This is a genomic window from Streptococcus pseudopneumoniae (assembly GCF_001074975.1).
Classification (GTDB): Bacteria; Bacillota; Bacilli; order Lactobacillales; family Streptococcaceae; genus Streptococcus; species Streptococcus pseudopneumoniae_D.
On the sequence record NZ_JUUO01000088.1, the window covers coordinates 53875 to 95490 of the forward strand.

At 40.6% G+C, this 41616-nt stretch carries 45 protein-coding genes and 1 pseudogene (1 of these 46 only partly in view); 9 read left to right on the plus strand and 37 right to left on the minus strand.

What is annotated here, in order from left to right:
• On the plus strand, positions 1–1260 hold the 3' portion of the coding sequence (locus ADI86_RS04575; RefSeq protein WP_049531956.1) for an NRAMP family divalent metal transporter. Its footprint begins 3 nt before the window's first position; the window shows 1260 of its 1263 coding nt (coding positions 4–1263); its start codon lies off the left edge, out of view; the stop codon is at positions 1258–1260.
• 321 nt (positions 1261–1581) lie between these two features.
• Here ADI86_RS04575 and nrdI read toward each other — a convergent pair whose 3' ends face one another.
• From nrdI to ADI86_RS11065, 3 genes are all read right to left on the minus strand, one after another.
• Positions 1582–2052, minus strand: coding sequence for a class Ib ribonucleoside-diphosphate reductase assembly flavoprotein NrdI (gene nrdI, locus ADI86_RS04580; protein ID WP_049531957.1), 471 nt, complete (start codon positions 2050–2052; stop codon positions 1582–1584).
• Positions 2053–2129: 77 nt separating this feature from the next.
• On the minus strand, positions 2130–2663 hold the full coding sequence (locus tag ADI86_RS04585; protein ID WP_049531958.1) for an ABC transporter permease: 534 nt from the start codon (positions 2661–2663) through the stop codon (positions 2130–2132).
• Positions 2664–2723: 60 nt separating this feature from the next.
• Positions 2724–2867, minus strand: coding sequence for a helix-turn-helix domain-containing protein (locus ADI86_RS11065; RefSeq protein WP_414717522.1), 144 nt, complete (start codon positions 2865–2867; stop codon positions 2724–2726).
• A gap of 105 nt (positions 2868–2972) precedes the next feature.
• Between ADI86_RS11065 and ADI86_RS04590 the strand changes: the two genes are divergently transcribed.
• Positions 2973–3542 carry an MptD family putative ECF transporter S component gene (locus ADI86_RS04590; RefSeq protein WP_049531959.1) on the plus strand — a complete coding sequence of 190 codons (570 nt, stop codon included), beginning with the start codon at positions 2973–2975 and terminating at the stop codon, positions 3540–3542.
• A gap of 29 nt (positions 3543–3571) precedes the next feature.
• Here ADI86_RS04590 and ADI86_RS04595 read toward each other — a convergent pair whose 3' ends face one another.
• The 15 genes from ADI86_RS04595 to ADI86_RS04665 form a co-directional block, all read right to left on the minus strand.
• On the minus strand, positions 3572–4264 hold the full coding sequence (locus ADI86_RS04595) for a methionine ABC transporter permease (protein ID WP_000444647.1): 693 nt from the start codon (positions 4262–4264) through the stop codon (positions 3572–3574).
• A 1-nt stretch (position 4265) separates the two neighbouring features.
• Complete coding sequence (locus ADI86_RS04600) at positions 4266–5327, minus strand: methionine ABC transporter ATP-binding protein (RefSeq protein ID WP_049531960.1); 1062 nt, start codon at positions 5325–5327, stop codon at positions 4266–4268.
• Positions 5320–6693 carry a M20 family metallopeptidase gene (locus ADI86_RS04605; protein WP_049531961.1) on the minus strand — a complete coding sequence of 458 codons (1374 nt, stop codon included), beginning with the start codon at positions 6691–6693 and terminating at the stop codon, positions 5320–5322. The genes ADI86_RS04600 and ADI86_RS04605 overlap by 8 nt, the downstream gene beginning before the upstream one ends.
• 96 nt (positions 6694–6789) lie before the next feature.
• Positions 6790–7644, minus strand: coding sequence for a MetQ/NlpA family ABC transporter substrate-binding protein (locus ADI86_RS04610; protein ID WP_049531962.1), 855 nt, complete (start codon positions 7642–7644; stop codon positions 6790–6792).
• Positions 7645–7797: 153 nt separating this feature from the next.
• Positions 7798–8628, minus strand: a complete 831-nt coding sequence (locus ADI86_RS04615; RefSeq protein ID WP_049531963.1) for an amino acid ABC transporter substrate-binding protein — start codon at positions 8626–8628, stop codon at positions 7798–7800.
• 103 nt (positions 8629–8731) lie between these two features.
• Positions 8732–9055, minus strand: a complete 324-nt coding sequence (locus ADI86_RS04620; RefSeq protein WP_000253936.1) for an AzlD domain-containing protein — start codon at positions 9053–9055, stop codon at positions 8732–8734.
• A complete protein-coding gene (locus ADI86_RS04625) occupies positions 9045–9740 on the minus strand; it encodes an AzlC family ABC transporter permease (protein WP_080983172.1) in 696 nt (231 codons plus the stop codon). Before ADI86_RS04625 ends, ADI86_RS04620 begins: the two co-directional genes overlap by 11 nt.
• A 205-nt stretch (positions 9741–9945) precedes the next feature.
• Positions 9946–10614 carry a CPBP family intramembrane glutamic endopeptidase gene (locus ADI86_RS04630; RefSeq protein WP_049531964.1) on the minus strand — a complete coding sequence of 223 codons (669 nt, stop codon included), beginning with the start codon at positions 10612–10614 and terminating at the stop codon, positions 9946–9948.
• A gap of 19 nt (positions 10615–10633) precedes the next feature.
• Positions 10634–11308 (minus strand): CPBP family intramembrane glutamic endopeptidase, encoded by a 675-nt coding sequence (locus tag ADI86_RS04635; RefSeq protein WP_049531965.1) that lies wholly within the window; start codon positions 11306–11308, stop codon positions 10634–10636.
• Positions 11309–11326: 18 nt separating this feature from the next.
• The gene (locus ADI86_RS04640) at positions 11327–11536 is read right to left on the minus strand and encodes a hypothetical protein (protein ID WP_049531966.1); all 210 of its coding nucleotides are present in this window, start codon (positions 11534–11536) and stop codon (positions 11327–11329) included.
• Between the two features lie 289 nt (positions 11537–11825).
• Positions 11826–12689, minus strand: a complete 864-nt coding sequence (locus ADI86_RS04645; protein WP_049531967.1) for an XRE/MutR family transcriptional regulator — start codon at positions 12687–12689, stop codon at positions 11826–11828.
• A gap of 103 nt (positions 12690–12792) precedes the next feature.
• Entirely contained in the window at positions 12793–13803 is a 1011-nt protein-coding gene (tsaD, locus tag ADI86_RS04650) for a tRNA (adenosine(37)-N6)-threonylcarbamoyltransferase complex transferase subunit TsaD (RefSeq protein ID WP_049531968.1), read from the minus strand.
• Entirely contained in the window at positions 13793–14230 is a 438-nt protein-coding gene (rimI, locus tag ADI86_RS04655) for a ribosomal protein S18-alanine N-acetyltransferase (RefSeq protein WP_049531969.1), read from the minus strand. Before rimI ends, tsaD begins: the two co-directional genes overlap by 11 nt.
• Entirely contained in the window at positions 14227–14910 is a 684-nt protein-coding gene (tsaB, locus tag ADI86_RS04660; RefSeq protein WP_049531970.1) for a tRNA (adenosine(37)-N6)-threonylcarbamoyltransferase complex dimerization subunit type 1 TsaB, read from the minus strand. Before tsaB ends, rimI begins: the two co-directional genes overlap by 4 nt.
• A 104-nt stretch (positions 14911–15014) precedes the next feature.
• The gene (locus ADI86_RS04665) at positions 15015–15230 is read right to left on the minus strand and encodes a hypothetical protein (RefSeq protein ID WP_000282501.1); all 216 of its coding nucleotides are present in this window, start codon (positions 15228–15230) and stop codon (positions 15015–15017) included.
• Positions 15231–15508: 278 nt separating this feature from the next.
• Here ADI86_RS04665 and ADI86_RS04670 point away from each other — a divergent pair, with 278 nt between their 5' ends.
• Both ADI86_RS04670 and rnjA read left to right on the plus strand, forming a co-directional pair.
• Positions 15509–15742, plus strand: coding sequence for a DNA-dependent RNA polymerase subunit epsilon (locus ADI86_RS04670; protein WP_000639572.1), 234 nt, complete (start codon positions 15509–15511; stop codon positions 15740–15742).
• Position 15743: 1 nt separating this feature from the next.
• Positions 15744–17423 carry a ribonuclease J1 gene (rnjA, locus tag ADI86_RS04675; protein WP_000331983.1) on the plus strand — a complete coding sequence of 560 codons (1680 nt, stop codon included), beginning with the start codon at positions 15744–15746 and terminating at the stop codon, positions 17421–17423.
• A 201-nt stretch (positions 17424–17624) separates the two neighbouring features.
• Here rnjA and mnmG read toward each other — a convergent pair whose 3' ends face one another.
• From mnmG to ADI86_RS04745, 14 genes are all read right to left on the minus strand, one after another.
• Positions 17625–19538 carry a tRNA uridine-5-carboxymethylaminomethyl(34) synthesis enzyme MnmG gene (gene mnmG / locus ADI86_RS04680; protein WP_049531971.1) on the minus strand — a complete coding sequence of 638 codons (1914 nt, stop codon included), beginning with the start codon at positions 19536–19538 and terminating at the stop codon, positions 17625–17627.
• Positions 19539–19547: 9 nt separating this feature from the next.
• Complete coding sequence (locus tag ADI86_RS04685) at positions 19548–20003, minus strand: NUDIX hydrolase (protein ID WP_049531972.1); 456 nt, start codon at positions 20001–20003, stop codon at positions 19548–19550.
• 140 nt (positions 20004–20143) lie between these two features.
• Complete coding sequence (gene mnmA, locus ADI86_RS04690; RefSeq protein WP_049531973.1) at positions 20144–21265, minus strand: tRNA 2-thiouridine(34) synthase MnmA; 1122 nt, start codon at positions 21263–21265, stop codon at positions 20144–20146.
• 148 nt (positions 21266–21413) lie between these two features.
• On the minus strand, positions 21414–22805 hold the full coding sequence (gene argH / locus ADI86_RS04695) for an argininosuccinate lyase (RefSeq protein ID WP_049531974.1): 1392 nt from the start codon (positions 22803–22805) through the stop codon (positions 21414–21416).
• 28 nt (positions 22806–22833) lie between these two features.
• Positions 22834–24030 (minus strand): argininosuccinate synthase, encoded by a 1197-nt coding sequence (locus ADI86_RS04700; RefSeq protein ID WP_049531993.1) that lies wholly within the window; start codon positions 24028–24030, stop codon positions 22834–22836.
• Positions 24031–24046: 16 nt separating this feature from the next.
• A complete protein-coding gene (locus tag ADI86_RS04705) occupies positions 24047–24853 on the minus strand; it encodes an ABC transporter substrate-binding protein (protein ID WP_049531975.1) in 807 nt (268 codons plus the stop codon).
• 209 nt (positions 24854–25062) lie between these two features.
• On the minus strand, positions 25063–25704 hold the full coding sequence (locus ADI86_RS04710; protein ID WP_049531976.1) for an ABC transporter ATP-binding protein: 642 nt from the start codon (positions 25702–25704) through the stop codon (positions 25063–25065).
• On the minus strand, positions 25701–27809 hold the full coding sequence (locus ADI86_RS04715) for an amino acid ABC transporter permease (protein ID WP_049531977.1): 2109 nt from the start codon (positions 27807–27809) through the stop codon (positions 25701–25703). Before ADI86_RS04715 ends, ADI86_RS04710 begins: the two co-directional genes overlap by 4 nt.
• Positions 27810–27858: 49 nt before the next feature.
• Positions 27859–28014: a hypothetical protein gene (locus ADI86_RS12005; RefSeq protein WP_162838030.1), complete on the minus strand. Its 156-nt coding sequence runs from the start codon at positions 28012–28014 to the stop codon at positions 27859–27861.
• 80 nt (positions 28015–28094) lie between these two features.
• Positions 28095–28682, minus strand: coding sequence for a hypothetical protein (locus tag ADI86_RS04720; protein ID WP_049531978.1), 588 nt, complete (start codon positions 28680–28682; stop codon positions 28095–28097).
• A 396-nt stretch (positions 28683–29078) separates the two neighbouring features.
• On the minus strand, positions 29079–29726 hold the full coding sequence (locus ADI86_RS04730) for an ATP-binding cassette domain-containing protein (protein ID WP_049531994.1): 648 nt from the start codon (positions 29724–29726) through the stop codon (positions 29079–29081).
• A gap of 13 nt (positions 29727–29739) precedes the next feature.
• Positions 29740–30546: a hypothetical protein gene (locus tag ADI86_RS04735; protein ID WP_049531980.1), complete on the minus strand. Its 807-nt coding sequence runs from the start codon at positions 30544–30546 to the stop codon at positions 29740–29742.
• Positions 30533–31324 carry a hypothetical protein gene (locus tag ADI86_RS04740; RefSeq protein ID WP_049531981.1) on the minus strand — a complete coding sequence of 264 codons (792 nt, stop codon included), beginning with the start codon at positions 31322–31324 and terminating at the stop codon, positions 30533–30535. The genes ADI86_RS04735 and ADI86_RS04740 overlap by 14 nt, the downstream gene beginning before the upstream one ends.
• A 73-nt stretch (positions 31325–31397) precedes the next feature.
• A complete protein-coding gene (locus tag ADI86_RS04745) occupies positions 31398–31799 on the minus strand; it encodes a hypothetical protein (protein WP_049531982.1) in 402 nt (133 codons plus the stop codon).
• Between the two features lie 527 nt (positions 31800–32326).
• Here ADI86_RS04745 and ADI86_RS04750 point away from each other — a divergent pair.
• Positions 32327–33190: a helix-turn-helix domain-containing protein gene (locus ADI86_RS04750; protein ID WP_049531983.1), complete on the plus strand. Its 864-nt coding sequence runs from the start codon at positions 32327–32329 to the stop codon at positions 33188–33190.
• Between the two features lie 49 nt (positions 33191–33239).
• Here the strand turns inward: ADI86_RS04750 and ADI86_RS04755 are convergent, their stop codons facing one another.
• On the minus strand, positions 33240–33860 hold the full coding sequence (locus ADI86_RS04755) for a LysM peptidoglycan-binding domain-containing protein (RefSeq protein WP_049531984.1): 621 nt from the start codon (positions 33858–33860) through the stop codon (positions 33240–33242).
• 239 nt (positions 33861–34099) lie between these two features.
• Between ADI86_RS04755 and sdaAB the strand changes: the two genes are divergently transcribed.
• Genes sdaAB through ADI86_RS04770 form a run of 3 tightly spaced genes read left to right on the plus strand, consistent with a single transcriptional unit; the run spans position 34100 to position 36306 of the window.
• Positions 34100–34771, plus strand: a complete 672-nt coding sequence (sdaAB, locus tag ADI86_RS04760; RefSeq protein WP_000838909.1) for an L-serine ammonia-lyase, iron-sulfur-dependent subunit beta — start codon at positions 34100–34102, stop codon at positions 34769–34771.
• Between the two features lie 8 nt (positions 34772–34779).
• On the plus strand, positions 34780–35652 hold the full coding sequence (sdaAA, locus tag ADI86_RS04765; protein WP_000500043.1) for an L-serine ammonia-lyase, iron-sulfur-dependent, subunit alpha: 873 nt from the start codon (positions 34780–34782) through the stop codon (positions 35650–35652).
• 21 nt (positions 35653–35673) lie between these two features.
• A complete protein-coding gene (locus ADI86_RS04770; RefSeq protein ID WP_049531985.1) occupies positions 35674–36306 on the plus strand; it encodes an HAD family hydrolase in 633 nt (210 codons plus the stop codon).
• Between the two features lie 266 nt (positions 36307–36572).
• Here ADI86_RS04770 and ADI86_RS12100 read toward each other — a convergent pair.
• From ADI86_RS12100 to ADI86_RS04790, 3 genes and pseudogenes are all read right to left on the minus strand, one after another.
• Positions 36573–36695, minus strand: a pseudogene (locus tag ADI86_RS12100) (IS3 family transposase); the annotation flags it as partial.
• Between the two features lie 152 nt (positions 36696–36847).
• The gene (locus tag ADI86_RS04785; RefSeq protein ID WP_049531988.1) at positions 36848–38698 is read right to left on the minus strand and encodes a polysaccharide biosynthesis protein; all 1851 of its coding nucleotides are present in this window, start codon (positions 38696–38698) and stop codon (positions 36848–36850) included.
• 85 nt (positions 38699–38783) lie between these two features.
• Positions 38784–39614: a glycosyltransferase gene (locus ADI86_RS04790; protein ID WP_049531989.1), complete on the minus strand. Its 831-nt coding sequence runs from the start codon at positions 39612–39614 to the stop codon at positions 38784–38786.
• Between the two features lie 154 nt (positions 39615–39768).
• Here ADI86_RS04790 and ADI86_RS04795 point away from each other — a divergent pair, with 154 nt between their 5' ends.
• Entirely contained in the window at positions 39769–40935 is a 1167-nt protein-coding gene (locus ADI86_RS04795) for a CynX/NimT family MFS transporter (RefSeq protein ID WP_049531990.1), read from the plus strand.
• Between the two features lie 111 nt (positions 40936–41046).
• On the opposite strand, the gene ADI86_RS04800 is transcribed toward ADI86_RS04795, so the two are convergent.
• Positions 41047–41388, minus strand: a complete 342-nt coding sequence (locus ADI86_RS04800) for a helix-turn-helix domain-containing protein (RefSeq protein ID WP_049531991.1) — start codon at positions 41386–41388, stop codon at positions 41047–41049.
• Between the last annotated feature and the right edge of the window lie 228 nt (positions 41389–41616).

The window sequence follows — 41616 nt, forward strand, 5'->3', positions numbered from 1 at the left end:
TCACAAGCTATTTCGTTAAATCAATCCACCTGGGCAAGTAAACTAAGAGCAATGGGGCCAGGAATCCTAATGGCTTCTGCCGCTGTTGGAGGTTCCCACATTGTATCCTCAACTCAAGCTGGCGGTTCTTACGGTTGGTCTCTGCTTCTCTTGGTCATCTTAGCCAATGTCTTTAAATATCCATTTTTCCGTTTTGGTGCTGAATACACAGCTGATACTGGAAAGACTTTGGTTGAAGGTTATGCCGAAAAAGGAAAACTCTATCTCTGGATTTTCTTTATCCTCAATGTCTTTTCGGCTATGGTCAACACAGCTGGTGTTGCCATTCTGTGCTCAGCTATCATCGCCAGTGCCTTCCCAATGATTGGACTTAGCATCACTCAGTGGTCCCTCATTCTCGTTGCCATCATTTGGGCTATGTTACTCTTTGGTGGCTACAAACTCTTAGACGGTATGGCAAAATGGATCATGTCCGCTTTGACCATTGCAACTGTTCTTGCAGTTATCATCGCGGCGGTCAAGCATCCCGAATACAGCTCTGATTTTGTCGAGAAAACTCCTTGGCAAATGGCAGCTCTACCCTTCATCGTTTCCCTCTTAGGATGGATGCCAGCTCCTATTGAAATTTCAGCTATCAATTCACTTTGGTCTGCTGAAAAGAAAAAGACCGTCAACTTTAACACAGAGGACGCTCTATTTGACTTTAACGTTGGTTACATTGGAACAGCTATCCTAGCTGTGTTCTTTGTAGCACTGGGAGCATTGATTCAATATCCTACAGGGCAAGCAGTTGAAGCCGCTTCAGCCAAATACATCTCTCAATTCGTGGGCATGTATGCCTCTGTTCTTGGCGAATGGTCCCGTTACTTGATTACCTTTATTGCCTTCCTGTGTATCTTTGGAACAGTTATCACTGTTATCGATGGCTATTCTCGCGTCAATCAGGAATCTCTCCGACTGCTAATCAGTCAAAAAGAAGACAGTAGTAAATCTTTGAACATCTGGATGACCATCACTGCTATCATCGGTATCGTCATTATCAAGTTCTTCGCTGGTCAGGTTTCAACCATGCTCCGCTTTGCTATGATTGGTTCTTTCCTGACAACACCATTCTTCGCTCTTTTGAACTACGCCTTAGTAACGCGTGAAAACAAAAATCTTCCTTCTTGGCTCAAACACCTTGCCATTGCAGGATTAATTTTCCTCTTTGGTTTCGCCATCTTCTTTATTTACGCACTCGCTATCGGAAAAGCAGGATAACTGACAAGCGCGAGGTGAAGATAAGCTTTCATTTCAATAGAAAATTCAACAAATATTTCTATAATAAAAAGCATAAGAACAAGGTTTTGAAGACTTGAACTTATGCTTTTTTATGTTCTTAAAGACTGTTTATACTCACAAAGCAGTTGATACTCAATGAAAATCAAAGAGGAAACTAGTCGCAGGCTACTCAAAACACTGTTTTGAGGCTGCAGATAGAACTGACGAAGTCAGCAACCATATATACAGCAAGGCGACATTGACGTGGTTTGAAGAGATTTTCGAAGAGTATGAAAACTCCAACCACCTCTTATATCAACTTTAATTCTCCTTTCCCAACTCATACAAATCAGCGATAATAGCTGCGACACGTTTGATATCTCCCAGCATGCCTCGCATTTCAAAGTCAGCCAATACAGGGAAACCAAAACGTTGACTGTATTGCTTGGCTGTCAGGCAGTATTGGTTATTAAAGTTACGATTTCCTGAACCAACCACACCAAAACACTTACTAGCATTATCACCATAAGCGATAAAATCCCCCACTGGTGTTGTCAAAATCTCAACATCTCCGTTATCCACGCCATTCCCGCCTTCGAGATAGGTCGGCAAAAAAGCGACATAAGGATGGTCCATTTCATAGAAATCGTGACCTTCCTTAACCAGATCCTTGATATGAATCTTTTGGACCTCAATCCCCTCGTACTGGGACAAGAGATAATCTTTCAGACGCGTCACAAAACTCTCAGTATTCCCACTCAGACTAATATAAACTAAAGAAATTGTCTTCATATTTACCTCCATGATTTTATCTATAATCGAAAAATAACTACCAAGATTGTATCTTGATAGTTATTTTTTGTCAATACTTAGACAAGATCTTCTGTTTCCTCTTCTTCTGCCAAAGCTTTTTGTTGACGCCACATCTTATAGAAGACAAGGGCTAGGAAAAGAACATTGATGACGATATAGAAAATGCTAACAGCTTTTGAACCAATACTCATCCCTAAACGCATAGTCTCATCTTGAACCAATTGCACAGCGTCTTGCAAAGTCACATAGCTATAAATTGAACCAATAATAGCTAACAAAACATAGCCAACATAAGTATAATTTGCATATTGCAAATTCTTACGAACAAGGAAGACAATTGCTACTACCACTAAAATAGCAGATAGCACAATCAAGGCACTGTTAAAAATAGAATGAGATGCTTCTGCTACTCTATAGGTGTAATTAAGCTGGTCTTCTAATTGCTGAGCACTAATCCCTTCAATAGTTTTTTGAGCAGCACGAAGGGCTTCTTTGCTAGGTAAGGGGCTCAACATTCCAAACAGAGACGTAGCTGAAATAAGAGCAGACAAGATTAGCAAGACCCATAGATAAATTGGTTTCTTTTTCATGATAGAACCTCCTGATATTATTATTTATATTATAGCACCTTTTGTAAAGGAATACAAATTTTATAGTGTGGTTTCCACCTGTTTTCGATAGGCTTTTGGCGATTTTCCACACAATTTTCGGAACACTTTATAGAAATATCCAACGTTACTGTAACCAACAGCATAACAAATATCTTCGATACTGTCACTGGAACACCTGACTATTAACATCTTATCAACTACTGATTAACTTCGGTGCCGTATTCCATTTACAATCCCATCAAACCGTGGTACAATGAGAATTGTGAGAAAATTATCAGGAGACAATTCATGAAAAAATCGATCTTAACCACACTGCTTTTTGCGGTTCTTTACTTCCTCTGCATGGGGATTGGTGTCCTTTTGGGCAATCTCTTTGACCAAACTGGAAACATGTTTTATGCGCCTGCCTTTACTGGCCTTGTAGGCGGCAGCGTCTATATGATCCTAGTCGCAAAAGTTCCGCGATTTGGAGCCATTACCACTATCGGCCTTGTCATGGCCCTCTTTTTCTTGGGAACTAAACACGGTGCTGGTACCTTCCTTCCTGGAATTATCTGTGGCCTCCTAGCAGATGGAGTAGCTAACCTCGGAAAATACAAGGACCAAACAAAGAACCTCCTTTCTTTCCTTATTTTTGCCTTTAGCACATCAGGACCGATCTTGCTTATGTGGATTACTCCCAAAGCCTATATGGCTACCCTTCTGGCAAGAGGAAAATCGCAAGAATATATCGACCGTATCATGGTCGCACCAAATCCTGGAACCGTCCTTCTATTTATCGCAAGTATTGTCATCGGAGCCCTAGTGGGTGCTTTGATTGGACAAGCCTTGAGTAAAAAATTGGCACAAAAAATCTGATTACTAAAAAAGAGCCACACGGCTCTTTTTTATTTATGACTCAATTTCTTGGTCAGGAAATCTCCCAAGAATTGGATTGCAAAGATAATCAAAATGATAATGATAGTTGCCAAGATGGTCACATCGTGATTGTAACGGTTAAATCCATAGGCGATAGCTACGTTACCAATACCACCTGCTCCGACCGCTCCCGCCATGGCTGTTTCACCGACTAGTGAAATCAAGGTTACAGTCGTCACACGGATCAAATCTGGAAGGCCTTCTGATAGGTAAACACCTACGATATCCCAGAATGTCGCTCCGCTAGCTTGAGCCGCCTCAATGACACCACCATCTAGCTCAGCCAATACCACCTGTACTTGACGGGCAAAGAAGGCAAAGACTGCAAAAGATAACGGTACGATAGCCGCATTTGGACCAATGCTTGTTCCTACGATTAGATGAGAGAAGGGTGACAAGACTGCCAAGAGAATGATAAATGGTACCGCACGGAAAATAGAGGTGATTTTATCCAAAATCCAAAAAACAACTTTATTTTCCAAAACACCACCCGGCGCTGTCAAGACAAGGAAAAGACCTGCCACCAGCCCCAAGAAACCTCCAATAATAAAGGAAAGAACTGTCATATAAAGGGTTAGGTAGATGGCTGTTCCCCAGCCTGCTTGACCAGCCCAGCCCATTTTATAGACATTTGGTAAATAGGTTTGAATCAATGATTCCATCTTACTGTCCTCCCTTCAATACTTTTAGCTGCACACCTGCTTGACGAATGGCTTCTTGGGCACCTGCCAACGCTGCTTTTTCACCTGACAAGACCACAACCAATTCTCCAACAGGAGTACCATCCAAAATTTCGATATTTCCATAGAGGATATTAGCTGTTACTTGGTAATGCTTGTACAATTCATTCAAAAGTGGCTCGTCTGTTGAAGCACCCGCATACTTGAGTTGTACCAAAAGGCTGTTTTCAGACAAGTGTTCTACGATTTCTTGCTTCTCGATTTTGACCATAGCTTCGTCAATACCTGTGGCTGTTGAGATAAAGTCTTGAGTCAAAGGCTGTTTAGGGTCTGAGAAGATTTCAAGGACACTACCCTCTTCAATCAAATGCCCATCCTGCATAACTGCCACACGATTGGCAATGTCTTTGACAATCTGCATTTCATGCGTAATCAAGACAACAGTCAAGCCTAATTTTTGGTTCAAATCTTGCAACAAGGCCAAAATCTGCTTGGTTGTCTTAGGGTCAAGGGCAGAAGTTGACTCGTCTGAAATCAAGATTTTTGGATCATTTGCTAAGGCACGCGCAATGGCTACACGCTGCTTTTGCCCTCCAGATAATTGTGAAGGGTAGTTTTCAGCACGGTCTGCCAAGCCAACCAAGTCCAACAACTTGGCTACTTTAGCCTTCTTTTCTTCCCTGCTGAGTCCCGAGTGTTTAAGAGCAAAGGCTACATTCTCCTCTGCTGTCTTTTGACTCATCAGGTTAAAATGCTGGAAAATCATTCCAATATCTTGACGTTTACGACGCAACTGCTCGGCCGTCAAGGTCACCTTACCATCAAAAATCACATCGTCGTCAATGGTAATTTTCCCTGCAGATGGTTTTTGCAAGAGGTTAATCACCCGTACAAGGGTTGATTTCCCTGCTCCAGAATATCCAACGATTCCGTAGATATCCCCTTCTTGGATATGAATGGTCACATCCTTGACCGCTGTGATGGTTCTCTTCTTTTGGTGAAAAGTCACATCGATCTGATCTAACTTGATAATATCTCTACTCATAGCTTCTAATCAGCTCCTCTACTAATTCAATATGGGTATAGTAATCGGCGATTCGCACGTTTTCATCTCCACCGTGGTCTCGACTATTGGCATTTCCTAGACCGAAGGCCACCATTGGCACCTCTAGGGCATCAAAGACCGTATGCATAGGCCCTGTCCCAGCTGTAGTCGGCAAGACTGAAACGCCCTGTGAATAGAATTTCTTGGCCAACTCGATTACATTGAGAATGGCTGGCGCGCTCATATCGCTGCGATAACTCATCTCTCCCAAGGTATAGTATAATTCTACCTTATCAAAGCCATTTTTGTCTAGCTGTTTCCGAATTTTTTCCAGAACATCATGCGGTTCTAGGCCAGGAACCAAACGAACTTCTAACTTAGCACTGGCTTCTGCTGGCAAAATCGTTTTAACTCCCTGACCTTGATAACCAGACTGAATCCCTTCGATATTAAGAGCTGGCTCGAAAAAGAAACGTTTTAGAAAGGCTGCGCGGTCCTCTTGTAAGAGAGGCAATTCCAAACCATAAATCTGGCTGATTTCCTCTGGATTTCGTTGGGCGTAAGTGTCCACCAAGGCCAATTCTCGTTCATTTGGCTCCTGCACTTCTTCGTACAAGCCTTCAACCAAGATACGGCCATCTGCAGCGCGAAGAGACTGTAAGGCTTGGAGAAGATACCAAGGAGCTGATTCCACAACCCCACCATAACTAGAGTGGATATCGACATCAGCGCTTTTTACCTTGGCATCAAAGGTCACAATCCCCTTATTTCCACCAGAAATTTCCAGCTGTTCCAAGGCATTTTTGGTTCCTTGTTCCCAGACCAACAAATCTGCACCACGGAGTTTATCCGCATGTTTTTCCAGATACTTATCTAGGTCTGTCGAGGCCGATTCCTCCGCTCCCTCCATGATAAAACTGATATTGACAGGCAGGTCATCATGGTGCTGCATGTATTTTCTCAAAGCACTCAAACGAGCTGTGATATGACCCTTGTCATCGTCAACTCCACGCCCATACATGAAGCCATTGCGCACCGAAAGCGTAAAGGGATCCTCTGTCCAGACCTGATCCCCGTCCGCTGGCACAGTGTCATAGTGGTTATAGAAAATCAAGGTTTTGGCATCTGGACGCGAACTCTTGAAATGCGCCATGACAAAAGGCGCCGTATAAGTCTCATCAATCTCCACTTCAGCCCCAACACGCTTGAAAATCTCACCCAGATAGTTGGCAACTTCTTTGAGCCCCACCTGTTGGGCAAAGACCGACTTCTTAGAAATCAAGGTACGCAAAACCTCAAAATAATGCTGGGCTACATGATCCTTTTCAAATTTTTCAATCTGTTCTTGTTCACTAGGAAAAACCATATTCTCTCTACCTTTCTATGAACTACTCTTCCTGACAATCCATGCTCTATACAAAAGCAAGAGGTGGAATTTTCTCTCCCACCTCCCTGTTTCTTATTACCAAACTGGTTGATCCAAACCGTCTGATGTTTCTTCGATAACTTTTTTCACGTCATCTGTGTGGTAAGCTGCGATCACTTTCTTGATAGCATCAGCCTTAGGTGATGTTTCCCAATCTTTTTTCGCAACGATGATGTTGTACCATTGTTTTGAGTTTTCATCAGCTTGTTCTTTGAAAAGTGCTTTCTTGTAGTCCAATTTTGCTTCTGTAACGAAGGTATTGTTTACAACGGCAGCGTCAACTGATGACAATGAACGAGCTGTTTGGCTAGCGTCCAATTCAGTGATTTTCAAGTTCTTTGGATTTTCTTTGATGTTAGCAACTGTTGCAAGAGCAGTTCCTGAAACGTCCAATTTAATCAAGCCAGCTGATTGAAGCAAGTAAAGTGCACGGCTTTCGTTTGTAGCGTCGTTCGGTACAGCGATTTCTCCGTTTGCTGGGATGTCTTCTACTTTAGTGTACTTGTTGTCGCTTCCATTCAAACCTGAGTAAAGACGGATTGGAGAGATGTAAGTATCTGCAATCGCTACAAGGTCTTTTCCGTTTTCTTTATTCCAGTTGTTCAAGAAGTTGTAGTGTTGGAAAGCGTTCAAGTCTACTTCGCCATCAGCAGTTGCCTTGTTTGGTTGTGAGTAGTCTGTGAACTCTGTAAATTCCAAAGTGATTCCGTCTTTTTTAACCAATTCTTGGATTTTGTCCCAACGTTTTTCTTCAGAACCGCTACGGTTAACCGTTGCGATTTTGATAGTTGTTGCATTGTCTGCTTTCTTTTCTGAGTTCCCGCAAGCAACAAGAGCCAAACCTGCGACTGTAGCAAGGGCTGCTACACCAAGCCATTTTTTGATTTTCATGATTCTTTCTCCTTAAAAATAATACCGTACTAGTATCTCACAATTTGTTTGATTTCACAAATTGTTATTAGATAGGCAGATATATAGTTTAAAACTATATGCTTAAAAACTGAGAAATCATCCACCTTATTCAGAATGGATGATTTCAAGAAATTATTTAATATCAGCTTCTGCTGGTAGATAAGTGTCTCCGAAGAATTGTTTAGACAATTTTTCAAGCGTTCCATCTTTGTAGAGTTCTTGGATACGTTTGTCTACAAATGATTTCAACTCATCTTGACCTTTAGCAAGAAGTGGGTAAACGTAAGGTTGTTGGTCGCTTGGAAGTTCAATCACTTTCAAGTTGTCCAAACCTTGGTCCTTGATAACTGTTTCAACACCGATTTTATCAAAAATCTTGTAGTCAAACTGGCTATCGCTCAAGCGTCCCATGATTTGTTGGAAGTCCGCTTTAGTATACTTTAGGACAGTTGGATTATCTGAATGTTGTTTGTTGTAGTCTTCTAGCTGTTTAGCAGAAGTTGTCCCTTGAACAACTTCTGTTGATTTTCCACCGATATCATCAAGAGATTTGATGCTAGGGTCATCTTTTTTCACTACAAGAACGTTAGGGTTTTTAGCAGTTGGAGCTGCATAAAGGTATTTTTCAGCACGTTCTTTAGTGTAGCTGATGTTGCTAACAGCCATTTGGTAACGATCAGCATCAAGTCCTGCAAAAACACCTGACCACTCTGTCTTCTCAAACTTGACAGTATACTTGTCAGAATCTTTAAAGATAGCGCGAACCACTTCAATCTCGTAACCAGTCAATTCGCCATTTTCTTCATAGTTGAATGGTTTTGGTGTAGCATTAGTTGCAACGATAATTTCTTTCTTGCTAGCTGCTTCTCCTTCTTTCTTAGCACCGCCTGAGCAAGCTGCTAACACACCTGCAGCAACAAGAGCAAGGGCAGCAAGAGATGAGTATTTAACGATTTTTTTCATGTCATTTCCTCCAAAATAGAATACCTTATAATCTTAACAGAAAAAGAGCATTTACGCCATTATATGATATCTATCTCTGTGATAAATTTTTTTTATGGCTAATTTAAAAGACCAAGCGCAAGACGGCAATCAAGACTACTCCGAAGAGAACCGTTCCGACTAGATTACGATAGCGAAAGGCTACCCAAGCTGTTGGAAAGACGGCTAAGAAGTCCAGCCATTTGATTTGAGGAAGGCTGCCAACCTTGCCTGTCACTACGCTTGAAAGAATCAAGGCAAAGATAATAGAAACGGGCAGAAACTTCAAAAAACGCTCAACGATTGCAGGCAATCCCTTATACTTGACCAGGATGAAGGGAATCATACGGGGAATCCAAGTCACCAAGCCAGAGAAAATAACTGCTAATAAAAGATACTTACTGACCATCTAAAACTACCCCCATTGTACAACCAAGTAGCGTTGCAAAAAGAACAGCGAGCGACTGAGACACCACTGTCAAGAGCAAAAAGAAGGACAGCGCAACAACTGCTAGGATAATGAGCAGATTGCGGACAGGAATCCGTCTTTGCATAATCTGGAATTGCGAAGCAAAAATTCCGATAAACATCCCAACCAAAGCAAAGTCCAGCCCAAAGATTTCTGGATTTGGTAGCAAGCCACCTAGAGCCGTTCCGACTACCGTCCCCACAAACCAAGCCACATAGCTGTTGAGATTGTTTCCGTGCATCCACATAGGATTGACCTTATCCGTATGAGCCAATTCACCCATCAAAACGCCATAGGTCTCGTCAGTCAAAAGGCTAGACATACCGATATTTTGCCAGAGACTGGTATGACGGAAATAGGTTGACGCATGCAAACTCAACAAAAAGAGACGCAAATTGATTAGAAAAACCGTCATAGCAATAGCCGCTACAGGGGCTTGAACCGCAATCAGTGCCAGCATGGCAAACTGGGCGCTCCCAGCATAAACAAAGAGGCTCATCAAGCCCATCTCAACAGGTGTCACATAGGGCGCACCGATAATCCCACAGGCAAGGCCAATACTGACATAGCCAAGGGCAGTTGGCATGGCCGCCTGCACCCCTTCCCAAAATCCTTTTTCTTTCATCTTTCTCCTCATATTGTCTTAATAAATAGGCTGAATTAGTTCCAGCCACAGCATGGACTATTATAACACATTCAGGAAAGAGAAAAAAGTCTGCTGATTGTAGCCATCATAAAAAGACTGGAACCCAGCCTTATCTATGTAATGTAAAAATTCTAATAAGCAGAATACTCAAATACCAGTAAGCTGACGATGATATTAAAATCATCTAAAACAACAAGGGCAGAATTTGAGGAATGGCATTATTGACTATATGCAGTCCAATAGGCCAATAAATAGACTTTGTTGCTCTAAACAAGACTGCAAATATGAGACCGCCCCCCATATAGAAGACAAAGTCTGTCAAAACCCAACCGTGATTACTAATGTGCAAGATTCCAAACAAAGTTGCCGAAGCAAGCACATCCAGTCCCCATTTCTTTCCTTTTTCCAGAGCAGTCATCACCAATCCACGATAAATCATGTCTTCAAAAATGGGACCTGCAATCACAGGATAGAAAAAATACATCAAAAATGCCGTTGCTCCTGTAAAAGTAGGAACATCCAGTTGATAAGCAATTTCATTTTTGGTAGGTGGGAAAATAAAAAATGTTACGAAATTCCAAATAACAAAAGCAAGAAGAGCTAGAAAAGAATAGAAAAGATAGGATCTTTTAAACTTTCTACTGTTGATTTTCTGCCATTTTCCTGACTGATTCATGACAATGAACGCAAGCAAAACTACAAGAAAACTCAACATCATATCCGACAGATAAAACGCAAAGTCAGATAGACCAGCTACCAAGTCACTGTGCAAAACCAGACGAATGAAGAACTGGTCAGCAATGACAAGTAGAATAGCTATAAACAAGTAGTAGCGTGAGATTATCTTTTTCATATATTTCCTTTTAACCTTTCTAGTACCCAAACACCAGTAGGCTAACAATAATTAAGAAGCTATTCCACAAGATGTGAAGGGCCATTGACCAATAAACTGAACGAGTATAACGAAATAGCATACCGAATAGCATCCCTGCTCCTGCATAAATGATGAAGTCTGTTAACACCCATCCATACTGTAAAACATGAATGAGACTAAAAAGAGTAGAGGAAACGATGACATCAACATAGTATGTTTTAAATTTAGCTAGAGCTGTCATCAGAAGATCACGAAAGACCAATTCTTCAACTATAGGAGCAATGAGACTGCCATAGAGAATACGCGTTATAAAGTAACTAATTCCTGTCAAATTAGCTGCTTCTTTCACAATTGCACTCCCATTTTGCGTACTAGGAAAGATTCGAGTCGTTATATTTACCCACAAAAACATCAATATAAAGGAAAGAAAAAAGATACCTAGATACGACCAACGGAACTGGAATCGACCGTACTCTTTCCAACGTTGACTCTTTACAAGAACCACAGTAGCAACAATTCCCACAATTACTATCAATAAAATTTGAATCCCATAAAATCCAAAATCTGATAATTGATCCATGAACTCTAATCTCATCACTAAATTAAAAATCAAGTAATAGGACATAAGTACCAAAATGGTTCCTAGGTAAAATTTCGTTTCTTCCCTTTTCATAGTTGATCCTTTTACGTTTTATTTACGTCGTCTTTCAGCCAAACCTTCCCAGAGACCTTTCATCCAATCAAAAGCTCCGTAAGGGCTTGGTCCAATACCTCCACCTCCCCAAATCGGTAAAGCAATTCCACCACCATTGCCTGGGTTAACCACAATGTTGCCTCCGTAAACTGTCTCCAACTCAGCTTCTGTCAATTCCATTGTTTCTGCAAATTGTAAATTTAACATCTTTTACACTCCTTTAATTATCTTCATTTATAAACTACTTCTGCGACCTAGGATTTGCTTCAAGTACTTTACAAGAACACTATAACACGAAAATTGGCGTATTTTAGAAAATCGCATATTTGATATTTTTTCTTATAGAAATTTCACATTTGCGATTTTAGTAGATTTGATTATTTCACTGATATAATAAAGTTATTACTAACAAGGAGGAATATAATGATGAAAAAAAGAAAAATCCAACTGATACTCCTGCTTATTTCGGAGTGGGTTATCGTCTTCCCGTTTCTAATTAATCGATAAGTTCTTTGTATTGCTGCAAACGCAATTCGAAGAGGGCTATCAATTGTGGATTTTCTAATACTTGCAGAGATTGGATAAAGTGTTCAATCTCTTTTTGATTGCTTCCTTTGGTTTGAAGAAAAATACTCATTTTCTTTAAAAATTGCCACGATACTTTCTCAAAAACATCATACGGTCGTAACATGCTCTCCAGCTCAGCTTCAAAGATTGGGATGTAGGAGAAAAGTTTTCGCTCCATGAGCTCTGATAAGATATTTAAGAGTCCTTGCTTCATATACAATCGATTATGTACTAACTCTTTAAATTCTTTGGATTTTTCAATTAAAGCAGTTGATAAAAATATCAAATCTTGATTACTCAAGAAAGGCATTGTATTGCAAAAAAGATAGAGTTCAAACCAGGTCCAAGACTCAATAGCATAGAGATAGATAGTCAAAAACTCGCTATCTTCTTTTACCAATGGATAGTTCTTATTTAAGGAATGGAGTGCATTTTTAATTACAATAGCATTCAAACGACGATAGGTCTGCGCCATCTGTTCTTGCTCGACTTCCTCCAACAGTTGCTCTAAGCCAGCGATATCTTGATGGGCAAAACGCTCCACAACTTTTCGACCAATTCGCATATGTGGGGATTCTTGATAGTTGTTGAGCTTGTGCCCAAACTCATCAAAATTCATATTGATTCCTTGGATGGCTAAGATCAGCTTGTCCGCAGATAGCATAGACTGCCCTAGTTCAAACTTGGACAACTGAGAAGCTGTTAGTCCAGCACAAGCCACATCTGACTGCTTGAGCTTTCTAGCCAAGCGCAATTCCTTGTAAAATTCTCCTAATTCCATTCTCTCAATCATCTGACCACCTCCTAGCTTTTGCATATTATATCATTGTTTTTATAGTTTTGTCAAAATATTCTGACATTTTATTGAGCAAAAAAGCCAGCATCAAGCTGACTCTTTATTCTATAGTATCAAAAGCGAGACTTGGCTTTGCATTGAGGTCCAAGCTTGCAAAGTTTTCTTTGTTCCACTCGCTGACGCTGGCATAGGCAATCATACCTGCATTGTCTCCGCAGAGACGCAGAGGTGGAATGATGACCTTGACATCTGTGATTTCGGCTGCCAGGCGTTCTCTGAGACCTTTGTTAGCTGCTACGCCACCTGCGACAACTAGGGTTTTAACAGGATATTTCTCCAAAGCCTTCTTGGTTTTTGCCATGAGAATATCCATGACTGCTGCTTGGAAGGAAGCACACAAGTCCTCTGTAGATAGGCTTTCTCCCTTTTGCTCGGCATTGTGGTGAAGATTGATAAAGGCAGACTTCAAACCTGAGAATGAAAACTCCAGATTATCTTCCTTAATCATAGCACGAGGGAAATCATAAATATCCTGCCCCTGATGAGCTAGCTCATCAATCTCACGACCGGCTGGATAGGTCAAGCCCATGACACGGCCGACCTTATCATAAGCCTCACCAACCGCATCATCACGCGTTTCCCCAACAATCTTGTAATCACCAGCCTCAGAAACATAAACCAACTCTGTGTGTCCACCACTGACCAAGAGGGCTAGCAAAGGAAACTCCAAAGGTTCCACACTCTGAGCGGCCATGAGGTGACCAGCCATGTGGTTAACAGGAATCAGCGGAAGTCCGTGAGCCCAAGCAAAGGCCTTGGCAGCTGACAGACCAACTAGCAAGGCTCCGACTAAGCCAGGCCCATAGGTAACCGCAACTGCTGTCACGTCCTCTTCGGTAATTCCTGCTTCTGCTAGCGCCTCCTCGATACAGGCTGTAATGACCTCGACATGGTGACGACTGGCTACTTCTGGCACTACGCCTCCAAAACGTTTGTGACTTTCAATTTGACTCGCAATAACATTGGACAAGAGCTCATCGTTATTTTTCAAGACGGCAACACTGGTCTCATCGCAGGATGTCTCAAATGCTAAAATATATCTATCCTTCATCTATTTCTCTCTTCATGATAATGGCGTCCTCGACTGGGTCATGATAGTAAGCCTTTCGCTCAGCGATGACTGCCATCTTTTCTTTCTTGTAAAATGCTTGCGCTCGTTGATTTGACTTTCTGACTTCGAGGAAAATCTCCTTGTCTGTCGGCAGTGTCGCAAACAAGGCGGATGCAATTCCCTGACCCTGATAGGTTTGTTTTACAGCGATTTGCAGGACTTCTGCTTCAAAAAGATTCTCCTGCACAGCTAGAAATCCAATCACTTCTGCCCCATCATAAGCCAGAGCATACCAAGTCTGGTCTTGAGCCAGGTCTGCTTGGATTTGCTCCAGTGTCCAAGGACTGACTGAGTAAACAGCCACCATGACAGCGTAGATGGCTTGAGCCAGTTCAGGCTGTTGTTGGATTCGTTTGATTTCTATCATAGACGTTTAATATAAGACTCACCAGACTCGGTGTGGTTCTTGAGCCAGTTTTCCTCAGCCTCAACTCGTTTGAGGTAGTTGGGTACAAAATCATGCAAGGAGTCTGCTTCCTTGTCCCAGGCCAAAAGAGCTAGATTGGCTGCATTAGGCAATGTTTCTTTATAATTAGTCCTTGGCAAGTGTTCTTGAATCTGCTCAACAAAAGGGCCAACTTCTCCGACAAAGGTAACCTGACTAGCACCCTTGATTAGCTCGATGACTCGCTCAAAGGGCAGGTGGGCTTCTGGCATGACAGGTTTGGCATTTTCATAAAATCCTGCGTAAACATTGTTGCGACGCGCATCCATCAAAGGGACGAACAAGCCTTCTTGTTGGTATGGCACCAGAGCCAAGAGGCTAGACATACCAACCAACTCGATGTTCAGAGTGTGAGCTAAGGTTTTGGCAGTTGCTACCGCAATTCGCAAACCTGTGTAGCTACCTGGTCCTTCCGCCACCACGATTCGGTCCAAATCCTTGGGCGTCCAGTCCACACTCGCCATCAAAAAATCGATGGCAGGCATGAGGGTAATACTGTGATTTTTCTTGATATTAATCGTCGTCTCGGCAAGAACCTGCTTGTCCTCTAAAATAGCGAGAGAAAGAGCCTTGCTGGACGTATCAAAAGCTAATACTTTCATAACACATTCCTATCTTTTTGTCTGCTTACTATTATACTACAAAAGCTGGCACATGGGAATTTTCTTTATCCCAAAACAAAAATGCCCTAGCATGAGCAGGGCATCTAAGCATTTAATCCAAAGTAAAATACAAACCAAACGACATAGGTCACGAGGAGGAGAAAAAGCGAGTAGAGAGTCACAAAGATAATTTTCCACAAGAACTTGGTTTGTCGTCGTTCCAGTTTGGCAAATAGAAGATTCCCAGCATAAACGCAAGCAACAAAAACGATAAAAGCCACCAAGCGAACTCCAATAGCAAAAGAAAATAAGTTATACATAAGGCAACCTCCTTGACTTAAAAACTATAGGGAATTATGACAAACGATAAATTCCACTTCCATTATCAAGATAACATATTTTCTTTATTTTTGCAAACGCTTCCCAACGAGTAACTCTATGACTTTCTCGTTCCCGTCTTTTACTAATTTTTCATTTTGTGGTATAATTGAAATAATTGTAACGAATCAAGGTCAATCTAGACAAAAAATGGAATGAAATCAAGCAAATATCTGCTAAAAGTTTGGAATAAGCTGACCTGTAAATAGAAAGGAACTATATGATTTACAAAGTTTTTTATCAAGAAACAAAAGAACGTAGCCCACGTCGCGAAACAACACGCGCACTTTACCTAGACATCGATGCCAGCTCAGAACTTGAGGGTCGCATCGCTGCTCGTCAACTTGTCGAAGAAAATCGCCCAGAGTACAATATCGAGTATATCGAACTCTTGTCTGACAAATTGCTAGATTACGAAAAAGAAACTGGCGCCTTCGAAATCACGGAGTTCTAATATGGCCTATACTCTTAAACCTGAAGAAGTCGGCGTTTTTGCCATCGGTGGTCTGGGAGAAATCGGGAAAAATACATACGGGATTGAATACCAAGATGAGATTATCATCGTCGATGCTGGGATTAAATTCCCAGAAGATGACTTGCTGGGTATCGACTATGTCATTCCTGACTACTCTTACATCGTGGACAATATCGACCGCGTCAAGGCTGTCTTAATCACACACGGACACGAGGATCACATCGGTGGGATTCCATTCCTTCTCAAGCAAGCAAATGTCCCTATCTACGCTGGACCGCTTGCCTTGGCTTTGATCCGTGGGAAACTCGAAGAACACGGCCTCTTGCGCAACGCCAAACTTTACGAAATCAACCATAACACTGAGTTGACCTTTAAAAATCTCAAGGCAACTTTCTTTAGAACGACTCACTCGATTCCAGAGCCTTTGGGGATTGTCATTCATACTCCTCAAGGGAAAATCGTTTGTACGGGTGACTTCAAGTTCGACTTCACTCCAGTTGGAGAGCCTGCAGACTTGCACCGTATGGCTGCTCTTGGTGAAGAAGGCGTGCTTTGTCTCCTCTCTGACTCAACAAATGCAGAAGTGCCAACCTTTACCAACTCTGAAAAAGTCGTTGGCCAGTCCATCATGAAGATTATCCAAGGCATTGAGGGACGTATCATCTTTGCATCCTTTGCCTCAAATATCTTCCGTCTCCAACAAGCAACAGAAGCTGCTGTTAAGACTGGACGTAAGATTGCGGTCTTTGGTCGTTCGATGGAAAAGGCCATTGTCAACGGAATCGATCTTGGCTACATAAAAGCTCCTAAGGGAACCTTTATCGAGCCAAATGAAATCAAAGACTACCCTGCAGGCGAAGTTCTGATTCTCTGTACAGGTAGTCAGGGTGAGCCTATGGCTGCCCTCTCTCGTATCGCCAACGGAACCCACCGTCAGGTACAACTCCAACCAGGCGATACGGTTATCTTCTCCTCAAGTCCAATCCCTGGAAACACTACTAGCGTCAACAAGCTGATTAACATCATTTCTGAAGCTGGTGTCGAAGTTATCCACGGTAAAGTGAACAATATCCATACATCTGGACACGGTGGTCAGCAAGAGCAAAAACTCATGCTCCGCTTGATTAAGCCAAAATACTTCATGCCTGTCCACGGTGAATACCGCATGCAAAAAGTCCATGCTGGACTTGCGGTGGATACTGGTGTTGAGAAGGACAATATCTTTATCATGAGCAATGGTGATGTGCTTGCCCTTACTGCTGACTCTGCTCGTATCGCAGGTCATTTCAACGCCCAAGATATCTATGTCGATGGAAATCGTATCGGTGAAATCGGTGCTGCTGTCCTCAAAGATCGTCGTGATTTATCTGAAGACGGTGTCGTTCTGGCAGTCGCAACTGTTGACTTCAAATCGCAGATGATTCTGTCTGGTCCAGACATCCTCAGCCGAGGCTTTGTCTACATGAGAGAGTCTGGAGACTTGATTCGCCAAAGCCAGCGCATCCTCTTCAATGCTATTCGTATCGCACTGAAAAACAAGGACGCTAGCGTACAGTCTGTCAATGGTGCCATTGTCAACGCTATTCGCCCCTTCCTTTATGAAAATACCGAACGTGAACCGATCATCATTCCGATGATCCTCACACCAGACGAAGAATAAAGCAACAAAACAGCCCCGTCTTCGGAGCTGTTTTTCTCTATGCTTTCTTTTGAGATTGAAACTCAATAAAAATCAAAATCAGACTAGAAGGCTAGGCGAAAGCATAACTCTAGTTAGCTCCCATAGTTCGGGGAACTATGGGAGGCTGTAGATGAATTCAAAGCCAAGCTTTGAACTCATTCGTAAGACGCCGACGAAGTATTATTTTGATTTTTGAAGAGTTTTAGAAATACTACGATTTTTACCTTCAAGATACACCATCAAAATCGAAATATCTGCTGGGTTTACTCCCGAAATACGGCTGGCTTGGCCGATGGTTTCTGGATTGATCAGTTTGAACTTCTGACGGGCTTCGGTTGCGATAGAATCAATGTCATCCCAGTCGATATTGGCTGGAATGCGTTTTTCTTCCATACGCTTCATCTTGGCAACCTGATCCATGGCTTTTGAAATATAGCCTTCGTACTTGATTTCTGTTTCAATCAATTCGATAATCTTGTCATCTAACTCTTCAGCAGCAGGTCCGATAAAGGCCACCACATCTTGATAAGAGACTTCTGGGCGACGGAGAAATTCCTTGGCTGATACTGCATCGGTCAATGGTTTGAATCCCATCGCTTCAACCTTAGCGTTGGTTTCCTTGACTGGCTTGAGTTTGATACTATCTAGGCGCTTCATCTCATTATCAAATTGATTTTTCTTAATTTCAAATCGAGCCCAGCGTTCATCGTCAACAAGGCCAATCTCACGTCCCATCTCGGTCAAACGCATATCAGCATTATCATGGCGGAGGATGAGACGGTATTCAGCACGACTGGTCAAGAGACGGTAGGGTTCAATGGTTCCCTTAGTCACCAAGTCGTCAATCATGACCCCGATATAACCGTCACTGCGCTTCAAAATCAACTCAGGCTTGCCTTGGATTTTCAAAGCGGCGTTGATACCAGCGATAATCCCTTGGCCTGCCGCTTCTTCGTAACCAGATGTACCATTTGTCTGACCAGCAGTGAAAAGTCCTGAAATCTTCTTGGTCTCCAGAGTCGCACGTAACTGATGAGGCAAGACCATGTCGTACTCAATGGCATAACCAGTTCGCATCATCTCAGCATTTTCCAACCCTTTGATAGAATGAACCAGCTCACGCTGGACATCCTCAGGAAGACTGGTTGAAAGTCCTTGAACATAGACTTCTTCTGTATTGCGACCTTCTGGCTCAAGGAAAAGTTGGTGACGTTCCTTGTCCGCAAAGCGCACAATCTTATCCTCAATAGACGGACAGTAACGAGGCCCCACCCCCTTGACCACACCTGTAAACATAGGCGCACGGTGGAGGTTGTTTTGGATAATCTCATGACTGGTACCATTGGTGTAGGTCAACCAGCATGGCACCTGATCCTTGACATAATCCTCATCACGTGAGGTGTATGAGAAGTGGTTTGGTGCTTCATCTCCTGGCTGAATCTCGGTCACATCGTAGTTGATTGAAGAAGCCTTGACACGTGGAGGCGTTCCTGTCTTGAAACGACCAATTTCGAGGCCCAGTTCCTTGAGATTGTCAGCAAGGTTAATAGAAGCTAGGCTGTGGTTAGGACCTGATGAGTACTTGAGGTCTCCGATGATAATTTCCCCACGGAGAGCTGTTCCTGTCGTCACGATAACAGCCTTTGCAGCATACTCTTGATGGGTTGCTGTACGCACACCGACAACCTTACCATCCTCTACCAAAATCTCATCAATCATGGTCTGACGAAGGGTAAGATTCTCTTGATTTTCAACCGTCTTACGCATCTCCTTAGAGTAAAGCTCCTTGTCAGCCTGCGCACGAAGGGCACGAACGGCAGGACCCTTCCCTGTGTTGAGCATCTTCATCTGTATGTAAGTCTTGTCAATGGTCTTGGCCATCTCACCACCGAGGGCATCAACTTCACGAACGACAATTCCCTTGGCAGAACCACCAATAGAAGGATTACAAGGCATGAAAGCCAGCATTTCAATGTTGATAGTCGCAAGCAGGACCTTACAGCCCATACGGCTAGCAGCTAAGGAAGCCTCTACCCCAGCGTGTCCCGCACCAATTACAATAATATCGTATTCTTCAGTAAAATTATAAGTCATATTTCTCTCCTATTCCTCAAGATGAATGTGTCGCAGTTGGCCGTCCCAATCTGGCAGGGCTGTTTTCAAAAAGGCTGGAACTAGATTGATACCCTTAAGCTGATCCAAATCAATCCACTCACAAGGCTGCCTTTTCTCATCTTCCTGCATGGTCAATGGGGCATCCTCAAGCAAGTCCACCAGATAATGAAACTCGATGTTGTGCCAATAGACACCATCTTCTTCAAAACGATTTTCAACAACAAAAGCTAGTTGCCCAGCTTGAGCTTCGACACCCAGTTCTTCCCTCACTTCACGGACTACCGCTTCTTCCGTGCTTTCATTGACTTGAATCGCACCGCCGATAGTGTAATGCTTGCCCTTATCTTTGGTAACTAAGAGCTTGCCATTTTGGATAATCAAGGCTGTCGCCCGAACGCCAAAAACTGTATTTTCCACTTTTGTCCGAAAGTCTTGTTGAGTCATTCTTGTCCTTTCCCTTAAACGACACAAAAACAGTCAAAACTCCAAAGAAGTGCAGGACAAAAAAGCCTGCAACATCCATGAGCTTTGACCATCATTTCTATTGCTTTTATTATTGTAGCAAATTGAGAAAATTTGTCAATCTAAATGTACTGACAAACTTGTCCATCGCGGTAAGCATTGTCAATCAAACCACCACCTAGACACTCTTCCCCGTCGTAAAAGACAACTGCCTGACCTGGTGTGATGGCGCGTTGCGGTTCTGCAAAGATAACCTCTGCCTTGTCTCCTTTGACATGGACGGTCACCTTAGAATCAGGCTGACGGTAGCGGAATTTAGCCGTACATTCTATCGTAAATTCCTCTGGCATCTCACGAGTAAAGTGAACTTGACTGGCTTCTAGACTGGTTGACATGAGCGAATCATGATAGAATCCTTGTCCTACATAGAGAATATTCTTGCTTAGGTCTTTTCCGACAACGAACCAAGGGGCATTGTCACCACCGTGTTGCCCACCGATACCAAGTCCACCACGCTGACCAATCGTATAGTACATAAGCCCAGCATGCTCGCCCATATCGCGACCATCCACAGTCATCATGCGACCAGGCTGAGCTGGCAGGTAGTTACTGAGGAAATTTTTAAAGTTCTTTTCTCCGATAAAGCAAATCCCTGTCGAGTCTTTCTTCTTAGCAGTTGCAAGGCCTGCTTCTTCTGCTAGTCTGCGAACTTCTGGCTTTTCCAAATGTCCTAGTGGGAACATGGTTTTTTGAAGTTGTTCTTGCGAAAGTTGGCTGAGGAAATAAGTCTGATCCTTGCCATTGTCCACGCCACGAAGCATGTGAACGATGCCATCCTCATCACGCGCCACTCGGGCATAATGCCCAGTCGCTACATAGTCTGCCCCCAAGGTCATGGCATAGTCCAAAAAGGCCTTAAACTTGATTTCCTTGTTGCACATAACATCTGGATTTGGCGTGCGTCCTGCACGGTATTCCGCTAGGAAATACTCAAAAACGCTGTCCCAGTACTCTTTTTCAAAATTGACAGAGTAGTAAGGAATGCCGATCTGGTCTGCTACCGCAGCCACATCCTTGTAATCTTCGGTCGCCGTACAGACGCCGTTTTCATCTGTGTCGTCCCAGTTCTTCATGAAGATACCGATCACATCGTAGCCCTGCTCCTTGAGCAAAAGAGCCGTCACCGACGAATCAACACCACCACTCATCCCCACGACAACACGTGTTTTAGAGTTATCACTCATGGTAAGTCTCCCATCTATTCGTTTATTCACGATTGAAGGTCGTGTGTGCTTCAACGATTGAAGGTCGCTTGAGCAGTATTCATTATAACACGCTTGGTTGGAGAAGACAAGAAAGAGGCTGTCAATCGACCAACCTCTTATCAATCTATCACTTTCTAGCTTCATTCGCTTTCTTAGCAACTGCAATCTGGTATCTCACTTGGTCAAATCCTGTACCTCCCAAGGAATTTCGTCTTTGAACAGCAGTTTTAGGTTGCAAGTAGACATAAATATCCTCTGCAATGAGGGAATGATAGGTTTGTAATTCCTCCAAAGTCCAATCTTGAATATTTTTAGCAGACTTGATAGAGTCTAGCACTAATCTTCCCACAACCTCATGAGCTTCTCTAAATGGCAAGCCTTTCCCTGCCAAATAATCTGCCAACTCAGTCGCATTTGAAAAGTCCTTCTCTGTAGACTCTTGCATTTTTTCCTTGTTTACCTGCAAGCTAGATAACATACCTGCCAATACATCGAGGGAATTTAAAATCGTTTCGACCGTATCAAACATTCCTTCCTTATCCTCTTGCAAATCCTTATTATAAGCTAAGGGCAAGGACTTCATGACTGTCAACAGTCCAAACAGATTCCCATAAACTCTACCAGTCTTTCCTCGAATCAACTCAGCCATATCTGGATTTTTCTTTTGGGGCATAATAGAGGAACCTGTTGTAAACGTATCTGACAAGGTAATGAATTGGTACTCAAAGCTACACCAATTGATCATTTCTTCGCAAAAACGGCTCATATGCATCATGAGTATGCTGGCATTTGACAGAAATTCTAAGATAAAATCGCGGTCACTAACAGCATCCAAAGAATTTGTATAAGGTTGCTTAAACTCCAGCAAATCGCTAGACAATTGGCGATCAATGGGGAAAGTCGTCCCTGCCAAAGCTGCCGCACCTAGAGGGCATAGGTCTGTATGCTTCTGGTTAAATTCAAAGCGTTCACTGTCTCTTTGAAACATATTGTAGTAAGCCATCAGGTGGTGGGCAAAACTAATAGGCTGGGCATGTTGCAGATGGGTATAGCCCGGCATGATCGTCTCCACATGATTTTCCGCCAAGTCTAATAAAACACCCTTGAGATGAGCCAGTTTATCTAGGACATGGTCTAGTTGTTCCTTGAGATATAAGTGCATATCTGTCGCAACTTGGTCATTTCGAGAACGAGCTGTATGTAACTTCCCTGCAAGGGGACCAATTTTTTCTGTCAGCAACACTTCTATATTCATATGAATATCTTCGTTTGCGATATCAAAGTCAAGTTGGCCTGCCTCTAGCTCTTCTAAAAGCTCTTTCAAGCCTTCTTGAATCTTTTCTGATTCCTTCAAACTCAAAATGCCCGTCTGACCCAACATCTGAACGTGGGCTAAGGAACCAATCACATCAAATTTAGCTAATTTCTGGTCAAAAGATATACTCGCACCAAAGCGCTCTACCCAGTCTTCGACAGTACCTTCAAAGCGACCACCCCATAATTTTGTATTCTTAGCCATATCACATCCACCTCTCTATCCAATCGTCCTATTTGGCGCTTTTTTGAACCTCAGAATGAACCTTGGTTGGAAGTCCCCACAACTTAATAAAGCCAATAGCCGCATCTTGATCAAAGGTATCTGCACTGGTATACGTCGCCAAATTTTCATCGTAAAGAGAATTTGGTGATTTCCGAGCCACGACTTGAGCGCTCCCCTTATAGAGTTTGACTTTTGCAGTCCCATTGACAACTTTTTGAGTTTCTTTAATATAAGCAATCAAGGCTTGTGTAGCCGGACTAAACCACAAAGCATTATAAATGAGATTTGATAATTCATTTTCTATGATTGGTTTAAAATGAGCCACTTCTCTCACAAGCGTCAGATCCTCAATTTCCTTATGAGCTGTCAGCAGGGTCACTGCCCCTGGGCATTCATAGATTTCTCTTGATTTAATCCCAACCAAACGATTTTCCACGTGGTCAATCCGTCCAACTCCATGTTTTCCAGCTATTTCATTGAGCTTTTGAATCAAATCCGCCAATTTCAACACTTCTCCATTGAGGGAAACTGGAATACCTTCACTAAACTCAATATCAATGTATTCTGGCATATCTGGAGCTTGCTCTGGAGAAGTTGTGATGCCAAAGGCTTCTTCTGGAGCCTGATTCCATGGATTTTCCAAAATACCACACTCATTGGCACGTCCCCAAAGATTTTGGTCGACAGAGTAGGGATTGTCAAGGTCAGCAGGAACAGGCACCCCATTTTCCTTGGCATAATGAATTTCTTCCTCCCGAGACCATTTCCATTCACGAACTGGTGCAATCACTTTTAAATTGGGATCCAAGGCTGCAATCGATACTTCAAAACGTACTTGGTCATTCCCCTTACCTGTACAACCATGAGCAATTGTAGTCGCTCCTGTCTGATGCGCTATTTCAACCAATTTTTTAGAAATCAGAGGGCGGCTCAAGGCAGATACTAAGGGATACTTTTGTTCATAGTAGGCATGTGACTGAAGAGCCACTAGCACATAATCTGTAGCAAATTCGTCCTTAACATCAATGACATAAGATTCGACTGCCCCAACCTTAAGAGCCTTATCATGGATGAAATCTAAGTCTTTCCCTTCACCCACATCCATACAAACTGCAACAACTTCATAGTCTTTCTTTAGCCAGGTAATAGCAACTGATGTGTCTAAACCGCCAGAATAGGCCAAAATTACTTTTTCTTTACTCATGTTCTTTTCCTTCTTTCTATTTTTCAATGGACGCTTTAAAGGCATCCTCAATGAGTTTGTCTAATTCCCCAGACTCCTTCAACTTTTGAATGGTTTTATCGACTGCTTCTTTCAATTCCTTGCTATCTTTTTTCATGGCTACCGCGTAAGAATCATCTTGCTCTTTTTCAAAATTGAGGTCTGCGATTGCTAAATCAGGATTATTTTCCACAAATCCCTTGGCAACAGGTTCTTCAAAGATAACGGCATCCACTTGTCCTGATTTTAAATCTGTAATTAAATTCCCATTTTTAGGCAGAGATACGAGGGAAGAATTTTGTAGCAAATCTTTCGCCATCGTCTCTTGAATCGAACCTTTCTGCGCTCCGATCTTTTTCTGCGCCAAGTCGTTGACAGACTGATAAGTGGCTAAATCAGATTTTTTGACAATGAGCTTATTTTTTGAAGTATAGTAGGGAGTTGAAAAATCGAACACCTTGCTCCGTTCATCTGTCTTAGAAACACCTGATATGGCAAGGTCGGCTTTTCCTGATTGAACACTAGCCAGTACATTGTCAAAACTCATGGGTGATAGTTCCAATTCGACACCTAGTTCTGTTGCAATAGCCTTGGCTAATTCGATATCTGAACCCACAATCTGATTTTTCCCATCAACCACTTTTTGGTATTCAAATGGAGCAAAATCTGGATTGAGGGCTACAACCAATTTTCCTTTGGACTTGATGGCTTCAATTCCAGCCGATTGATTGTTACTACAAGCAAATAGTAGGGGGAGCATCACTAAACCAAACATCGTCATCAACACCTTCTTCATCTTATTCATAATAAAGCCTCCTTTATGTTTATTCCTTTTGGTTGTATAAATAATACACCCATCCTCATCGTTTGTCAAGCCCAAATTGAAAAAATTTTCAATTTGAAACAAAAAAACCTAGAAATAATACATAAAAATGTCATTCCTAGGCGTATTTATGCTATTTCTCTCTGGGAAACATGAGTATTCAGTCAGTTAAAAGAAGCGACTGAACGAACTCATTTTCCCTTGCCCAATTCAATGATACGATGACATTGTTGGGCTACATAAGCATCGTGGGTCACAATAATGACTGTTTTCCCCTCTCGATTCATCTCTAAGAGAAACTTCAAGACCAAATCTCTATTTTCAGGGTCCAGCGAACCTGTCGGTTCATCAGCTAAAATCAGCTGGCTGGGTTTTAAGATGGCTCTAGCCACTGCAATTCGTTGTTGTTCACCACCAGACAACTCGGAGACCTTTTGATGCAAAGTAGCTGGCAAACCTACTCTCTCTAAAATCCCTTCCACCTTTTTGAGCTTGTCTTTCTTAGACAATTTCACATATTTCAGTGCCAGCATAAGATTGTACTCGACCGTTTCATCATCAATCAGGGCAAAATTTTGAAATAGATAAGAGATATGTTCACGGATTATTGTTTGCGACTTAGCAGAATTGACCGCTAGATTTGTCTGACCAAAAATCTCATACCGTCCGCTATAATCACCATCTATCAAACCTAATAAATTTAACAAGGTCGACTTACCACTACCACTTTTTCCAACGATGGCAACCAAATCTCCCTGATCAATCCTGAGAGATAAGTTATCCAAAATCACTTTTCCCCCAATGGTTTTGGTAATATTTTTCAACTCAATCATAAGATGCCCCCTTTCAATAACTCTACTAAACTTCTTTTCTCCATCCTAGAAGCCAAGGCTAGCACAAATAGTATATCCAAACATGTAAAACCTGCAAACAGTAGAAGTGGCAAGAGCGCATGGGCAAAGAAAATCAAGACTAGAAGAGGGAGACTATAGCCCAGCAAGAGCAGAACTAAGAGAGGACGGTAGCGATCGACCAGTTTCCACCCCATAAACTTCTTGGTAATGATATCCCTGCGCTTCAATAAGAAAGTTGTTACTAATAAGAAGTAGGAAATCATCATGCTAAGGAGACCAAACAAAGCAAAGAGTATATTAAGATTTCGAACTGCATCTCGATAAGAATCTACTTTCTCTTGTTGAATGGCTTGAATCGATGAAAATTTTAAATAATTCCCATCTGATAATTTCTCAACTAACTCCGTAATCACTTTTTGATTTTGTTCTGTATTTTCAACTTTCATCGGGTTGTTTAAACCTGTCGTTGACAAGCGAGTCTTTTCTTCCCACATCATGTCTTGATCATTTACCAGACTAATGATTGGATTGTGGAGGTTTTCCTTTCGCTCATTATTATAAGGGAAGAAAGACCAATCTCCTTCATAGTAGGCAATTTCTACATCCATATCTTCTATCCTTTGCTTTTGCTGATCTTCATACCTCATAGAAAGATAGGCGATGGATTTTCCCAAGAACTGATTCTTGCCTTCTTGTTCTTTGTCACTGATTGGCAACAAAATCACCTTTTTAGTGCCGGTATCTGGTAACTTGAATCCCTTGCTCTTTAGAAAATTGCTATTAGCATAGTAAACATCTACATTATCAGGCAGTTGGTAGTTCTGCACTTGTTCAGCTTTGATGACTGGTTTGATAGGAAGACTGCTACTCTGCACATAGCCCGCCTGCGTTTTTTCTACCAAATCCTGATAAAATCTATAGAAATAATCTGTAGATTTCCCTGACCCTGCTAGCTCTTCTTGCCACAGATTATCATTGAGTTTGAAGGTTTCTAAGGTCAGGTAATTACCTTGACTTACCCACTGTTGCTGATAAGCAAGTTCTTTGTTTTCTTGTTCTAGACTTCTGCCCACCCCAATCAGTAAGGCCGTCAGTAAAATAGTTGTCCCTATTTTCATCACATAATTGAAGATAAGACCAAGTTTGACAGATGAAAAACCTTTCAACATGGAACTGACTGTCATTTTTTGAATCATCAGGTAGGTCAGCCAACTGATGAACAAATACAACTGTAAAAGCAGAAATTGGGATAAGAGTAAACTTGGGAACAAAAGTTTTGGTCTGTAGTCCAGCACTAAAAATAGTCCCAAGTCAATGATAAGACTTCCACCCAAGAGAAGATAAAAATTAGTCTTTACAAAACCAGATAAAATCGCCCCGCTTTGAAAACCAAGTAACTTTTGAACCCCCACTCGTTTCATCTCCATCATCGGCTGATAAACTGTCATTAAAATCACAAGCAAGATTGCCAAGATAAAGATAATGATAGATAGTAATAAAGCTTGATTTAGCACTCCAACCTGACTTCGGTAAGTGGGTTCTAATAACGTCGTCTTATCTATCTGGAAAAAATCACTCCACTTTTGTAGAATGGTATCACGATCTATCTCTTTGCTGGAGGTAATCATGTAGCGTCCATTTACAGTATGGGATTTATCCTCAATATAAGATTGGAAGGTCTGGAGTCGAATGAGTTTCACCTTTAAAAAGGTGGGAATGGTTCCTAGATTATTGGGAAGGTCCTGGTTGCTGTAGACTCCCTTCTCATTCTTTGAAAAATCAAGAGAAGTCAAACCGAACTCCTGATAGGGGAAGGTTTCCTTATCAAAAACACCAGCCTTGACTGCCTCATCTCCATTATCTACTTTGATAATAGAGACCTTGTCTTGGCTTGCAACCTCTTCAAAAAACTGGAGAATAGTTTCTGTCGGTTTAGTGACATCTTTCAAGTACAAGTCAAATGAATAAGTTGTCTTGCCCATCTCCTGAATCCGCACTATTTCTCGTGTAACATTTACATTCAGGACAAAAAATGTAGTACACAGCAAGAGCAGGAGCATACAAAGATGACTGATTTTTTTCATAGAGATACCTCCCGTGAAGAGACGAAAGCGAGATAGGTGCAGGTACTTTTTATTTTTTACTAAATTTTAAATAGGTGTAAATAAATCCTGCACTTATAGCCAAAGTTGTCCACCATTTAAAATCAATATGTAAAAGTGAAAAGATTATAAAACTGATGATTAGCGAGGCTAAAATATAAACAATGATTAAAATTTTATTTTTCATAGGAATTGCCTTTCTGAATGGATTCTAGTGTTTACAGCTCATTTGTAAAGTTTACAATAAACAACTAGGGCAATTGGCTATCAGAATGTCCGTTTATCTGTCAATAATCCGAGAAAATCTTGTCGTTTCAAGTCGGAGAAATGTTTGGTAGAAAGACTTCCTTTTTGAAGTCCATCATCTCTAACCTGCAAATAATAGCTATGTTGGCTTGTTTTAATTGTCAAAAAATCGCCAAATACAAAAAATTTTTTCCAGTTACGAATCTCAAATTCTTTCATCTCTGATTTTGGAATGCGGATAAGTCCTTGCCGCAAATCACGATGATGCTCACTTGTGAAAGTCATCCCATTCCCAAGATTTCTTATCAGTAGTTCATCTGGAGTTACCATCACCAGCGCTATTTTAGTTAAGAAAATTTCAACTGTTGGTGGTAAAATCGCCAAATCAAACCAGGGATGTAGGTAACGATAGGCTAAGAAATAATGAGGCTCCTCACCCAATCCTAGTTGTTTATATAAGGCCTTGACCTCACTATCTAACCTCGCTTCAAAAGACACATCCGAATGCTCTTCTTCCTTCTTCTGATTAACATAACTCACCCAAACTAGGAAACCTATAAAGACTATGCTAAATAGTCCTGATAAGATATATTTTAAATTGTAGTTCATTACTTAACCTCCTGATTCACGCCTCTGCCTAAAACAGAGGCCTATCTATTTTGAAAATAGTTCCATAACAATTTTAAATAAGAATGGCGTCATTAAAATGAGGATAGTTCCTATCACAAATATCACGACTACTCGAACAAGGTCCTTATTTTTAAACATTTTCCACCCCTTTTCTAGCTGCATCATAATACTATTAAGACCATTTTAAAATTACACCAAGATTTTTCACAAACTTATTTTAGCTTTCTTTTCTACTTTTTATATTACTATGATACAATATTTTTAATAGGATTTTATTATTTGTTAACTTTTTTCACAAAAAGGAGAAAGCCCATGCGTTATGATTTCGGAAAAGTATATTGAAAGACCTATAATAAAGTTAGCCAGCTACCATTACTAAAAGTTAGATGTCTTAACTAATTTACCGTTTTTCAATTCAAGAACAATATCAGATAATACTTCAATATCCTCTTTATTGTGAGATGTGACCAACATAGTAATATGATTCTTTCGAGCATAACTCTTAATTATTTTTCTAAGTTCTTCTACACCTTCATAGTCCATACTATTAAATGGTTCATCTAGGAGTAAAATCTTAGGATTTTCCATCAATGCTTGGGCAATCCCTAATCTTTGTAGCATGCCTAATGAATAATTTTTTACTTTTACATCTTTATCCTGATATAAACCTACCTTATTCAATACTTCCTCAATCTCTTTCTTAGTAATTTTATTTTTGATTGCAGCTAATTGCTCTAAATTCTCTAATGCAGTTAGGCTAGGCAAAAATCCCGGATGTTCAATAAGTAACCCTACATCAAGTGGCATAGAACCATTTTCCCCAACAATTACACTCCCAATTGTAATCTTACCAGTAGTAGGTTTCATTAATCCTGAAAGCATTTTAAATAATACACTTTTCCCGCATCCATTGGTTCCTACAATTCCATATATTTTACCTGATTCAAAAACATAACTAACATCATCTATAACATACTTTTTCCCAAATATTTTTGAAAGATGATCTACTTTTATACAATTCATACGTTTCAACTCCTTACTCATTTTGATACTGCTTACTTCCTTTAGGTAATGCAATATCTTTATTTTCAAATATTTTAAAATTTAATAGAAGCAACATTGCATCAACAAATACCAATATCCCACATCTACCAATGAAATTTATGCCGTAACCATACACTGAACCAGAAATGGAAAACAATGAAAATGCTCTCAGATGTTCTCCTAAAAAGCCCAATGTTGAACCCGCCATTATAATCAAAATGCCCGTATAGATAACAAATACTAACGATTGTGATATTCTAAACTGTGTTAAAAGTGCATGGAGCAGGGAAAAGAAATATAGCAATAATCCTTGTAAAATTATTATCTTTCCTATCTCATAAATTACTATATTCGTTTCAAAATTTCCAAATAAATACGTTTCTGAAAATTTTTTTGTGGCTGTTGAAATGCCAATGCCAAAGTTAGAATCTCCTATTCCTACTATAGTGGAAAATATACAAATACTAACCACATAATAAATCACACTTTTCAAAATTTTAAAATGCTTATTTCTATAAAAATCATTTCTACTTGAATACCTACTTAGTACAAAAAATATATTTTGTTCAACTGGGCTTTGTAGCATCATTATGAAAGCTAATAAAAACGGAAATGTGAAATATCCAGTATAGGAATCATTAAACATGACAAGAATCAGCTCACCAAAATGAAAATTCCCAAATTTATATTTCAATACTATCAGCTGACTAAAATTTGCTAATATAGCAAAAGCAACTAATAAATATATAAAACCTATATAAAAATCTTCTTTATTTTTTAATTCTTTAAATTTCTTCATCAGTTTCTATATCCCTTTTAAATTTTTTATACGATATCCAATATGATATTACTACTATAAGGATTAAGTATACAAAAACAAATATTACGCTTATTCCTTTTACTCTTGAAACATCAAAAATTGCCATTGGTTCAATTTTAGTAAGACCTAAAAACATCGCAAACAATGATCCTATTGTCGTTAAAATAAATGGGGATAACCATGCAACAAATTTGCTCTTAATAAAATATGACATCGCCAATCCAACACTACTATATGCAACGCCAACAAAGGAACAATGTAAAATGATTATTACTACATAAAATAACGGAGATGTCCTCACTGCTGACTCATAAATAGAAACTTTTGTTATTGCATAATAAGCATCCATATTTATACTTCTATTAAAAAATAAAATTGACATTATCAAGAATAATAACATTCCAAAAATAAATGTTGTAAATGATATGAATCCATTGATTATAAAAATAGAATTAAAATACTGTTTATATCCCATCCTTGATACAATATATTTCATTGTTCCACTTTTTCTATTTTCGATATGCTGTGACGCAAAAGGAATTGTTGCAATAAGAGGTGCCAAAACTATTAACAACGACCTATCACCATTATAACCTTGTAAAAATGCCACAATATAATCGTGATTAAAAAAATACTCCATCCCCTCTTCAATAAATGCACTTACAGAAAATATCATAGAAGTTAAAATAATTAATATTGCTAAAAAGAATTGCTTATTTTTCATCCCTTTTAAAAACATACTGACCTTGTAATCCATACTTCTCTCCTATAAAACAAATGGGATGAGCGAACATGCTCACCCCCAAATATACAAACCTATATTCTAGCTCTTAATACTCATCAGGACTCCATGAACCGCTGGTTTGAACTTTAACATATGTTGCGAACCCTGTCCATCCACCCAATCTAAGATTAGATCCTTCTGCATCTGATGGACTATTATAATTCAAATAAATCCTATCTCCACTGCCTGCAGAATATGTATGTGTCATTTGAGCGTCACCTCTAAAAATAGCACAGTGCATTGTATAACCACCACCGATTGATGTATTATTATTTACTCCTCTTGATTGATTTGTTTTATATAATGAGTCAGTCACTGTACGACCTCCGAATCTCGGCATAATCATATCGTAGTCCGAAATTTCTCTAGCAGAGACAGCCATTGCACCAATCATTAACGTAGCACATATACTTGCAAATAACTTTGTTTTAGTATCTAGTTTTTTCATTATTACAATCCAATCCTTTCGCTCCACTTACGACACAATACAAAATGAAAAACATGTTGTATTGTGTTGTTTTCTTTAATTTGGGATATGATATACTTTCTGTGAAACCAAATATGATAAACTAAAAATCAAAATTATAATGAATTCAAATTTATAGAATAACTACCTTAAAACGAAATTAACATTCACAGAAAATCTTATGTAATCACTAAATAATCCATTGGACTCACCTTCCTTTCATTTTTACAACTAGCGCATTATATCGGCCATTTCCATGGGAAAACCGTAGCAATGCTGAATAAGAAAGCAAGAATAACTAAAAAGCGAAAAACTTTTTTATTCATACTTTTTCCCTCCTCCCTGTATTTTGTATCTACAGTATACCTCTTCTTTACTCTATTTTAAAATTAGTTAACTTTTTTCACACATTATTTTAGTTTTCTTTTTTACTATTCCTGTTACTATGATACAATATTTTTAATTGGATTTTATTATTTGTTAACTTTTTTCACGAAAAGGAGAAAATCATGCGTTATGATTTCGGAAAGGTCTATAAAGAAATACGTGAGTCAAAAGGCTTGACCCAAGAAGAGGTCTGTGGAAATGTCCTCTCAAGAACCAGCCTATCAAAGATTGAAAGTGGCAAGGCAACTCCCAAATATGAAAATATGGAGTTTCTTCTCCGGCAAATCAATATGAGTTTTGAAGAGTTTGACTATATCTGCCACCTCTATCAACCGAGCCAACGAACAGAAATCATGCAAACCTATCTCAATATGAGCTCAACCCTAGGGACTAGTGAACTCGAAAAACTATTTCAAAAATGCCAAGACTATCTCAAAACCCACCACGACCTGCCTATAGAAGAAATAAAGGATATGCTGGAAATTGTCATCCATATCCGTCAACATGGTACAGAGCAACTGTCAGACCAAGTGAAACAGATTGTCAAAAAACTTTGGGAAAAAATTGAAAAACAAGATACATGGTATGAAAATGACCTAAAAATCCTCAATACCATCCTTTTCAGCTTTCCTATTGAACACCTCCATCTCATCACTGGAAAAATCTTGCAACGCTTGGAAGTCTATAAAAACTACCAACATTTATATGACTTACGAATGGCAATCCTACTCAATCTGTCCACCATTTACTTATACCATCAAGACAAAAACATGTGTCAACAAATCTGCTATACTTTACTAGAGGACGCTAAGAACAAGAAAAGCTACGATAGGCTTGCTATCTGCTATGTCCGTATCGGGATTTGTAGGGATGAGGCTAGACTTATCCAAAAAGGTTTCTCACTTCTAGAGCTGACCGAGGAAACTTCTATGCTGTCTCATCTCAAAAAAGAAGTAGAGATCTATTACCAAGCGAAGGAAAAATAAAAAGTCGAGGGGATTCCTCGACTTTTACATATTATTTGTTCGTTATTTCTTAATACCAGCCGTTGTTAAGCCAGAAGTTTTTAGCAGCTGTCCATGAACCGTAACGTCCTGCAACGTAGGCATCTGCTACACGTTCTTGGTTTTCAGCTGAGTAGTCACCGTTCAAGTATGAATCTGTCAATTGGTAACGTCCGATATAACGTCCGTTTGTAGCTGTGTAGCTACCGCCTGATTCTTTTTGGGCGATCCATTCTTTAGCTTCTGCTTCAGATCCGCTTACAGTTGAAGCAACTGTTTCTTCTGCTACTGTTTCGCTTACTACTGGAGTTTCTTCCTCTACCTCTGTAGTTTCTGTCACTGTGGCTGAAACAGTTTCGTCTTGAGCTGCTGGAGCTTCATAAGTCGTTGAAGCTGGTGCTACTGGCGCTACAGGGCCATCGATAACCAACTCTTGACCAACATAAATCAAATGAATGTTGTCAATGTGGTTGTTTTCTGCCAATTTCTCAACTGTTGTGTTGTGAGTTTCAGCGATTTCTGAAAGTGTATCACCTTCTTTAACTGTGTAAGTTGATGATTCTTGAGCAGATACAAATGATGGAGCAAATACTGCAAACAAGGCAGCTACTCCTGCAAGAGTTGTTTTAATCTTTTTAGTTGTTGATTTCATATTTGAAAATTCTCCTTCTTTCTATAGTTCTATCATACCCTTTAAATATTACCGTTTCTTGACACTTTTATGTAGAAATATTACAAAATTATTTTTTATTTCCCTAAATAAGGTATTTTTTGTCATAAAAGATGCTGTTTTATGCTATTTGTAGTGTAAAAAGGTTTTCATCCACAATTAAAGCCAAGACCTTCATTCTTTGATATAATAGAGATAAGAATTTTTATAAGGGGAAACTGATGAAATCACTTCGTTTTCAATCTGTCTTTGATATCATCGGACCAGTTATGATTGGCCCATCTAGTAGCCATACAGCTGGTGCTGTTCGTATTGGGAAGATTGTCTCTTCCATTTTTGATGATACTCCGACAGAAGTCGAATTCCAACTTTTTAACTCATTTGCCAAGACCTATCGTGGTCACGGGACAGACCTAGCCCTTGTTGCAGGTATTTTGGGCATGGATACAGATGATCCTGAAATCCCAAATAGTCTGGAGATTGCCCACAAGCGCGGTATTAAGATTGTCTGGACTATTCAGAAAGACAGCAATGCTCCTCACCCAAATACCACTAAAATTACCGTCAAAAATGCCCACAAGACCATCAGCGTGACTGGTATTTCTATCGGTGGAGGGAATATTCAGGTCACCGAACTCAATGGCTTTGCCGTCTCTCTCAATATGAATACACCGACTATCATCATTGTTCATCAAGATATTCCAGGTATGATTGCCCTCGTAACGGAGGCCCTTTCTCGCTATGATATCAATATCGCCCAGATGAACGTTACTCGTGAAAAAGCTGGTGAAAAAGCCATTATGATTATCGAAGTCGACAGTCGCAACTGTGATGAGGCTATCGAAGAAATTCGAAAAATCCCTCATCTCCACAATGTCAATTTCTTTAAATAGGAGGAAGCATGTTTTATTCTATCAAAGAATTGGTCGAGCAAGCAGATCTGGACTTTCAAGGAAATGTCGCAGAACTCATGATTACAACAGAGTTTGAATTGACCGGTCGCGAACGTGAAGAAGTCCTCCTTCTCATGGAACGCAATCTGGAAGTCATGAAAGCTTCTGTCCAACTTGGCCTTAATGAAAATAAATCTCGTAGTGGCCTGACAGGTGGAGATGCTGCCAAATTGGATCACTACATAAAAAACGGAAAAACTCTGTCAGATTACACGATTCTCTCTGCTGCCCGAAATGCTATCGCAGTCAATGAGCACAATGCAAAAATGGGCTTGGTCTGCGCTACTCCGACCGCTGGAAGTGCTGGCTGTCTGCCTTCCGTTCTCACTGCTGCGATTGAAAAATTAGACCTCAGCCACGAGCAACAGCTGGATTTCCTCTTTGCTGCGGGTGCCTTTGGATTAGTTATCGCAAACAATGCCTCTATCTCGGGTGCTGAGGGTGGGTGTCAGGCCGAAGTTGGTTCGGCCTCTGCCATGAGTGCTGCCGCCTTGACTCTAGCTGCAGGTGGAACACCTTATCAGGCCAGTCAAGCCATTGCCTTTGTCATTAAAAATATGCTGGGCCTCATCTGTGACCCTGTTGCCGGCTTGGTTGAAGTGCCCTGTGTCAAACGCAATGCCATGGGAGCTAGCTTTGCCTTCATCGCAGCAGACATGGCCTTGGCAGGTATCGAATCTAAAATCCCTGTGGATGAAGTTATCGATGCCATGTATCAAGTTGGAGCAAGCATGCCAACTGCCTTTCGTGAAACAGCTGAAGGTGGACTCGCAGCCACTCCTACTGGTCGTCGCCTCCAAAAAGAAATTTTCGGAGAATAAGCTTATCAAATAGGAGAAACCATGACCTCTATCACAGCTATCTTTTTCGATCTGGATGGAACCCTCGTTGACAGTTCTATCGGGATTCACAATGCCTTTACTCATACTTTTAAAGAGCTGAAGGTGCCTAGCCCTGATGCCAAAACTATTCGTGGTTTTATGGGACCGCCTCTTGAAAGTAGTTTTGCGACCTGCCTGCCCAAAGAACAAATTTCTGAAGCCGTGCAGATATACCGTTCTTACTATAAGGAGAAAGGCATCCATGAAGCTCAGCTCTTCCCTCATATTGTAGACTTGCTTGAGAAGTTATCGAGCAATTATCCTCTCTACATCACCACGACAAAAAACACTCCAACTGCTCAGGATATGACTAAAAACTTGGGAATCCATCATTTCTTTGATGGCATTTATGGTTCCAGCCCTGAAGCACCCCATAAGGCAGATGTCATTCGCCAAGCCTTGCAGACACATCAACTAGCCCCTCAACAAGCCATCATCATCGGTGATACCAAGTTTGATATGCTGGGAGCTCAAGAAACAGGCATTCAGAAATTAGCCGTCACTTGGGGATTTGGAGAGCAGGCAGATCTACTAAACTATCAACCTGATTATATCGCCCACAAACCCTTAGACGTTTTGGCGTATTTTCAATAACATAAGGGAGACTAGGCAAAAACTCCATTTCAGAAGAAAATAAAGTAATACTCAATGAAAATCAAAGAGCAAACTAGGAAACTAGCCGCAAGTTACTCAAAACACTGTTTTGAGGTTGTGGATAGAACTGACGAAGTCAATAACCATACCTACGGCAAAGCGACGTTGACATAGTTTGAAGAGATTTTCGAAGAGTATAAGTCTCTACATAACAAAACGCATACTACCAAGTTTTTTGTACTGACCCCAAAAAGTTGGACAAATAATTATTGAAAGGATTTAGTTCTGTACTGCACAGGACTAAGTCCTTTTAGTTTTACCTTAATTCTCTTATTATTGTAATAATCAATATAGTCTATAATAGCTTGTTCCAATTGATTAAGTGATTTATTTGAAAACTTCTCTAAGCTATATCCTTGTTTTCTAAGCTTATAGATTTGAACTTTATCATCATAAGTTAATTTCATAATAAAAACACCCCAAAAGTTAGATTTTTTCTGTCTAACTTTTGGGGTGCAGTACATAATATGCGTTTTCTTTTTTATTCAACATGGGTTGTTTGATTGGCAAAGGCGATAATGGCTTGTTTCAACTCATCTCCTCTGAGAGTTCGGAACTCTTCAATCTTTTGATCGATGGCTTCTAGAGGCATGACATTAACCTTACCAACGAAAATCTTATCCATAACTTGGTTATCAACAAGTTCGGTTGATACCAAGAGTTCCTCGTAGAGTTTTTCACCTGGACGGATTCCAACTTCAACAATTGGAATTTCACTTTCGGTGTGTCCACTTAGAAGCACCATTTTCTTAGCTAAGTCATAAATCTTGACTGGTTTGCCCATATCAAGGATAAAGACTTCCCCATCCTTGGCATAAGCACCAGCATGGATAACCAAACGGCTAGCTTCTGGAATGGTCATAAAGTAACGAGTCATGCGGAAGTCTGTCACCGTTACAGGCCCACCTTCAGCAATCTGACGTTCAAAGACTGGTATGACACTACCACGGCTACCAAGAACATTTCCAAAACGAACTGCACAGTAGGTCGATTGGCTACGTTGGTTAAAGCCAGTGACAATCAATTCCGCCACGCGCTTGGTTGCTCCCATAACATTTGGTGGATTAACCGCCTTATCTGTCGAAATCATAACCATCTTAGGTACTTTGGCTTCATCAACAGCCTTAGCAACATTGTAAGTTCCACGGATATTGTTTTTGAAGGCTTCTTTTGGATTGCGCTCCATCATAGGAACATGCTTGTGAGCAGCCGCATGATAAACAATAGCTGGCTTGTACTGCTCAAAGACTTGCAACAAACGGTCATAGTCTTGAATGTCTGCGATAACTGGCACATAATCAATCCCTTGGAACTTACGAATCAGTTCATGATAAACAAGGTAGATTGAGTTTTCCCCATGACCGAGCAAGACGATGCGTTCAGGATTGAAGCGACTAACTTGGCGACAGATTTCAGAACCGATTGAACCACCAGCCCCTGTGACTAATATGGTCTTACCTGTCAGTTCTGCGCCCAGACGCGATTCGTCAAGACGAATTTCCTGACGGCCCAAAAGGTCTATGATATCAATTTTTTGGAACCCAGTACCTGCTTGGTGAAGTCCTTGAACAACAGTTTCAACATTAGGCATCTTGTAACATTTGACATCCAGCTTATTACACATCTGCAAGATACGTTCATATTCTGACGGATCAAGTGACGGAATCGCAACGATAACACGCTCGATTTGATGGCGTTTAGCCAATTCAGGCAGATTGTCATAAGAGCCCAAAACAGGGATTCCACCAAGTTTTTGGCCCTTTTTCTTAGCATCCTTATCCAAAATACCGACAAGTTCCAAATCACTGGTTGGATGTTGGTAGCTATCCATAAAGAGGGCCCCACCATCACCAGCACCAATCAAGAAGGTTCGACGATGTTCTCCATCACCACTACCTTTTTTGCGTCTGGAATAGATTAACTGCCAAGTAATCCGTGGCAATAAAATCAAGAAGGTACTCAACAAGATAAAGAGAATGATGAAACGGATGGAGAAGAGTGGCAAGAAGGCATAGCAGATACTATATGACAAGACGCTGCTCGCAGTCACACCAAAAAAGATTTTCATGAAATCCGTAATCTTGCTGTAACGACTAATACTAGCGTTCAAGCCCCAAAATGCAATCATAAATTGATAAAACAAGAAGGCCAAACTCGTATAGATAATGTAGTCAACAGGTGCTGGATTAATCAAGCCGTAAAATAAGATATAAGATACAATGATGGAAACCACCATACTCAAAATATCAAATACTCCCCAGAAAACCTGTTTTTGTTGTTTATTTAAAATTTCCACCAGATCAATCACATAATCTGTGAGTTTTTTATTCATAGAAATTTACTCCTCCTTAAAAGAGCTGAATAGTTATATTGTTATTATAACACTTTTTATCCCGTTTACGATTTGCTACAATCTTTTACTTGCTTTTTCGTAACAGTTTCATAAAAATAAACTGTCTGACAAATCCTGGACAAAGGGCAACAACCATCTGAATGGCAACACTCTTGGCATATTCCAGATAAGAAATTTGTCCTCTCTTCAGCATGCGCTGACGAGCTTGACGATAGAGTTTGAGGTAACGCAGTCCCCCACGACGCTCAAACATCCCTGCTCCGACACGAACCTGACACAAGATTTGATCGAGGTTGCCAGTCTTGGCTCCTGCAGCAATCATATTAAGCCAGAGGAGGTCATCCTCCATATAAAGGCCATCCTCATAGTTGCCTGACTTGAGAACCATATCCTTCTTAAACATAACAGTCATGTGGTTAAAGGCACTTCTCATCCTTTGATAAGCCACAATATCTGCATGTTGAGTCGGAACACGACGGTAAGAAACAATCTCATCAGGATTGTCAATAAATTCTGCAATATGGCCACCTAATAAGTCGAGGTTGTCCTTCTTCATTAGCTGAACCTGTTTCTCAAAACGATCTGGAACAGCGATATCGTCCGTATCCATACGGGCAATAATATCATACTGACACTGCAAAACCCCCTGTCGAAGAGCCAGACCCAAACCTCGATTCTGCTCAAGAGGATAGCGTTTCACTGGAATATCAGACTCAGCTTCCACCTGGTCTAATACCTGATAGAGCTCAGGAGTCAAAGGCCCATCCTCAACCAGAACCAATTCGCTCGGTTTCAGGGTCTGATTTTGAATACTTTTTATGGCATCTCTCAAAAATATCGGATTTTCCTTTACATAGACCGACATCAAGACGCTGATTTTTTGCTTTTCAAGCACAGTTTTTCTCCAATATATAGATTTCCTTCCACTATTTTATCATAATTTTCAAGACTTTCCTATTTTTATCTTGAAAGCCCAAAACCTTACTTGACATTATAGGGAAAAAGCCTTAAAATAAGCTGTTATTAAAATCAGCTAGAAGAGGTATTATATGAAAAAGCAATCACTCTTTTTTGTTCCAGGAATTATCCTGATTGGTGTTTCCTTGCGGACTCCTTTTACTGTTTTACCCATTATTTTGGGAGATATTTCGCAAGGTCTAGGAGTAGAAGTTAGTTCGCTTGGTATCTTGACCAGCCTTCCTCTCCTTATGTTTACCCTCTTCTCGCTATTTTCTACCCGACTGGCTCAGAAAATTGGCTTAGAACATCTCTTTACCTACAGCCTCTTCTTCTTGACTATCGGTTCTCTGATTAGACTAATCAATCTGCCCCTGCTCTATCTAGGAACCTTGATGGTTGGGGCAAGTATCGCAGTCATCAATGTTCTGCTTCCTAGTCTCATCCAAGCCAATCAACCAAAGAAGATTGGTTTTCTGACCACCTTATATGTAACCTCTATGGGGATTGCAACGGCTCTGGCTTCCTATCTAGCTGTGCCCATTACACAAGCCAGTTCTTGGAAAGGACTTATCATCCTCCTCACCCTGCTCTGCCTAGCAACTTTTTTGGTCTGGCTGCCTAATCACCGCTATAATCACAGACTGGCTCCGCAAACCAAACAAAAAAGCAAAACAAAGGTTATGCGTAATAAACAGGTCTGGGCAGTGATTGTCTTTGCAGGTTTTCAATCCTTGCTCTTTTACACAGCTATGACCTGGCTACCTACAATGGCCATCCACGCAGGCCTATCCAGTCACGAAGCTGGCTTGCTGACTTCTATCTTCTCTCTGATTAGCATTCCTTTTTCAATGACCATCCCAAGTCTGACAACCAGCTTATCAACTCGCAACCGTCAGCTCATGCTCACTCTGGTTTCACTAGCTGGTGTGGTCGGCATTTCCATGCTCTTTTTCCCAGTCGGTAATTTCTTTTACTGGCTTGCCATCCATCTCCTCATCGGAACCGCAACCAGTGCCCTCTTCCCTTATCTCATGGTCAACTTTTCACTCAAGACAAGCGCCCCTGAAAAGACAGCCCAATTGTCTGGTCTATCTCAAACAGGAGGCTATATCCTAGCAGCCTTTGGACCAACGCTATTTGGTTACAGTTTTGACCTTTTCCACTCTTGGGTACCAGCTGTAGCTGCCCTCTTACTCGTCGATATCCTGATGACTGTGGCCCTCTTTACAGTGGACAGAGCTGATAAAATCCTCTAAAAGCCAAATTTCAAGCCCAAGTTAGCTAGTAAGAAAAGACCCTCTGGAAAACTTGTGTTGCGTGTTCTATGGATTGTTTCATAGGAAGTCTAATAAACCGCTAAGTTTTCCTTAGCGGTTGTTTTTTACTGTTTTTATAAGTATTTGAAAGGCTTCTAAAAGTTGTTCCTGTGTTTTTTGTGGAAGTTGGACTAATTGATTCGCTAATGATTCTAGTTGCGGATTTTGAGAAGTAATACGGCTCTCAAATAGTTCAGATGGTGAGATATCCAGAGCTGTAATGATTTTCTCTAAAGTATCAATTTTAATATTTGACCCCTTGGTTTCAAGATTAGAAATATAATCAATACCAACACCAGCTTTTTCGCTGAGATTTTGTTGGCTTAATTTTCTTTCTTTTCGTATAAGTCGTATGCGCTGACCTATATACTTTTGTAAATGAATGGATGTCATAACTTACCTCGTTTCAATACCATAATACAAGGAAGCTAGCTATAAAATAACCCGTTTGTAGACTAAAAAAAGGAAATATATTGCCTATAGAATATAAAAATGATAAAATAGAAGTGTATAAGAAAATGATTAGTTCATAATCAATTGTATTTTCTATCAGTTATTAAAGGAGAAAATGATGAAGAAACTGAAAACCCTAACAACTTCAACAGCTATTGCGCTTGCGTC

What these genes read in the sequence shown, in the direction of transcription:
- nrdI (WP_049531957.1), bottom strand. Translation starts at nt 2,052, where the DNA reads ATGAAGACAATTTCTTTAGTTTATATTAGTCTGAGTGGGAATACTGAG.
- ADI86_RS04585 (WP_049531958.1), bottom strand. Translation starts at nt 2,663, where the DNA reads ATGAAAAAGAAACCAATTTATCTATGGGTCTTGCTAATCTTGTCTGCT.
- ADI86_RS04590 (WP_049531959.1), top strand. Translation starts at nt 2,973, where the DNA reads ATGAAAAAATCGATCTTAACCACACTGCTTTTTGCGGTTCTTTACTTC.
- ADI86_RS04595 (WP_000444647.1), bottom strand. Translation starts at nt 4,264, where the DNA reads ATGGAATCATTGATTCAAACCTATTTACCAAATGTCTATAAAATGGGC.
- ADI86_RS04600 (WP_049531960.1), bottom strand. Translation starts at nt 5,327, where the DNA reads ATGAGTAGAGATATTATCAAGTTAGATCAGATCGATGTGACTTTTCAC.
- ADI86_RS04605 (WP_049531961.1), bottom strand. Translation starts at nt 6,693, where the DNA reads ATGGTTTTTCCTAGTGAACAAGAACAGATTGAAAAATTTGAAAAGGAT.
- ADI86_RS04610 (WP_049531962.1), bottom strand. Translation starts at nt 7,644, where the DNA reads ATGAAAATCAAAAAATGGCTTGGTGTAGCAGCCCTTGCTACAGTCGCA.
- ADI86_RS04615 (WP_049531963.1), bottom strand. Translation starts at nt 8,628, where the DNA reads ATGAAAAAAATCGTTAAATACTCATCTCTTGCTGCCCTTGCTCTTGTT.
- ADI86_RS04620 (WP_000253936.1), bottom strand. Translation starts at nt 9,055, where the DNA reads ATGGTCAGTAAGTATCTTTTATTAGCAGTTATTTTCTCTGGCTTGGTG.
- ADI86_RS04625 (WP_080983172.1), bottom strand. Translation starts at nt 9,740, where the DNA reads ATGAAAGAAAAAGGATTTTGGGAAGGGGTGCAGGCGGCCATGCCAACT.
- ADI86_RS04630 (WP_049531964.1), bottom strand. Translation starts at nt 10,614, where the DNA reads ATGAAAAAGATAATCTCACGCTACTACTTGTTTATAGCTATTCTACTT.
- ADI86_RS04635 (WP_049531965.1), bottom strand. Translation starts at nt 11,308, where the DNA reads ATGAAAAGGGAAGAAACGAAATTTTACCTAGGAACCATTTTGGTACTT.
- ADI86_RS04640 (WP_049531966.1), bottom strand. Translation starts at nt 11,536, where the DNA reads ATGTTAAATTTACAATTTGCAGAAACAATGGAATTGACAGAAGCTGAG.
- ADI86_RS04645 (WP_049531967.1), bottom strand. Translation starts at nt 12,689, where the DNA reads ATGATTGAGAGAATGGAATTAGGAGAATTTTACAAGGAATTGCGCTTG.
- tsaD (WP_049531968.1), bottom strand. Translation starts at nt 13,803, where the DNA reads ATGAAGGATAGATATATTTTAGCATTTGAGACATCCTGCGATGAGACC.
- rimI (WP_049531969.1), bottom strand. Translation starts at nt 14,230, where the DNA reads ATGATAGAAATCAAACGAATCCAACAACAGCCTGAACTGGCTCAAGCC.
- tsaB (WP_049531970.1), bottom strand. Translation starts at nt 14,910, where the DNA reads ATGAAAGTATTAGCTTTTGATACGTCCAGCAAGGCTCTTTCTCTCGCT.
- ADI86_RS04665 (WP_000282501.1), bottom strand. Translation starts at nt 15,230, where the DNA reads ATGTATAACTTATTTTCTTTTGCTATTGGAGTTCGCTTGGTGGCTTTT.
- ADI86_RS04670 (WP_000639572.1), top strand. Translation starts at nt 15,509, where the DNA reads ATGATTTACAAAGTTTTTTATCAAGAAACAAAAGAACGTAGCCCACGT.
- rnjA (WP_000331983.1), top strand. Translation starts at nt 15,744, where the DNA reads ATGGCCTATACTCTTAAACCTGAAGAAGTCGGCGTTTTTGCCATCGGT.
- mnmG (WP_049531971.1), bottom strand. Translation starts at nt 19,538, where the DNA reads ATGACTTATAATTTTACTGAAGAATACGATATTATTGTAATTGGTGCG.
- ADI86_RS04685 (WP_049531972.1), bottom strand. Translation starts at nt 20,003, where the DNA reads ATGACTCAACAAGACTTTCGGACAAAAGTGGAAAATACAGTTTTTGGC.
- mnmA (WP_049531973.1), bottom strand. Translation starts at nt 21,265, where the DNA reads ATGAGTGATAACTCTAAAACACGTGTTGTCGTGGGGATGAGTGGTGGT.
- argH (WP_049531974.1), bottom strand. Translation starts at nt 22,805, where the DNA reads ATGGCTAAGAATACAAAATTATGGGGTGGTCGCTTTGAAGGTACTGTC.
- ADI86_RS04700 (WP_049531993.1), bottom strand. Translation starts at nt 24,030, where the DNA reads ATGAGTAAAGAAAAAGTAATTTTGGCCTATTCTGGCGGTTTAGACACA.
- ADI86_RS04705 (WP_049531975.1), bottom strand. Translation starts at nt 24,853, where the DNA reads ATGAATAAGATGAAGAAGGTGTTGATGACGATGTTTGGTTTAGTGATG.
- ADI86_RS04710 (WP_049531976.1), bottom strand. Translation starts at nt 25,704, where the DNA reads ATGATTGAGTTGAAAAATATTACCAAAACCATTGGGGGAAAAGTGATT.
- ADI86_RS04715 (WP_049531977.1), bottom strand. Translation starts at nt 27,809, where the DNA reads ATGAAAAAAATCAGTCATCTTTGTATGCTCCTGCTCTTGCTGTGTACT.
- ADI86_RS12005 (WP_162838030.1), bottom strand. Translation starts at nt 28,014, where the DNA reads ATGAAAAATAAAATTTTAATCATTGTTTATATTTTAGCCTCGCTAATC.
- ADI86_RS04720 (WP_049531978.1), bottom strand. Translation starts at nt 28,682, where the DNA reads ATGAACTACAATTTAAAATATATCTTATCAGGACTATTTAGCATAGTC.
- ADI86_RS04730 (WP_049531994.1), bottom strand. Translation starts at nt 29,726, where the DNA reads ATGAATTGTATAAAAGTAGATCATCTTTCAAAAATATTTGGGAAAAAG.
- ADI86_RS04735 (WP_049531980.1), bottom strand. Translation starts at nt 30,546, where the DNA reads ATGAAGAAATTTAAAGAATTAAAAAATAAAGAAGATTTTTATATAGGT.
- ADI86_RS04740 (WP_049531981.1), bottom strand. Translation starts at nt 31,324, where the DNA reads ATGGATTACAAGGTCAGTATGTTTTTAAAAGGGATGAAAAATAAGCAA.
- ADI86_RS04745 (WP_049531982.1), bottom strand. Translation starts at nt 31,799, where the DNA reads ATGAAAAAACTAGATACTAAAACAAAGTTATTTGCAAGTATATGTGCT.
- ADI86_RS04750 (WP_049531983.1), top strand. Translation starts at nt 32,327, where the DNA reads ATGCGTTATGATTTCGGAAAGGTCTATAAAGAAATACGTGAGTCAAAA.
- ADI86_RS04755 (WP_049531984.1), bottom strand. Translation starts at nt 33,860, where the DNA reads ATGAAATCAACAACTAAAAAGATTAAAACAACTCTTGCAGGAGTAGCT.
- sdaAB (WP_000838909.1), top strand. Translation starts at nt 34,100, where the DNA reads ATGAAATCACTTCGTTTTCAATCTGTCTTTGATATCATCGGACCAGTT.
- sdaAA (WP_000500043.1), top strand. Translation starts at nt 34,780, where the DNA reads ATGTTTTATTCTATCAAAGAATTGGTCGAGCAAGCAGATCTGGACTTT.
- ADI86_RS04770 (WP_049531985.1), top strand. Translation starts at nt 35,674, where the DNA reads ATGACCTCTATCACAGCTATCTTTTTCGATCTGGATGGAACCCTCGTT.
- ADI86_RS04785 (WP_049531988.1), bottom strand. Translation starts at nt 38,698, where the DNA reads ATGAATAAAAAACTCACAGATTATGTGATTGATCTGGTGGAAATTTTA.
- ADI86_RS04795 (WP_049531990.1), top strand. Translation starts at nt 39,769, where the DNA reads ATGAAAAAGCAATCACTCTTTTTTGTTCCAGGAATTATCCTGATTGGT.
- ADI86_RS04800 (WP_049531991.1), bottom strand. Translation starts at nt 41,388, where the DNA reads ATGACATCCATTCATTTACAAAAGTATATAGGTCAGCGCATACGACTT.